General features: G+C 48.5%; 53 protein-coding genes (1 of these 53 running past the window's edge). 28 read left to right on the plus strand and 25 right to left on the minus strand.

The window, feature by feature from the left end:
• Positions 1 to 447: 447 nt before the first annotated feature.
• The 5 genes from L6J37_RS12510 to L6J37_RS12530 form a co-directional block, all read right to left on the minus strand.
• Positions 448 to 1599 (minus strand): hypothetical protein, encoded by a 1152-nt coding sequence (locus L6J37_RS12510; RefSeq protein ID WP_192016424.1) that lies wholly within the window; start codon positions 1597 to 1599, stop codon positions 448 to 450.
• Between the two features lie 18 nt (positions 1600 to 1617).
• Entirely contained in the window at positions 1618 to 2382 is a 765-nt protein-coding gene (locus tag L6J37_RS12515) for an outer membrane lipoprotein-sorting protein (protein WP_225445235.1), read from the minus strand.
• Positions 2383 to 2459: 77 nt separating this feature from the next.
• Positions 2460 to 4814, minus strand: coding sequence for an efflux RND transporter permease subunit (locus L6J37_RS12520; protein WP_237795321.1), 2355 nt, complete (start codon positions 4812 to 4814; stop codon positions 2460 to 2462).
• A gap of 220 nt (positions 4815 to 5034) precedes the next feature.
• Positions 5035 to 5823, minus strand: coding sequence for a TetR/AcrR family transcriptional regulator (locus L6J37_RS12525; protein ID WP_192016427.1), 789 nt, complete (start codon positions 5821 to 5823; stop codon positions 5035 to 5037).
• 314 nt (positions 5824 to 6137) lie between these two features.
• Entirely contained in the window at positions 6138 to 7289 is a 1152-nt protein-coding gene (locus L6J37_RS12530) for an iron-containing alcohol dehydrogenase (RefSeq protein ID WP_192016463.1), read from the minus strand.
• A gap of 170 nt (positions 7290 to 7459) precedes the next feature.
• Here L6J37_RS12530 and L6J37_RS12535 point away from each other — a divergent pair, with 170 nt between their 5' ends.
• Positions 7460 to 8341: an AraC family transcriptional regulator gene (locus L6J37_RS12535; protein WP_237795322.1), complete on the plus strand. Its 882-nt coding sequence runs from the start codon at positions 7460 to 7462 to the stop codon at positions 8339 to 8341.
• 11 nt (positions 8342 to 8352) lie between these two features.
• On the opposite strand, the gene murQ is transcribed toward L6J37_RS12535, so the two are convergent.
• A complete protein-coding gene (gene murQ / locus L6J37_RS12540) occupies positions 8353 to 9261 on the minus strand; it encodes an N-acetylmuramic acid 6-phosphate etherase (protein WP_237795324.1) in 909 nt (302 codons plus the stop codon).
• A 239-nt stretch (positions 9262 to 9500) separates the two neighbouring features.
• Here murQ and L6J37_RS12545 point away from each other — a divergent pair, with 239 nt between their 5' ends.
• The 4 genes from L6J37_RS12545 (at position 9501) to L6J37_RS12560 (ending at position 12239) form a co-directional block, all read left to right on the plus strand.
• Entirely contained in the window at positions 9501 to 9869 is a 369-nt protein-coding gene (locus tag L6J37_RS12545; RefSeq protein ID WP_237795326.1) for a hypothetical protein, read from the plus strand.
• 88 nt (positions 9870 to 9957) lie between these two features.
• A complete protein-coding gene (locus tag L6J37_RS12550) occupies positions 9958 to 10614 on the plus strand; it encodes a DsbA family oxidoreductase (RefSeq protein WP_237795327.1) in 657 nt (218 codons plus the stop codon).
• Between the two features lie 298 nt (positions 10615 to 10912).
• Complete coding sequence (locus L6J37_RS12555) at positions 10913 to 11656, plus strand: metallophosphoesterase family protein (protein WP_237795329.1); 744 nt, start codon at positions 10913 to 10915, stop codon at positions 11654 to 11656.
• A 100-nt stretch (positions 11657 to 11756) separates the two neighbouring features.
• Positions 11757 to 12239, plus strand: a complete 483-nt coding sequence (locus tag L6J37_RS12560) for a VOC family protein (protein WP_237795331.1) — start codon at positions 11757 to 11759, stop codon at positions 12237 to 12239.
• A gap of 85 nt (positions 12240 to 12324) precedes the next feature.
• On the opposite strand, the gene L6J37_RS12565 is transcribed toward L6J37_RS12560, so the two are convergent.
• Entirely contained in the window at positions 12325 to 13239 is a 915-nt protein-coding gene (locus L6J37_RS12565; protein ID WP_237795334.1) for a DMT family transporter, read from the minus strand.
• 127 nt (positions 13240 to 13366) lie between these two features.
• Between L6J37_RS12565 and L6J37_RS12570 the strand changes: the two genes are divergently transcribed.
• On the plus strand, positions 13367 to 14287 hold the full coding sequence (locus L6J37_RS12570) for a LysR substrate-binding domain-containing protein (protein WP_192016434.1): 921 nt from the start codon (positions 13367 to 13369) through the stop codon (positions 14285 to 14287).
• A gap of 143 nt (positions 14288 to 14430) precedes the next feature.
• Here L6J37_RS12570 and L6J37_RS12575 read toward each other — a convergent pair whose 3' ends face one another.
• On the minus strand, positions 14431 to 15345 hold the full coding sequence (locus tag L6J37_RS12575; RefSeq protein ID WP_192016435.1) for a LysR family transcriptional regulator: 915 nt from the start codon (positions 15343 to 15345) through the stop codon (positions 14431 to 14433).
• 102 nt (positions 15346 to 15447) lie between these two features.
• On the opposite strand from L6J37_RS12575, the gene L6J37_RS12580 reads away from it, so the two are divergent.
• Together L6J37_RS12580 and cspE are read left to right on the plus strand one after the other, a co-directional pair.
• Positions 15448 to 16701: an MFS transporter gene (locus tag L6J37_RS12580; protein ID WP_237795335.1), complete on the plus strand. Its 1254-nt coding sequence runs from the start codon at positions 15448 to 15450 to the stop codon at positions 16699 to 16701.
• A 312-nt stretch (positions 16702 to 17013) separates the two neighbouring features.
• Positions 17014 to 17226 (plus strand): transcription antiterminator/RNA stability regulator CspE, encoded by a 213-nt coding sequence (gene cspE, locus L6J37_RS12585; protein ID WP_027250907.1) that lies wholly within the window; start codon positions 17014 to 17016, stop codon positions 17224 to 17226.
• A gap of 934 nt (positions 17227 to 18160) precedes the next feature.
• Here cspE and L6J37_RS12595 read toward each other — a convergent pair.
• Entirely contained in the window at positions 18161 to 19516 is a 1356-nt protein-coding gene (locus L6J37_RS12595) for an MATE family efflux transporter (protein ID WP_218385289.1), read from the minus strand.
• A 106-nt stretch (positions 19517 to 19622) separates the two neighbouring features.
• On the opposite strand from L6J37_RS12595, the gene L6J37_RS12600 reads away from it, so the two are divergent.
• The 3 genes from L6J37_RS12600 to L6J37_RS12610 all read left to right on the plus strand — a co-directional run bounded on the left by L6J37_RS12600 (position 19623) and on the right by L6J37_RS12610 (position 21938).
• Positions 19623 to 20531: a LysR family transcriptional regulator gene (locus L6J37_RS12600; protein ID WP_225445230.1), complete on the plus strand. Its 909-nt coding sequence runs from the start codon at positions 19623 to 19625 to the stop codon at positions 20529 to 20531.
• Positions 20532 to 20690: 159 nt separating this feature from the next.
• The gene (locus tag L6J37_RS12605; protein WP_192016438.1) at positions 20691 to 21152 is read left to right on the plus strand and encodes a carboxymuconolactone decarboxylase family protein; all 462 of its coding nucleotides are present in this window, start codon (positions 20691 to 20693) and stop codon (positions 21150 to 21152) included.
• Positions 21153 to 21167: 15 nt separating this feature from the next.
• Entirely contained in the window at positions 21168 to 21938 is a 771-nt protein-coding gene (locus tag L6J37_RS12610) for a helix-turn-helix domain-containing protein (protein WP_192016439.1), read from the plus strand.
• A 114-nt stretch (positions 21939 to 22052) separates the two neighbouring features.
• Here L6J37_RS12610 and L6J37_RS12615 read toward each other — a convergent pair whose 3' ends face one another.
• The 3 genes from L6J37_RS12615 to L6J37_RS12625 all read right to left on the minus strand — a co-directional run bounded on the left by L6J37_RS12615 (position 22053) and on the right by L6J37_RS12625 (position 26234).
• On the minus strand, positions 22053 to 22967 hold the full coding sequence (locus tag L6J37_RS12615; RefSeq protein ID WP_237795337.1) for a pirin family protein: 915 nt from the start codon (positions 22965 to 22967) through the stop codon (positions 22053 to 22055).
• 250 nt (positions 22968 to 23217) lie between these two features.
• Positions 23218 to 25647, minus strand: a complete 2430-nt coding sequence (locus L6J37_RS12620; RefSeq protein WP_237795338.1) for a M9 family metallopeptidase — start codon at positions 25645 to 25647, stop codon at positions 23218 to 23220.
• A gap of 269 nt (positions 25648 to 25916) precedes the next feature.
• Complete coding sequence (locus L6J37_RS12625; protein ID WP_237795339.1) at positions 25917 to 26234, minus strand: hypothetical protein; 318 nt, start codon at positions 26232 to 26234, stop codon at positions 25917 to 25919.
• A 156-nt stretch (positions 26235 to 26390) separates the two neighbouring features.
• Between L6J37_RS12625 and L6J37_RS12630 the strand changes: the two genes are divergently transcribed.
• From L6J37_RS12630 to L6J37_RS12680, 11 genes are all read left to right on the plus strand, one after another.
• Positions 26391 to 26906: a GNAT family N-acetyltransferase gene (locus L6J37_RS12630; RefSeq protein WP_237795340.1), complete on the plus strand. Its 516-nt coding sequence runs from the start codon at positions 26391 to 26393 to the stop codon at positions 26904 to 26906.
• Positions 26907 to 27325: 419 nt separating this feature from the next.
• Positions 27326 to 29242, plus strand: coding sequence for a 3-dehydroquinate synthase (locus tag L6J37_RS12635; RefSeq protein ID WP_237795341.1), 1917 nt, complete (start codon positions 27326 to 27328; stop codon positions 29240 to 29242).
• A complete protein-coding gene (locus tag L6J37_RS12640; RefSeq protein ID WP_237795344.1) occupies positions 29239 to 30165 on the plus strand; it encodes a UbiA family prenyltransferase in 927 nt (308 codons plus the stop codon). The genes L6J37_RS12635 and L6J37_RS12640 overlap by 4 nt, the downstream gene beginning before the upstream one ends.
• Positions 30166 to 30182: 17 nt before the next feature.
• Complete coding sequence (locus tag L6J37_RS12645) at positions 30183 to 31127, plus strand: EboA domain-containing protein (RefSeq protein WP_218385305.1); 945 nt, start codon at positions 30183 to 30185, stop codon at positions 31125 to 31127.
• Complete coding sequence (locus tag L6J37_RS12650; RefSeq protein ID WP_237795345.1) at positions 31114 to 31998, plus strand: TatD family hydrolase; 885 nt, start codon at positions 31114 to 31116, stop codon at positions 31996 to 31998. Before L6J37_RS12645 ends, L6J37_RS12650 begins: the two co-directional genes overlap by 14 nt.
• 40 nt (positions 31999 to 32038) lie before the next feature.
• Complete coding sequence (gene eboE, locus L6J37_RS12655) at positions 32039 to 33241, plus strand: metabolite traffic protein EboE (RefSeq protein ID WP_237795416.1); 1203 nt, start codon at positions 32039 to 32041, stop codon at positions 33239 to 33241.
• Positions 33234 to 34619 (plus strand): alkaline phosphatase family protein, encoded by a 1386-nt coding sequence (locus L6J37_RS12660; protein WP_237795346.1) that lies wholly within the window; start codon positions 33234 to 33236, stop codon positions 34617 to 34619. Before eboE ends, L6J37_RS12660 begins: the two co-directional genes overlap by 8 nt.
• Before the next feature lie 9 nt (positions 34620 to 34628).
• A complete protein-coding gene (locus tag L6J37_RS12665) occupies positions 34629 to 36557 on the plus strand; it encodes a hypothetical protein (RefSeq protein ID WP_237795347.1) in 1929 nt (642 codons plus the stop codon).
• Between the two features lie 14 nt (positions 36558 to 36571).
• Positions 36572 to 37618: a ferritin-like domain-containing protein gene (locus L6J37_RS12670; protein WP_237795348.1), complete on the plus strand. Its 1047-nt coding sequence runs from the start codon at positions 36572 to 36574 to the stop codon at positions 37616 to 37618.
• Between the two features lie 9 nt (positions 37619 to 37627).
• Positions 37628 to 38419, plus strand: coding sequence for a VOC family protein (locus L6J37_RS12675; protein WP_192016450.1), 792 nt, complete (start codon positions 37628 to 37630; stop codon positions 38417 to 38419).
• Complete coding sequence (locus L6J37_RS12680; RefSeq protein ID WP_237795349.1) at positions 38416 to 39486, plus strand: hypothetical protein; 1071 nt, start codon at positions 38416 to 38418, stop codon at positions 39484 to 39486. Before L6J37_RS12675 ends, L6J37_RS12680 begins: the two co-directional genes overlap by 4 nt.
• 107 nt (positions 39487 to 39593) lie before the next feature.
• On the opposite strand, the gene L6J37_RS12685 is transcribed toward L6J37_RS12680, so the two are convergent.
• The 6 genes from L6J37_RS12685 to L6J37_RS12710 form a co-directional block, all read right to left on the minus strand.
• Positions 39594 to 40382, minus strand: coding sequence for a hypothetical protein (locus L6J37_RS12685; RefSeq protein ID WP_192016452.1), 789 nt, complete (start codon positions 40380 to 40382; stop codon positions 39594 to 39596).
• Between the two features lie 268 nt (positions 40383 to 40650).
• A complete protein-coding gene (locus tag L6J37_RS12690) occupies positions 40651 to 41958 on the minus strand; it encodes a mechanosensitive ion channel family protein (RefSeq protein ID WP_237795350.1) in 1308 nt (435 codons plus the stop codon).
• Positions 41959 to 42110: 152 nt separating this feature from the next.
• Positions 42111 to 42425, minus strand: a complete 315-nt coding sequence (locus L6J37_RS12695) for a hypothetical protein (protein ID WP_237795351.1) — start codon at positions 42423 to 42425, stop codon at positions 42111 to 42113.
• Positions 42426 to 42693: 268 nt separating this feature from the next.
• Entirely contained in the window at positions 42694 to 44676 is a 1983-nt protein-coding gene (locus tag L6J37_RS12700; RefSeq protein WP_237795353.1) for an SIR2 family protein, read from the minus strand.
• A gap of 30 nt (positions 44677 to 44706) precedes the next feature.
• A complete protein-coding gene (locus L6J37_RS12705; RefSeq protein WP_237795355.1) occupies positions 44707 to 45318 on the minus strand; it encodes a phage repressor protein CI in 612 nt (203 codons plus the stop codon).
• A 435-nt stretch (positions 45319 to 45753) separates the two neighbouring features.
• Positions 45754 to 46797: a GMP reductase gene (locus L6J37_RS12710; RefSeq protein ID WP_237795357.1), complete on the minus strand. Its 1044-nt coding sequence runs from the start codon at positions 46795 to 46797 to the stop codon at positions 45754 to 45756.
• Between the two features lie 394 nt (positions 46798 to 47191).
• Between L6J37_RS12710 and L6J37_RS12715 the strand changes: the two genes are divergently transcribed.
• Together L6J37_RS12715 and L6J37_RS12720 are read left to right on the plus strand one after the other, a co-directional pair.
• A complete protein-coding gene (locus L6J37_RS12715; RefSeq protein WP_225445375.1) occupies positions 47192 to 47584 on the plus strand; it encodes a hypothetical protein in 393 nt (130 codons plus the stop codon).
• Positions 47585 to 47735: 151 nt separating this feature from the next.
• Positions 47736 to 48248, plus strand: a complete 513-nt coding sequence (locus tag L6J37_RS12720; RefSeq protein WP_237795359.1) for a hypothetical protein — start codon at positions 47736 to 47738, stop codon at positions 48246 to 48248.
• A 7-nt stretch (positions 48249 to 48255) separates the two neighbouring features.
• On the opposite strand, the gene L6J37_RS12725 is transcribed toward L6J37_RS12720, so the two are convergent.
• On the minus strand, positions 48256 to 49422 hold the full coding sequence (locus tag L6J37_RS12725) for a cation:proton antiporter (protein ID WP_237795361.1): 1167 nt from the start codon (positions 49420 to 49422) through the stop codon (positions 48256 to 48258).
• 167 nt (positions 49423 to 49589) lie between these two features.
• Positions 49590 to 50168 (minus strand): DUF6942 family protein, encoded by a 579-nt coding sequence (locus tag L6J37_RS12730; protein WP_218385338.1) that lies wholly within the window; start codon positions 50166 to 50168, stop codon positions 49590 to 49592.
• 136 nt (positions 50169 to 50304) lie between these two features.
• On the opposite strand from L6J37_RS12730, the gene L6J37_RS12735 reads away from it, so the two are divergent.
• The 3 genes from L6J37_RS12735 to L6J37_RS12745 all read left to right on the plus strand — a co-directional run bounded on the left by L6J37_RS12735 (position 50305) and on the right by L6J37_RS12745 (position 53043).
• Positions 50305 to 50643 (plus strand): hypothetical protein, encoded by a 339-nt coding sequence (locus tag L6J37_RS12735; protein WP_237795362.1) that lies wholly within the window; start codon positions 50305 to 50307, stop codon positions 50641 to 50643.
• A gap of 503 nt (positions 50644 to 51146) precedes the next feature.
• Positions 51147 to 51797: a 2OG-Fe dioxygenase family protein gene (locus L6J37_RS12740; RefSeq protein ID WP_192017720.1), complete on the plus strand. Its 651-nt coding sequence runs from the start codon at positions 51147 to 51149 to the stop codon at positions 51795 to 51797.
• Positions 51787 to 53043 (plus strand): cysteine desulfurase-like protein, encoded by a 1257-nt coding sequence (locus tag L6J37_RS12745; protein ID WP_237795363.1) that lies wholly within the window; start codon positions 51787 to 51789, stop codon positions 53041 to 53043. The genes L6J37_RS12740 and L6J37_RS12745 overlap by 11 nt, the downstream gene beginning before the upstream one ends.
• An 82-nt stretch (positions 53044 to 53125) precedes the next feature.
• Here L6J37_RS12745 and L6J37_RS12750 read toward each other — a convergent pair whose 3' ends face one another.
• Both L6J37_RS12750 and L6J37_RS12755 read right to left on the minus strand, forming a co-directional pair.
• Positions 53126 to 53632, minus strand: coding sequence for a DMT family transporter (locus L6J37_RS12750; protein ID WP_237795364.1), 507 nt, complete (start codon positions 53630 to 53632; stop codon positions 53126 to 53128).
• A 34-nt stretch (positions 53633 to 53666) separates the two neighbouring features.
• Entirely contained in the window at positions 53667 to 54122 is a 456-nt protein-coding gene (locus L6J37_RS12755; RefSeq protein ID WP_192017717.1) for a DMT family transporter, read from the minus strand.
• A 104-nt stretch (positions 54123 to 54226) separates the two neighbouring features.
• Between L6J37_RS12755 and L6J37_RS12760 the strand changes: the two genes are divergently transcribed.
• Positions 54227 to 55144, plus strand: a complete 918-nt coding sequence (locus tag L6J37_RS12760) for a LysR family transcriptional regulator (protein ID WP_192017716.1) — start codon at positions 54227 to 54229, stop codon at positions 55142 to 55144.
• Positions 55145 to 55396: 252 nt separating this feature from the next.
• On the opposite strand, the gene L6J37_RS12765 is transcribed toward L6J37_RS12760, so the two are convergent.
• The 3 genes from L6J37_RS12765 to L6J37_RS12775 all read right to left on the minus strand — a co-directional run.
• Positions 55397 to 56356, minus strand: a complete 960-nt coding sequence (locus tag L6J37_RS12765) for a transposase (protein ID WP_237795365.1) — start codon at positions 56354 to 56356, stop codon at positions 55397 to 55399.
• A 324-nt stretch (positions 56357 to 56680) separates the two neighbouring features.
• Positions 56681 to 57304, minus strand: a complete 624-nt coding sequence (ureG, locus tag L6J37_RS12770) for an urease accessory protein UreG (RefSeq protein WP_192016924.1) — start codon at positions 57302 to 57304, stop codon at positions 56681 to 56683.
• Positions 57305 to 57313: 9 nt separating this feature from the next.
• Positions 57314 to 57671, minus strand: partial view of an urease accessory protein UreF gene (locus L6J37_RS12775; protein WP_192016812.1) — the 3' portion only. 326 nt of this gene lie beyond the right edge of the window; the window shows 358 of its 684 coding nt (coding positions 327-684); its start codon lies beyond the right edge, outside the window; it ends in the stop codon at positions 57314 to 57316.

Raw genomic sequence — 57671 nt, forward strand, 5'->3', positions numbered from 1 at the left:
TAAAAGCTAAATAGTGAGGCTATTATTCTTCGGATGTGTGACTTCAATGACTTATCTGCTATTAACAATTTAATTTGTTATGAAAAATGTCGTTAAGACTGATATCAGAAAGGCAAAATGACCAATTTATGCCTTGAAATGAAGCTTGCCTGTCTTTGATATTTTTAGTTCTTGTGATCTTACTTCGATTAATATCATTCATTATTGTTGTCTGTTTTTTCTGAATGATTAGGGTGTTGAATGTATAGGTTGTTTTTTGACTCACAATGTCATTTTCATTCAGGCTGGCGATAAATAAAAGGCTGGGCTGCACGAGTTTTTTGCAGATGTCGCTGTGATGCACGAGTAGGGTATGTTCAGCCGGGAAAGAACGACAGGTATCTTGCAAAGGCCGGAACTCAGACTGTTACAGTTCCGGCAGGTTTTTGAATAAAATGGAAAATTGGCTCAGAAATAATATTCCAGAGCCAGCTCTATGAAGTCGTCTTTACGGACAAAATAAAGTGGACTGTCAAGCCTGCTGGCGTCGAACCACCAGGCGTTAGCCCGCCATTTCCAGTTGTTGTTTATCCGTGCGGAGGCTTCAATTCTGCCGGTAGATTCCTGACTGCTGTCCAGATCCTGATTAATCCCAACTAAAATTTCTGTACCGTCTATGTCATTGAGTGCAAATCGTGTACCCAGAAACAGGTCATTCTGATTCAGACTCAGTGATCGGGAATCGTACTGGTACTCGGCAATCAGGCCAAGATCCCAATAGGTATCGAAGACACCGACGAGTGTGTATTCAAACCCTGTGACCACGGCGGAGTGGTTTTCCAGGCTGTCACGGTAAAGCGCTTCAAGCTTTAATAACCAGCTGCCAAAAATGCCCTGAACATCCATGCTGGTCTGGTCCATTTGGGCGTAGTATGGCGTCAGGCTGGTACGTCCCGGCAGGAAGTAGGGATCTCTGTTGGTCCCCTGAAAAAAGCTGGCACCGACATCCCAGTCGCCAAAATAGTGGCTGTAGCGCAATGACCAGTCGATGTGCTCCTGCTCGGCTGAAGATTCATATAATGCATCGTCATTTACCGGCAGTGGGGGCCGCAGCCGCCCGTCTTTACCGGCGAAAGTACGTTCACGAAAGTAGGGGAGGATGAAGGCATTCACTGTGCCCCAGTCTTTGACGGCTGCAACATTGATCATAGGCTGCCCGAGTTTTTGCTCGCCGTCGACAGATTCGACGTTATCGGTCTGGTTAATCACATCCACCAGGTGAATGGACTCGGTCACGCCCCAGAAAACTTTCCCGACGCCCATTCTGAGCTCATAGTCATCGATCAGTTGCAGATACATGAATTCACGCAGATCGAAATGGGTACGTTCATCGTCCATGCTGTCCCAGCGGTAGAATGGCTGAATGGTCAGCCGGGCGTCACCGTCCTGCCACTCTGTGTACCATTCGGGTTCTATCACCACAGAGGTCTGGCTTTTGTCCTGGCCCTCAAGACCAGGGTGCAAAAATTGACGTTGTTCAAGGTTTATCTGGCCGCTGATACCAGCTGCCTCTACTGAGGCAGCCAGAAACAGGGGCAATGCAGAAAATCGGTATATCATGCTTGCTCCTGCCTGAGATTATTTGACACGCTTGAGACTGGACTTATTGAAATCGCTCTCATCAAGGCCATTGTTAAACGTCAGTTTATGGGTGGTCAGTACCGTTGTCTTGCCAGTCTGGATGTTATTCATTGTCATCGTATGCGCGCGCCAGTATTTGCCCAGATACTGCTCATAGTTGTTAAAAGTCAGTGTCTTCAGCAGGCTGTCTTTACGGTCATAGAATTCCACCTTCAAAGGCCGGTAATGGTCTTTATCCAGCCATACCAACTGCTTGGTATAACCTGAGTATTCATCCGTCGGCACTTGCCGGAGTTTGAATACGGCTTCACCTTTAACGGTGTCATCACCCAGATAGGTAAAGTCGTATTTTTCCAGTTCAAATGAACTTAAATCTTCGTAGGCGAACTCGCTGCCCATGAAAGGGCCTGATTTATTGCGCGAAGCAATACGTTTTACCCGCTTCAGCGCTGGCAGATAAAGCCATTGGTCATCAGGCTTGGTTGTGTGGGCGAAATTCAGAAAAGCTGTGCCTTGCACATCACGGGGCTGGTCGAAAATCGTCAGGCCTTTATCGCCATCATCAGCCACTTCCAGTGTCTTGATACGCATTTTTCGGGTGCTGCTTTCCCCTTGTGCGTTGGATAGCAACATGGTCATTTCCCCAATGCTGTCGCCCCAACCGGTATCACGCAGTTTTCGCTCCTTGGCAATCTCTAACCCTTGTTCGTTACCCGCATGGCATACCGCCGGTATGATAGCCATACCCAATGCAGTAATCATGGCTATAGGCGCTAGCCATTGCGTGATTTTGGCTGTTTTGTCTGTCATGAGCTTTCTCCTAATCTTTGGCTAAAAGGTTATTGGGCCAATGGTTTCTGGTTAATTGGGTTCTTGCTATCCGGTCTGGCTGTCTCGGTGTCAGCCTGTTCCACCGGCTTACGGTCAAAGAGCATCAACATGCAGGGCAGCAGCAAGAAGTCCACCACCAGGGCAATGAAAATGATCAGGGCACTGAGCTGGCCCATGTCACTGTTCAGACGGAAACTGGAGCTGGCCAGTACAGAGAAGCCGGCAACCAGTACGACGGTTGTGATCCATAACGCGCGGCCAACAGTGCTGAAGGCATAACGAACGGCTTCTTCGGCATTTCGGCCTTCTTTGCGTGCGATTTGATACTTGCTGAGGAAATGTACGGCGTCATCGACAACGATACCGAGTGTGAGAGTGACCACCACAGACAACCCAAGGTTGATTTCACCGGACCAGAGTGACCAGAGTCCGAATCCGAGAATCGCCGGGGCGATGTTGGGAATAAGACTGATCACACCCAGTCGCAGTGAACGCAGAGCGAAAATCATCAGTGCGGAGATCAGCACCAGCGTAACCGGTAGTGTCGATAACATACTGGCCATGTTGGTTTCGCCAATATGGGCGAACATCAGGTTCGGGCTGGACGCCATAATGGCGTAACCCGGCGCATTAGCATCAAACCAGTCATTAATACGGGCTTCCAGGGCTACCAGTTCTTTACTACCGACATTCTTGGTGGTCAGCGTCAGTTTCACGGATGATTTATCTACGTTGAGCTGGTTGTTAAGGTCCAGGCCGTATGGCAAAGACATTTCATACAGCAACAGATATTGTGCGGCCAGTTCTCTGTCGTTCGGCAGGCGATACCAGCTGTCATCATCACCATGCATGTTTTTGTTCAGGCGTTTGTAAACATCACTCAGGCTGGCGACATGGTCGGTCTCAGGTTGTTCACGCAACCAGTTGGTAAACTGATTCAGAATGTTCAGGAAGCCAGGATCAGCAATCCCCTGAGGTTGACCTGAGTCAATAGCAATGCTGATGGTGGTCATTCCACTGATATTTTCAGCCATGAAATCGGCCGCCTGACGGAATTGGCTGTCTGTGGCGAAGTATTTGACTGGCTCATCGTTGACCACATTACGGGGCAGAAGCAGGGTAGCGCCGGTCAGAACGATCACCGATAAAGGCAGGATGATTTTGCGATGATTAACCACAAGATTGCCTAATTTATCGGTCCAGCTGTGCTGGCCAGCTGGCTTCACGGCCGGGGCACGCAAAGGTAGTACAGCCAGTAACGCTGGCAGCAGAGAAACCGACAGGAAGCAGGCGATCATTATCCCCAGAGCGGCAAGGTTGCCCAAATCACGCAGGATCGGGGAATCAGAGGCATTCATCATTAAAAAGCCAAGCGCCGTTGTTACCGAGGTAATCAGTACCGGCATCGCATTGAGTTTGATGCTGTAGCCGATGGCTTCGTTTTTGAGCATGCCCCGCTGCATGCCTTGCCGCATAGTGGCAATAACATGAACGCAGTCAGCAACGGCGAGTGTGAGCACCAGGGTCGGCACATTAACTGTGGCTGTGCTGAGGAACATGCCTGCCCAGCCGGACAGGCCCATAGTGGACGCCACAGAACCGATAATCACAATTAGAGTTGCAAGAACACCGGTCACAGTGCGTAGCATTAATACCAGAAAAACCAGCACAATCAGCAGCATGGTCGGTACCAGTGTGCTGCTGTCTTTCATGGCCATGTCCATGAAAGTACGATTCATCGCGACAATACCAGCCTGATAGAAATCAACCTCAGGAAATTCGGCCCGGTATTTCGCCAGCAAGGTTTGGGAATAATCAGTAACGGTGGTGATTTCTGTCGTTTCGTCAACTTTAGGCATTTGTAAAGTGATGTTCACTACAGCAACATCACCGCTGGATGAGATAAGTGAATCACGGAGCAAAGGTTCTTGTAAGGCGACTGATTTCACTTTCGCGATACGCGGCGCATCAAGCGGGTATTCGTCTAACAGCAAATCTTCGACCAGCAGATCATCTTCAATCGCCTCTGTGTGCTGATAGTTTGCTAACGAGTCGACGCGGCTGGAAAAGGGAATCTGCCAGCTGTCGTTGGTCAGCTCCCGGATAAGAGACAAGGTGTCGGGTGTAAAGACATTGCCGTTTTTGGGCGCAACAACAAAGCTGATGTTGTCTGTTTTACTGAATGTGTTCTGGATAGTGTTAAAGGCTTGCAGTTGGGGGTTATTTCCGTCGAAGAAGATGTTGTAATCTCCGCGGAAATAGAGGTTTTTGGCGCCGATAGTCGCGGCGATCAGCAGTGCCGTCATTATCGCCAGGACGATATAAGCACGTTTGATCGGTAAAGCGTAGATACTGTCTTTCATCACAATCTCCATGAGTGACGTTTCGTCAATACTTGGTGCTTTAAAGCCAGCATATATGCTGGCCGGGCAAGAATAAGTTACTTACTCATAGCGAATTTTAATTATTCAGCTACTTAGCAGCGTTAACACTCTCCAGTGTTCGCTGCAGAAAAATCAAATTATGACAAATCGTCAACTATGGTCTGAAAATAACCCGCATGAAAGCGGGTTATTACAGCAACTAACGACCCAGTTGCGACAGAAGATCGATCTCTTCCGCAAAAAAGGTCTGTTCAATGTGTTTCCACAGCCTTTTGTAATCCCTTTCGCTAGACAGTGGTTTCCAGTTCATTCCATCCAATAACATATTGATGTTATTCAGAATGGTGAACGGATCCTGCAGGCGATGTATACAGCGACTATTGGTAGCATTAGCAATCAACGCATTCGATCCCAATGCCAGCGACCAGTTTGCAAAAACCACCGCATCGGTACTGACGGCCGCAGACATAGCCAGACTGCCTTCTTTCAGAGCACGATTGACGATTGCATCAGCATTATCAATCATTTGCTCCTCAAGTTGATTCAACATTTCCACGCGTGCATTGGATGCTTTATCGATAACCCAGGGGGTTTTCGCAGTCAGCAGACACGTCGATAGTATGGGTTCGAGTCGGGCAAATATATGGTACGCAACGTGGACACCCATCAGAATATCCCGGCTGCTGCCTTCCATATCTAACACCCGGTTGAACAGGGTCATTTCAACCTTTATGGCATGGCTGCATAATGCCACTATGACGTCTTCTTTACTGCAGAAATGGTTATACACCGTTCCTTTAGAGTAAGGACTGATCGACGCCAGCTTATCCATGGTCAGGTTAGCAAAACCTTCCTTGTTAACCAGATCTTTGGCAAGCATGATCAGCTCGTGATCGCGTTCTGCAATCGCTTGCTGTTTCTTGGTCTTGGGTGCTCGCTCTCCAGAGAAGAGGGCACATCTTTCTTTATTACAGTTCAACCCGAACATAACTTCCGACTTTTAAGTTGTCAGTTGCGTGAATATATTGCAACTCCTTCTGTGAGATGCTGGTGCTCCTGTAAGTTTCTGCTTTACAAGAAGCAAGCACCCTGTAATCAGTTTAACACGAATACGACAAGGGTAAATCACTACAAAAATGACGATTAGTCAAAGTTGACTTATCGTCATAATAGCTCCTTATGCGCAGAGATCAATACCGGTGCTGAGAATTATTTGTTCTGTCCCGATAAACAGTGGTTGTGGCAGGTAATAAAAAACCGCCAGAGCTGGCGGTTTAAGCGTGTTTGCCGAAATCAAAGCGATTAAAGCGCAGTGCGGAGTATGGCTTCACTGTCGGCAAGACCGATTTTGCCGTGTTCGCCTAATGCTGTCATGCCGTGCTTTTCCAGACCGCTGAGCAGCACGCGAATATCGCTTTCATCCAGTTCGACATCTTTTAAGCGGGTTGGCACCTGCATGGCTTTGAAGAAAGCTTCTGTTTTGGCAATGGCGGCGTAGATACGCTCGTCATCGTTACCTTCAGCGATACCGAAAATACGTTCTGCATATTGCAGCAGTTTGGCTTCTTTTTCCTGACGTCGCTCTTTCATCACGGCGGGAAGCACGATACTCAGAGTGCGCGCATGATCAATGCCGTAGTTGCCAGTGAGTTCGTGACCTATCATGTGCGTAGCCCAGTCTTGCGGGACACCGACACCAATGAGTCCGTTCAGTGCTTGCGTGGCTGACCACATAATATTGGCACGAACTGCCAGATCTTTAGGATTAGTCAGCGCTTTCGGGCCTTCTTCAATCAGGGTTAACAGCAAACCTTCAGCGAACCGATCCTGCACTTTGGCATTCACCGGAAAAGTCAGATATTGCTCCATCACATGGATGTACGCGTCAACCACACCGTTACTGATCTGGCGAGGAGACAGGCTCAGAGTGGTTGCCGGATCCAAGACGGCGAAAGCAGGCTGGATTTTAGATGACATGAAGCCAATCTTGTCGTTACCGCGTGACACCACAGAGGCTTTATTGCTTTCGGAGCCCGTTGCTGGCAGTGTCAGAATGCAGCCAATAGGCAGAGCATTATCCACTTTTAGCCCTTTAGCCCACATATCCCACGGGTCTGCGCCTTCATAGCAGGCTGCTGCCGCTACAAATTTGGTGCCGTCAGCGACTGAACCCCCACCGACTGCCAGCAGGTAGTCGATGCCTTCAGTTTTGACTGTGTCGACCGCTTTCATCAGCGTGTCGTATTGCGGGTTTGGCTCAATGCCAGCGAACTCAGTCCATTGGTGTTCACTCAGCGCCTTAGCAACCTGATCGTAGACACCGTTAGCTTTGATAGAGCCACCGCCGTACAGCACCAGTACTTTGCTGCTTTTAGGAATTTCGTTGGTGATTGCAGCAATCTGACCTTCACCAAAATGAATGCGGGTAGGGTTGTGATAGCTAAATGGGTTCATCATTGCTCTCCAGGTTTGCCTGTAAGATATAGTGTGCTGCAAAGTGTAGGTGACAACATGCCTCGCTGTAATACACGATTCTGCTTAATTCTTGCCTGATTCTGCTTTACACTTTTATTCGTACGGTTATTCATCAACACTAAGCCATCTTGAACAATTGAGTTCCGATTATGAATACTACCCTGGAACTGGCCACTTCCTTATGCTGCCAACTGGGATTGGAGAGCGGCCAAGGTAAGGTAAATACGGCACTAAAAGGTGTCAGCCTGTTTAAAATTACCCAATATCATCATGTTACTCCGCAGATGTATCAGAAAGGCGTGGTTGTTATTTTTCAGGGCAACAAAATTGGCCACCTGAATGATTATCGATTTGAGTACGACACTGAACATTGCCTGATTGTGTCAGCACCGTACCCTATTGCCTGTGAAACCTTTGCGTCGGAAGAGGCGCCGCTGATCGGTATTGATATCGGATTCGACCACAGCGTTATTCGTCAGCTGGTCGATGATATGGAAGCGGATCTGGGAGCCGATTATTTCGCCTCTCAGCAGCAGCACAAAGGCGTGGCCGCCTCGCCTGTCACACCTGAGATTAATGATTGTATGCAGCGATTATTATCGGTTCTGCATACCCCTATTGATGCAAAATTACTGGGGCCGCAGATACTCAGAGAGTTTTTTTACCGCCAGCTGCAAAGTCATCAGCGATCCCTGCTTGCCCAGTATGTGAAGCAAGACAGTGCGTTGGCCCGCGTGTCAGGTGTGATAGAGCATGTCCAGCTGCACTATGCGGATAAGCTGGCGGTGGATGATCTGGCTGACATGGCAGGCATGAGCACTTCTGCCTTTCACCGTGCTTTTAAGCAAGTCGTCACGGATCCGCCGTTGCAATACATTAAAAAAATCCGGCTCAATAACGCCAAGCAACTCATGGTACAGGATGGCGTATCAGCCAGTGTAGCAGCAAGCAAAGTGGGATATGAAAGCGCCGCACAGTTCAGCCGGGAGTTTAAACGCTATTTTGGACTGCCGCCCAGTAAGGCGGGGTAAGTGGTGTGCGCTTACTGACCTACCTGTTGGACAGCTTGCCGGGTAAATCCCTGCGAGTTGTTTAGCAGCACACGCGCTTCTTCAGCCGTTGAACCGGTCAAAATCATCACAATGGCGGTTTTGCAGTGGCCGCCACAGGCTGTCAGTGCAGATTCGGCTTGTTCGCGTGTTGCACCGGTTGCCGCGGTGACAATGTTTTTCTGGCGCTCGACCAGCTTTGCATTGGTTGCTTCAACGTCTACCATCAGGTTCCCGTACACTTTGCCGGTGCGTATCATGGCACCTGTTGTCAGCATATTGAGGATCATTTTTTGCGCAGTACCGGCTTTCATGCGGGAAGAGCCGGTCACCACTTCGGGTCCGACTATGGGCGTCATGGCAATATCTGCTAATTGAGTCATGGCGCTGTTGGGGTTGCAGCTGATGCTAGCGACGGTCGCACCGATCGATTTAGCGTATGTCATGGCACCGATTACATAAGGGGTACGGCCACTGGCAGCAATGCCGACTAACACATCTTTGTCAGAAAAGTTCAGGGCTTTCAGGTCTTCTGCACCCAGATCGGTGTTGTCTTCAGCATTTTCTACGGCACGGAAAATCGCTTCCCGCCCACCTGCAATCAAGCCGATAACCTGAGACGGGTCACTGCCATAAGTGGGCGGGCATTCACTGGCATCCAGAATGCCTAAGCGGCCTGATGTCCCTGCGCCTGAGTAAATTAAGCGGCCACCTTGCTGAAAAGCAATCGCGATAGCATCAACAGCTTGAGCCACTTGCGGCAAGGTGCGTTCAACAGCCAGCGCCACTTGCTTATCTTCGTCATTGATGACCTTGAGCATGTCGACGGTCGACAGGGTATCTATCGCCTGGCTGGCAGGGTTGCGGCTTTCAGTGATCAGCGTGTTTAAATCAATTTTCATCAGGGATGACCTTAGGGTTCGTTATCTGATGAGAATTGTAGGGAATAACATATGGCGTAGCAAACGGGCGCCATCTTAGCGGTCTCTTCTTGCCTGTCCTGATTCAAAAACGCGATAAACAGGCAAATCATCGAATTCAGACGATGTCGCAGCTGATCAACGGCCTGACTGTCTGAATCAGCGTGCTACACTCATACCGACACTGACTTCGTGGAATTGGGTTCGTCGCGGAGGCAAGTATGGTCAGTTTATTGTGGAAATGCTCTGTTGCTCTTTTTCTTTTTGCCACGCTGTGGGCTGGCTACAGCTTGCCTGTTCAGGCCGACATTGTTGATGCCCGCTGCGATATATACCCCAGAGGTGCAGATAAACCCTCAGGCCGTTACTTATGCGTGCTGTCTCAGCATCATGGCTATATCACCATAGACAGAGCAGATGGCGTCTATTACGATTTTTATCCGATGCGGGGGGAGCCGGGGCAATACCGCGATGATCGTAATCAGCCTGTTTACAGAAGAAACGGATTGGGCGCAAAAGGGATGATTTTTGAAATGAGCGACAAGTCCATTTATGTCCTTTGGGATACCTCCGTGTTAGCTGAACCCTAATTTTAAGATCTCATTTTTAGGGATTATGGGTTGATTTTTTACGTCACGCTAACCACTATCAGCCCACCTGAACTAAGAGACGAAATGCATGCCAACGCATACCCACTTAACCATTGATATCGTATCTGATGTCGTCTGTCCCTGGTGCTACATTGGTTACAAACGGCTGGAGCAGGCCATGGCGGCCTATAAAGATCAGGTGCAGTTTACTGTGCGCTGGCATCCTTTCGAACTGAATCCGGCCATGCAGGAAGATGGCCAGTTGCTGAGTGAGCATCTGGCCGAGAAGTATCAGATCACACCCGAACAAAGTGAGCAGAACCGAGCCAGGATCATTGCTTTAGGTGAAGAATCCGGTATTCGGTTCCATTTCACCCCACTCTCCCGTATCTACAATACGTTCAAAGCCCATCAGCTGTTGCACTGGGCCGCGAGCTACGGCCGTCAGACAGAGCTGAAACTGGCGCTTTTTGAGGCTTATTTCACAGAGCAGGATGATCCGAGTGCTTTGCCTGTGCTGTTGGATGCTGCTGACGCCGCAGGCCTGGATCGTAAAGAAGCCGAGCTGGTGCTGAAACAGGGCAACTTTGCCGAAGCCGTGAGAGCTGAAGAGCAAACCTGGACCGGGCAGGGGATCACTGCAGTGCCTGCGTTTGTCTTTAATGAAAAATATCTGCTTTCTGGTGCGCAGGATACAGAGACATTGAAGCAGGTTATCGACACGCTTTTAGCTGAGGTGGCCTAAAAAATTAGTCCGGCAATGTTACCGACCCGCATAATCCATAATCCATGATCAATTGGTCAATGTTGCATGCGGGTCTGAACGCTGTTGGGCCGTAGGTGAGTTCTGATCACTGTGCAATCTGAAAGGAGAACGGATGAAAGGGTTTTGGCTAAAACTGATTCTGACAGTCGTCATATTCGCGGCCTTGTTTGGCTACGTTTTTTATACTGTGCAAAGTGGTGTGCAATAAGGACAGTGTTGATTAGGAAAAAGTCAGCGGTGAGCATAGAATCATTTGGATCATCACAAGGAGTGTGAGTTGGAAAAATATGCGGTGTTGTCGGACATTCACAGTAATGTCTTTGCGCTGGAAGCTGTGGTCGCGGATGCGGCCAGTAAGGGAGTGACCCGGCTGGTGAATCTGGGTGACATTTTATACGGCCCGATAGCCCCTCGTGCTACCTTCGATTTTTTGCAGCAGCAAGAGATGCTGACCATTTCAGGTAATCAGGATCGACAAATTTACCAGTCGACGGCTGCAGAAGTGGCTGCCAATCCCACGCTGCAATTTATCCTCAACGACTTAGGCCAGGCCCCGCTGGACTGGATGCAGCAACTGCCTTTTGATGCTTGGATATCCGATGAGATTTACGCCTGCCATGGCACGCCGGACGATGATCTGGTGTATCTGCTGGAAGAGATCAGTTCGGGTCATCCGCAGGTCAAAGCAGATGCCGAGATAGCCGCGTATCTCAAACACATCCATTCTCCTATTATTCTTTGTGGTCATACCCATATTCCCCGTTGTGTCCGGCTGTCGACGGGACAGACGGTGATTAATCCCGGCAGCGTGGGCCTTCAGGCTTACGCCGATGAACTGCCGTCGCCTCATTCGATGCAAAATCACACACCGCAAGCGTCGTATGCTGTGTTAACGCGGCAAGACCACCACTGGGAAACGGCCTTTCACCGCGTTGATTATGATGTAAAAGCGGCTGTGCAGGCAGCAACGGCCAATGGTCGCGAAGACTGGGCACAGTACCTGATGACAGGCAGATGTTAACTCAGTGAGAGTCAGCTCATAACGCTGCTTCTTCATCTACACTTGGTTGATACAGTATGCCGTTTTTCTTTGTGTTCCTGTCCAGTTTCCCGGAGGTTCTATGGCATCGTTTCAGCAGGCGAAAATCTCTCCTCACTTGTGGTTTGATAAAGAAGCGGTTGAAGCCGCCGAGTTTTATACTCAGCTCTTTGATCATTCCAGAATTGTTAATGTCACCAAGATTGATGATACCCCTTCAGGCAGTGTTGATGTGGTGAACTTTGAATTGTTCGGACAGCCATTTACAGCGATCAGTGCCGGGCCTTTTTTCACGTTTAATGAGTCGGTCTCTTTTGTTATTCATTGTGACGATCAGGCAGAAATCGATCGTTACTGGACGGCTTTATCTCAGGATGGTGGTGAGGAAGGGCAGTGTGGCTGGCTGAAAGATAAATACGGTTTGTCATGGCAGATTGTGCCGAGATCGATGGATGTGATGATGCGAAGCCATGATCACGATAAGCTGGCGCGGCTAACGCAGTGCTTCTTGACCATGACAAAACTGGAGATAGTCGCGCTGGAACGAGCGTTCAATGGTAAGTAGAAGGTCGGGTCAAAAAGAGTGAATCACAAAAAAAGCGACAGGCGGGCAGGAGCTCCCGTTCTGTCGCACAAGGGATAGTTAATCGTCAGGCTTTGGTTTCTTCTACAGCATCTGTAGCGACAGCCGTTTCTATGGGTTTGAGAGCCGCGGCTTTTTTTGCACGCTTTTCTTTTTGTGCCAGCCAAATCAGGGGGGCGATGATCATCATAGTGCCAAGAATCATTGGCAAGTCAGGTACTTCGTCGAACCACAGCATGCCGATGATCACAGCGCCAATCAGTCCGCTGTATTCGGCGCTCGCAATCTTGTTCGATTCCGCCGAGCGGTAAGCCAGTACACAGGTGCCGGCATAAATCATAATGAACGTGCTGGAGCCGGCCGCTGTCAGCAGCGGCGACCAGTCCCAGGGCTGTCCTTCCCAAATAGCCAGGCCCAGCGCTGCCGGCATACCTGCCAGGTTGGTCAGCATCAGGGTTTGCGCAACAGTCTGGTGTTTTGGCAGCTTACGCACCAACAGGTTGTTCCAGGCCAGCGTAAACGCAACAATCAGAGCCGCAATGGCTGCCCAGTTGATTTCAGTCGGGCGGATAATCACCAGCACACCAATGAAACCAATTACCGCCACGCCAACAGAATATTTGGTCAGCTTTTCCTGAAACAGCATCATGGCCATAGGCAGCATGATCAGCGGAGCGGCATAGAAGATGGCATTCGCAGTGGCCAGTGGCAGGCTGGTAATTGAGATGATCATAAATACCATACCCAGCAACCAAATGTGTCCGCGCAGAGCATGCCACTTAAATCCGGCAAAAAAATCGGCTTTTTTGGTGCCAATACAGAAGGGTGCCAGAATAGCGACGGCGGTTAACTGGCGGAAAAAAACAAACTGAAAAATAGCCGTTTCATCACCCAATGATTTAATCATGGCATCGGAGCACACAGCAATTAAGTTGCCAACAATCAGCAATATCATGGCTAAACCGACAGACATTTGAGGCATGGGCTGCTCCTTCTTTTTTGGGGTTAATGAAATGTCAACGAGACAACAAACTGTGATCCAAAGCATAAACCAGCGGTAGTGATGAAGTATAATGATATAAATTTTTTTGGTATGAGTTTTTTAGATAATGAAGCTGCCACCACTTCGTGCTGTTCATTACTTTGAGGCTGTCGCCCGCCTGAACAGTTTTTCCCGTGCGGCGGAATTTCTGAGTGTGACGCAAAGTGCCGTCAGCCACCAGGTTCGTCTTTTAGAAGATTATTTGGGTGAAGAACTGTTCCAGCGTCAGGGACGTCAGTTGTCTCTGACACCCGTTGGTGAAAAGTATTACGAGCAGATCAGCCATGCTCTGGCTGATATTTCTGAAGCCAGCCAGCAGATCCGGGAAGGCGAAGGTGGCAAGATTCGCCTGGCACTTTACAGCTCACTGGCAGTGAAATGGCTGATCCCACGGCTTGAAAATCTGCGTCAGCTGCACCCTGAAATAGAGCTCACGTTAAACATGGTGAGTAACGACCCGAATTTCAGTGACGAACTGGCAGATTGCTTTATTACTGTTTCGCCACCCAAGCGTAGTAATTTCATTTCAGAGCTGCTGTATCATGAGCAGCTCTATCCGGTGTGCAGCCATAAGCTTTGGCTGCAAATGCGGGACAAACCGTTGCCGGACGCCCTGTGGGAGCATCCGTTGCTGACCACTCGTTCTATTTTTAAAGATGCCAAACACGGCGAAGACTGGCACCGCTGGTGTATGCTGGGCGGTTTTGAGCTGCCTGAACAGGCGAGATTTCAGTTGTTCAGCCATATGTTGCTGGCGGCGGAAGCGGCCCGCTATGATCAGGGCATCACTTTTCTCAATGACTACCTGATGAATGACATCGACAGGCAGCAGCATTTCGTGCGGATTCCTATGCATGAGTTGCCGACCGGTGACAGTTTTTATTTTGTGTATAAAAAATCACGCGCTAAGCAAACCGCCATTATCACTCTGGGTCGCTGGCTTAAACAGCAGTGTGATGAGCTGGACAGACGTGGAAGCCAAAGCTGAGGCCAGATTCAGCGTCAGGGCGTTACAGTGAGTGGCTGTCATTGTCAAACCAGCGCTGAAAAACAATAGCGTCTATTGTCGGTTAGCATCGGGTATCAAACCGTTATTAACTCCCTCTCCATCACGAAGAGGGAGTTAACAGATCACTTGTGAAAGCAGACGCCGCCATGAGTGGCATCGTAAAGCTGCTGCCGGATTAATTCGGCGATTTCGACGATCAGTTCGACCATGCCCGGCTGCCTGACCTTTTTTTTGCTGCACATGATGTAGAGAGACTCACTAAGCCGCAGTGCGTATTGCGGTAACACCGGCACTAACTGGCTGTTGGGCGAATACAGATAGGTGGGTAACACGGCAATGCCCATACCTCTTTCGGCGGCATGCTGTTTGGTCAGGTTGTTATCAAAATACTGGCTGCGCTCAGGCAGGGAAAATTTACTTTGCTGAGCATAGATGTTCGGCCAGTCTAATTTCCCCTTAGCCTGAATCAGCAAGCGGTGCTCACAGAGATCTGAGAAAGAGGCAGGCGTACCGTAACGTTCCAGGTATGCATGGCTGGCCACAATCACTTTATCGATATCAGCCACCCTCTGGTAATAAAAGGCCGGTTCGGGCGGAGAGAAATTCAGGGCGATATCCAAATCGTCGTCAAAGAACGCTTTTTCAAGACTGGTCTCTATCAGGTTGATAACCAGTTGCGGGTAAGTTTCCATGAGCTGTTCGATCACAGGCAGCACCACCTGATTGCCCAGTGCGACGGAACAGGCCAGGTTAATGGAACCTGCCATAGTCTCTGTCTGGCTGAGTGACATCATGCAGTGACGCAACCCGTTCAGGCTGGTCTGGCATTCTGCCAGCAGCTTCATGCCTTCACGGCTTAACTTAAAGTGATGTTTGTTCTCTCGAATAAACAGCTCACATCCGAGCTGCGACTCAAGCTTCTTAACTTGGGCGCTGATGGTGGACTGCGAAATGTTCATCTTATTGGCCGCACGGGAAAAACTGTTGTATTCCGCTACTGCCTGAAAGTAGTGCAACAAGGCAAATGACTTATCCATGTTCATAGTTGTTTATCTATAAATAAATCCGCTTTTATGAATTATCACTGAAAGTGAAGGCAAATTACACTGGCTTTCCTGACATAACTATAGGTAAGCAAAGTGAATCTTGATACTCGATATGCTTTTCATTTGGCGCTGGATATCAGTGCAGCAGGCGTGTTCATGGCGGTTTCTGGTTTGTACTGCCTTGCAGAGGGCATGACACTTCAGCAATTGGGCTGGTTCTTTGCCGCCTTTTTTATCGTCATGGTTGTGTTGGAAGTGCCGAGTGGTTTTTTGGCTGACCGATTTGGACATCTGGCCGTTTATCGGTTGGCGAAAGGCTTTGATATGCTGAATGTTGTCCTGTTGGTGTTGGCTCCGAGTATTACGACTGTGATTTTAGCATCGGCAATCGGCGGCATCGGGCGCGCTTTGGGTTCAGGGTGTTTAGAAGCATGGTACGTTAACCAGCGCTATAAAGAAGGGTGCCATACGAATATCAAAGCAGCCCTGTCACGTGCGAATCTGTGGCTGTTATCAGGTTTGGGTATTGGTGCTGCAATAGGTGGACTATTACCCGCTCAGGTGCCATATACGTTCAGCCAGACATATCTGAATGGTAACCCTTATAAGGTGGCGTTAATACTGGGCATGGCAATCCACCTCGCAGCCCTGGGGATCAGCTTTCTGACTTTTCATGAAGGCGAAAATGCGCGGTCACGACAAGATCACAATCATGAATCACTGTTGTCGATGGGCAGTAACTTACACACGTATTTCATGGCAAATCCGGTATTGATCCTGCTTCTCGCCTGGCAAATGCTGATGGGATATGCTCTGGCTAACCACAGTGTGTACTGGCAACCCGTGTTCGCCATGCTTGAGGGTGGGAACAGCATGCTTGAATGGGTTGGATTTATAGTGGCCTCAAACTATTTACTCGCAGCGCTCCTTGGCAGGTTGCTGGACGCTACTGCTGCCTCTTTTTCAGCTGTAGCAATTTTGCCGGTTTATGCAGTGTGCGCAGCGATGGCGCTGATTGCCATGTCGTTAGTAAGTAATCCCTGGGGCTTTTTACTGGCGAATTGGGTGTTTATTTCCGCTGTGTTTCTGTCTCGCCCTGTCATAGCGGCAGAGTTACATCGGCATGTCGGCTCGTCGCACCGGAGTGCGTCTGTTTCTCTACTGTCACTGAGTCTGAATCTCGGTGGGGTGATGACAGGCGGTTTGCTGTCATGGCTGACCCAAACATTTTCTGTGCCGGTAGCCTGGCAGGTGAGCGCATTGATTATGACGCTATCGGCGTGCGCTTTGAGCATCTGGCAGGCGATGGCAGGCGATGACAGGCAGAGACAGACAAGCCCTGGGTAATGAGACGGATTCGCCTAATTGAAGAAAGAATGTGCGGAAGATGGGGTTTTCAGGCGGTCAGCGATATTATTTTTAGAACAATCTCAAATAAACCTTTACAAAGGGGGAGAGTAGCGTATGATTCGTCTTGCTCTGTCGCTCAGATTAATTAATGCAACTTCAAGTCAAAGTAAAACCTCAGAATTTCTTCGTAACTGTCGTTATCCTCAGTGTTTCCCTTAGCTTCATTGTGACATTCAATAATTTAGGCTCTCAGCGCATCGCATGAATGCGGTAAATATTTTGAATTCATCTATATAAAAGGGACAAATTATGTCTAACAAATCAACTGGTCTGGTTAAGTGGTTTAACGAAGAGAAAGGTTTCGGTTTTATTACTCAAGACAACGGTGGTGCTGACGTATTCGTTCACTTCCGTGCAATCGCTTCAGAAGGCTTCAAAACTCTGGCTGAAGGTCAGAAAGTGTCTTTTGACGTAGAGCAGGGCGCTAAAGGCCCTCAAGCTGCTAACGTAGTAGCGCTGTAATTTTTTCATTGGCGTAAAAGGTGTTTTGCCTTTTACGCCAATGTATTTACAACGAAAATTATGCCTCTCCTGCCTTAAAAGCACGTCAGCTGTAAGCTTCCAAACGCCTTCGTAACACACCATCAAACACCAGCATTTGCTTTGTCATCAAACTGCAAATAAATTCCATTAGCATATTTATCATAAGCAAGTTTCAGATTGCGTTTTATACGTAATAATTTTGCTTATTTGAAAGAAAAATAAGGAGATATTATGTCTCGTTCAATTGGTCGTCATCGATTTTGGTTTCATCAAAGTCGTACTAAAAATACATCCGCAAATAAGAGGGTAGCCATTAAGTGATAGTTAATTTTACGCTTTATAAAGAAGACAAATCCTGGAGTTCACGTATACATCAGTTAAATGATGATGTTCTGCTCCGACATGTACACCTTCAGGGTAATATTGCCCGCAGAGATATAGATTTTTCCTACTGTGAAAGGTCTCACTCGGGAAATATTCTAAACAGTGAAAACCAAGTGATTGGTCATTTCAGCGTTTTTTCGTCATAACTCCCGCAATCATTCATTTCATGGCTACCGCCGCCAGGCCATGCAGTGAGCGATGATTGAGTCACTCCCTCTGACTTTACTTCACCTGTGTTCATCCCTGCTATGCCGGACAGGCAATAATCAGAAAGCCCCTTATGCTGCTATCGTTATATAACTAACTATGCGTGATGTTAGTTAAGGCACGTGGTGTTAGCTAAAACGCTGAATGAGATTATGTGTTAGTAGACAGGGTGGCTCAAACCTATATTCCGTATTGTCTTCAAAACATCACTGATTTGCCTTATATATGTCTGCCGCCGACAGTTCTACGGAATAACGATCCCCTCATCACGAGAGACAACGGGCAATCTGAATGATTACCCGTTAGGAATTACCGCTTGTTTTTAAGCTGCGGCGGTGTTTCTTGTTTGTTGTATCGGAGCTTGTGACAGTGACTGCCACATTGCACCAAGAACCAACACAGCCAGAAAAATGTTAGAGACGGGCATTGCCAGCCAAACACCATTTTCTCCAAACCACTTTGGTAATAGCCAGAGGAAAGGCAATTGTACCAGCATATTGCTGAGAGAAATCGTCAATGCCATGCCGCCCTGACCAACAGACATAAAATACACAGAGCCGATAATAATCAACCCATCCAGAAATAGGCTGAAAAGGTGCAGAGTGATACCATGACTCGCTTCTTGCACGAGCGTAACGTTACTGCTGTTGAACCAGCTGATCATAAATTCCGGAAACAAATTGAGTAAAGTAATCCAGCTAACGCCTACAATAATGGTTGCTTTGCAAGCCAGCAAAACAGTTTTTCTCACTTTATCGTGGGCGTTTTGACCGTGGAAATAGCTCACAGGTGGCTGCATTCCTTCAGCGATACCTTCCGCTAGCAGGTAATAAAGTGTCATCAGGTAACCTACAATGGCGTAGGCAGCAACGCTTACAGCAGAACCATATTCCATAAATAATCGATTATGAATTGCCACCATCAAGCCAGTGTACAGATACATCACCAGACACGATGAACCCAGTGTCAGTGTATCAGTCATTTTCTTGCCATCCGGTTTCAGATCAGTAAGTGATAACCTCAGTGTTGAGAAGCGGCTGCAGAAATACACCAATGTTAATAAGACGACAACACTCTGAGCTGTTACAGTGGCAATGGCAGCGCCTTCCAGTCCCCAGCCCAGTATTCCGATGAATATATAATCGAGCACAATATTGATAATAGCACCAGCAACCATGAGACCCGTTGCCACCTTAGGTGAATCATCGTTTCGTATCAGAAAGGGCGCGGCACTGGCGCCAACGGCTATGACTGAGAATCCGATAAAGATCTGTAAGTAGCTAACGGCATAGCTGAGGATTTGGCCTGTTGCGCCTTGCAAAGTCATCAATTGCACGCCAAAGACATATAATAATGCTGAACATCCAAGGCCAATGAATATCACCAGTGCCAGTCCATTTCCCAAAGCTTTACGCGCTTTAGCCGATTCGCGCATTCCTCTGAACGTAGAAACCAGACTGCCTGCCCCCATGCCAATCATCAGCCCGACACCCATGAAAATACTGATAATTGGCCAGGCAATATTGATTGCCGACAGGCCGTCTTGCCCTAAAAAGTGCCCGACAAATACCCCGTCAACTATCTGATACAGTCCATTGACCAGCATGGCCATGACGGCTGGAATGGTGAATCGACGAAAAGTTTTGCCGATTGATTCTGTTTGATTAATCGCTTCCATTTTTATCTCTCTGTGAAGCATATCTGTATTACTATGTATTCTCTTATCAAATTAAGATGGTAAAAAGTTAGTTACCATCCGCTTTTCGTATGGGTTGGAGTGGGTAATGTCACCTATCAGCTGGAATCTTGATCAACTGGACGCCTTTGTTACGGCTGCGCAAACGGGATCATTTACGTCCGCAGCACGAAAGTTGGGCAAGGCGCAATCTCGCATAAGCACTGCAATTGCCAATCTGGAAGCCGATCTGGGCTTTTTATTGTTTGACCGTAGCGGAAAATTTCCAACGCTTACTGCAGAAGGCAGGGAAGTGTTAAATGATGCGATGTCAGTCTTAACGCAATGTCAGCGGCTTCAGTCGAGGGTATTGTCTGTCTCTTCTGCTAATCCGGTTCAGCTCACCATTGCCATGGATGAAGCGGTGCCACTTGAAAATTTTGAAGTGCTTTATGCCAGGCTGGCGGATCATTATCCACACCTGAGTGTGACACTGTTAAATGGCTCCCTGGAAGATATCGCCAGCTGGGTTGATGGTGGCAAGGCGGACATGGGCTTTGTTTTACAGGATCATGTGTTATCGGATTCACTGGAGCGTTTCGCGATTGGCCGCAGTGGGCAAGCTTTGATTGTATCGGATAAGCATCCGCTGGCGTTGCTTGCTGCCCCAACCGAAAGCCAGCTCATTGAGCACAGACAGCTGGTTATCCGGGATCGCATGGGCAATGCGCTGGGCAAACCGCTGTCGCCCAGCTACTGGCACGTGGATAGCTTTTACCTGATATCGTCTTTGGTGATGCATGGTGTTGGCTGGGCATTCGTTCCTGAGCATGTGGCAACCGCAGACTGGTACGAAGTGAAAACCCTATCGACGGAAAACCTGCCTTATCAGCGCGATTTCATGCTGTGCGCCATTAAGCGAAGAGATGCGGGCTGGAATACAGTTCTGAAATGGCTAATCGCAGAGGCACAACAGTTATTTACTGAGAATCACTCTGATACGGGAAGATTGTCTTAACTTGGGGGCGCTGTTTTTGTGTTTTATCTGCGTCATCATGCCGGCTTATTTTGATGTCACATAATTAAAGCCGGGCAATACATTCCGTCATGTCGGAAATATTCAATAAATCTCACGCTCCGGTGAGTATCTTCATGTTTCAGACCAAGGAGATATTACATGACGAAACGCGTAAATTACTTCAGTATTGCACCGCAAGCGATAGAGATTCTGGTACAGCAGGAAAACTATTTCCATCAGCAGTTTAGTGAATCTCAAACTATGTCGATGACCATTTGGGAGCTGGTGAAACTGCGTGTATCCCAGATAAACCAATGCGCATTCTGTATTGATATGCACAGTAAAGATGCCCTCAAACTGGGCGAGCAACCGGAACGTATCTGGGGATTGAATGCCTGGCGCGACATGCCGTTTTATACCGGGCAGGAAAAAGTCGCTTTGGAATTTGCAGAACATCTCAGCGCGTGTAAATCTGTGGACGATCTAATGTATCAGCAGGTGTTGGACACCTTTGGTGAACAGGCTATGGTTGATCTTACGTTAGCCATTAATGCAATTAATAGCTGGAATCGAGTGGTAAAAACCTTTAAACCCAAAGTAGGGAGTTTTACCGCAGCATAGGGTAGTCACTGTTAAATGGATTTCAGGATCTTTAAACCACAAGGTGTGTTGAAAGACCATGTTCAGGGAATATGGTCACTTTCCGTGTCACCTGATCGGGTGGTTGAAGAGAAAAAACTGCTGTTCAGTGATGCCGGAAGCGGCATCATGTTCAATCTGGGTGGCGATGTCTGCTTTGGCAATCACTGCCACCCGGAAGGTGTGATGATCATGCCCAACAGCAAAGAAGCCCAGTATGTGACCCTGCCTCCCGGTACCGTCCTGGCTGGAATTCGTTTCCATCCGGGCATGGGCTACAGTGTGCTGGGCAAGCGTTTTGACCATCCGGTTACCATTGCTGATGAACCGGAACATTTATACTTTCTTGAACCATTGCAACAGCAGCTTCGTCATTGCCGCTGCCATCAGGCGCGTATTGCTACACTATATCGCTGGATGAAACGCCATCTGGATCCTGATGATTCTGCCCGTCATACCATTACTGAAATAGTGAAAGCCGTACAGCCTCACAGCCGGCATCATCCCATTCCGGTCAGTACCCGACAGATAGAAAGGCACTTCCAGAAATGGATGGGCATGACGCCGAAATACTATCAGCGAATTCTTCGGGTTAAACAGTCGCTGGAGCTGATACAGCTCTCTCCTGACATCCCGCTGGCGGATCTGGCCGCAGAGCAAGGGTTTTCCGATCAGGCACATATGACCCGAGAGTTCAGCCACATCGCTAAAATTACCCCGAAGCAATACAGCTTGCTGGTGAAGAAGAAGCAGGTACAGAGCAGGTAGCCTTTCTGTCAGCTAGAGTTAATGCGAAGAATGCCAGTATATTCAAGTAAAACAGACGCTTACGTTATCATCAGCAAGCGTCTGTTAGCTCATTACTCTCGTCACCCGTTATCGTCAGTCTGGTAAAGGAATGAATTCTGTCTCGTCTCCGGGTACCAGTGGAAAGTCCTGGTTCCGCCAGTCCGCTTTGGCTTGTTCAATGCGCGCTTTACGGCTGGACACAAAGTTCCACTCAATATAACGCGTGCCTATATTCTCACCACCGATAATGGCGATGCGGGATGGTTCCTTTGCTTCAATGGTTATCCCTTCCTGTTGCGACACTATGGCCATGCTGTGTTCCGGTAAGTCGCTGTCTTTTGCTGAGACATGGCCTTTGGCAATGTAAATGGCGCGTTCTTCGGCCATCGGCAGGGTGAAACGCTGCCCCGGCTGGAGATCCGCTTCTACGTACAGCGTTTCTGCGAATGTTTGAACAGGTGATGTAACGCCAAATGCGGTTCCCATCAATACTCTGACAGGTACACCGTCGATACTAAGGGATGGAATAGTGTCATCCGGGTAGTGATAAAAAGCCGGTTCACATTCTTCATCGGCCAGAGGGAGTGCTAACCAGAGCTGCAGGCCATGCAGAATATGATCAACGGCAGTGACCTCATAACGTTCACGTTCAGAGTGCACAATCCCTTTGCCTGCGACCATCAGATTGATGTCGCCAGGTTTGATGGGCTGCAGGCTACCCAGCGAATCACGATGCAGAATTTCGCCCTCAAACAAATAGGTGACGGTCGCTATGCCGATATGCGGATGGGGGCGCACGTTAATACCTTCGCCAGCCGGAAAATGCGCCGGACCCATATGGTCGAAAAAAATCCACGGACCAACCATTTTCTGTTGTGCTGTCGGCAGCAGCCGGCGCACGGAAAAACCTCCTAAGTCTTTGTCTTTTGCCGTCAGAATGCGTTCGATCGCCCCGCAACTGTCCTTACAGTCGCAAGGCTGTTCAACCTCTTTAAACGTATTGCTCATTCATCTCTCCTGCGTGTCGTTTTGGTTTAAGTATGGAGCAGTAGCAGCTATTCGTGAACAAATATGGAAAAAGCCTATGCAGGAAAAAGCTATTACCGGTCTAAGGGTGATGCATGAAAGGGGGTTGCGTTTGAGAGAGTGATTAAAGGGTAGATAAAAAAAACAGCGCAGTGTCCCTACTGCGCTGTTTGAGTGCTGTCTGAGTTATAAAATGTGTTTCAATTTCGAATATCAGATTCCGCCTGTCAGGTTAGAGAGTGGCTGCGTACACCTCAACATTGGCGGTGTCTCCTTCATTGGTCAGCAGCAAATGCATGTACCCGGCTTTTTCTGCCGTGATTTCTATGAACGCCTGATTACCTGGATAGGCCGAAGCGGTTTCGTATTTTTCTGCTGTCGGCCAGTGTGCTCTGGCTGCATAGAGACTGACATTACCTTTCTGATCTTGCTCGGTGGGTGTCACCCAGACCCTCAGGGTTTGTCCCGCTTCAGGAACATAAAACGCCAGATAACGCTGCGCTGACATGCTCAGGGTCTGAGGCGTGTTGGCTTCCAATACGACAGGAGTCAGATCATCCGTTGGCTGGGAACCTGTATGCTCACCATGTTCGCCAGGCTCGACACTGTCTGCTGTAGCTTTCAGTGTGATCTGATTGAAAGCTTCACGCCCAGCAATGCTCAGATAATAACGGCCAGGCTTGATATTGCCATTGGCGTCGGGGGTAATAATCAGAGTTTCATTGCTGTCAGCCGTAAAGGCTGTGAAATCATGGTCGTAGTAATGGGCGGTGCGCTCATAACTTGCGTACAGATCCGCATCGCCATCACCTGTGATCGTGAGGGCAAGGTTGCGGGTGTTGGCGGGGATATCAACATAGAAAAGTTGCTCGCTGTATGCAGCGCCGGAAAGCGTGACAGCGCTGTTTAATGCCAATGATTTCGCCTCATCCGGGCTTGGTTCCGGTTCTCCAGGCTGCTCCCCGTCAGTGGTCACTGTCAGTAACCAGTTATTGAACTCGCCCGTATAGCGTGTGCCCAGCGTCTTTGCAGTTTCGGTCCATTGCGTGTAATCACCCTGACGAGCGAAAGAGAGCAAAGTATCGACCTCATTCGGATGGTTTTCTATCAGGAAACGTACGGCCAGATAACCCCAGCGATAGATGCGGTCCAGGTCGTGGTCGTAGGTGGTGCTCAGTATGTCAGATAGGGAATAGGTTTGTTTGCGAGCCAGTTCAACGGCAGCGTCATAACCCTGTTTGTAATGCATGTACTCGGCAAAACCTTCCAGCCACCACACTGTGTGCCCCGGGCTTAGCACATCATTGAAATCACCGTAAAGATTGAAGCGGCCATCGAGATAATGCACATATTCATGTTCGAGATTGAGAATGCTGTAACCTTGCGCATATTCATTACGGTAGGCCACAAAACGGGCCTGATTGTCAGGGTTGGCCGGATTGCCTTCCAGGTATTGCCCGCCATTATTGGTGGTATTGCCAAACAGGAAGTTAGAGTAGCTGACATAATCGGCATTGGTGTTGAAAACGATCACCTCAACACTGTCGTTATAATCACCGGCCACTGGTTGATAACCGCTGTTTACGACCTGATGGAAATCGGCTTCTTTATCAGCAAGGATGTTGCAGGCCTCTGCAGCCTGTTCCTGCGTCATTGCCTGTGCCCGTATAATGGCCGGTCCGTCACAGTGATGGCGCAGTGGCATGACTCTGGCTGCAAGCTGATTCTTTGCATCTTTCAGCCCGAGTGCTTCTGCCTTATCGGGGGCAAAGTAATTGATCATTTCTGCAATGCCTACCCACATTTTGTCGCTCTTGCCGCCTAGCGGATAACGCTGAAGCAGCGATTCCAGAATGGCGAGCACCTGAGTCCGGGTTGATTCGTGAGGTGTTACCAGCAGACGGCCCATTTCACGTGCGGCATTGGTCACAATGAAATCCGCCTCAGTGCCCAGGGCCCATTCGCTGTCCAGAATAAACTGGTGCAGTTGTTCCAGGTACTCAGGATGCTGTGCCAGATCATCATAGAAACTGTCAATGCTGATGTGCCCGCTCATGGCACGGAACAGGTTGTTGAGTGTGTCAACAAATTGTAGATCCTGTGCTTTTTCAGCGGTGAAATGATTCAGGAGCTGCAGTTGGTTGGCCATGGTCAGAGGTAACTGACGGATGTTGTCGACCATGGTTGTCATGCTTTTCAACGCCGCGACCTGTTCTCTGCCACTTTGGCTGGCGTAGGGCGAGGTGAGAAAAGTATTAATAGCATTCGCCAGAGATACATCTAATGCATCAGAAAAATCGCCGTACTGTCCTTTATGCGGATAACGCACGTAATACGCGGCACGGATAAATTCACCGAGATTTTCTATGACACTGGCTTGCTGGGCTTCTCCCTGGTAGTTGCTGACATGCAGCATTAACTGTTGTTGTATCTGATGGATGTTGTTCTCGCTGAACAGCGTGTTCAATGTATCAGAAGGCGCAGAGAACCAGGCAATTCTGCATTCGAGATCGGCCTGTTCAATCGCCCTGATAGACGAAGGAGAAGATGACAAGGCATCTATCTCGCAGGCCGGAGCAGCTGAAGCTGTGTTTGTGTATAACGTTGCAGAGATAAGCAGCGCCAGCGCTGAACGCTGACATCCGGAATGAAGGTATTTCATATGGCCAACCATTTGATTTATCAGTGTTAAGGTAAGCCGCCTGTTATACCAGCAGGAAATAATAGTGCACCATGTTGAATATTAAACTAAGAGGTCGGTCCACAAATAAACGAAAAAGGAAATGGCCTGACATTGTTGTCAGGCAAGTACAAAAAAATTGGGTAGAGATTAACTCTCACTGCAGAAAGGAGCGAAATGGCAGGGCACAGGTATAAAAAAGGCGCGGATAAACGCGCCTGTACCAGCAGAAAGTAGTGGTTGCAGCTGAATTATCGGCTTGATGGAATCAGACGTTGAACCGTAAATGTCTCGCCACCTTGTTCAGAAATATTGATGGTTAACGTGTGGGCCGCTTCTCTGTGGCTGTAAACAAACACACGCCCGTCTTCTTTGGTTTTGTAATGGGATTTCTGGTTGGGCACAGAGACATCAACATTGGCCTGCGGTACGCCCTCTTTTTCTACGAACACCCATGCTCCGCCTTTTAAAGGCGTAACTTGTACCGTGAGTGACTTTTTTAAATCGGCGAATGCTGAAGCGGAAAATGCGATGGTGATTGTGAACAGTGCTGCAATAAAGGTTTTCATAGTGTGACTCCCGACAATTGATTCAGATGAATAAGGATGTTTTAAAGCATGTAGTTATACTAAGTGTGATTTTAATCACGTTAAAGTGAGTTTTTTCTTCCGTCTTGTTCGGTTTTTTCGAATGAGTGGTATGCGTATGTTCTGGATTGAATTTAAGTGTTTGATACTATGCTGTTTATTATCAAAATGAAGATGAAACAGGATGAAGTAAGCATGGATACTTACCCGATTCGACTAAGAAAAGCGACATGGGCAGATATGGACTTTTTGTTGGAATTGCGTGATCAGACAATGCGACATCATTTGCAAAAGGCTGGTGCTCTGACAGACAAAGATGCCTATAAAAACCGAATTCTCTATCATTTCGATGACGCGCAAATTGTGGAAATAGCCGATAAGCGTGTTGGCTTGTTTAAAGCATTTTATCAGGCAGATCTGAACCAGTGGTACCTGGTTCAGATTCAAATCCTTCCCGAGTATCAGAATCATAAAATAGGCAGGGCACTTATCACCGAGCTGATAACTAAAGCGACGGACAACAATGAGTCTGTAGCCCTGAGTGTATTGAAAGGCAGCCCAGCCCGGCGTTTATATGAACGTCTTGGCTTCCAGTGTATGAGCGAATCTGAACTTGAATTCAATATGCTTTTTCACCCAGTTGACAGGGAGTAACTATGGTGGCGATACGAATGATAGGTAACCTGAGATCTTCGGGTGAGTAATAATCCAGATCCTTTGTATTAAAAATTTAATTTAAATGATTGGTTTTCAATCGTTATTGAGTTTATTTGCTCGTATGTTTTTATGTAACTGACTTTATTGTTCTTTACATTTATTTTCTTAATCAGATCGCAATCTAAGCCTTTGGTTGAGTGTATACCGTGTTCTTCCATTAGCCCTTATTCTGGTAGGGCTATATTCAACTCAAACAACAATTATTCCTTCATGGAAACTATGTGGTGTGATTATTGACTCAGCGTTGAGTGACCAGAGTGACTTTTTGCTTACTGTTGACAGGGACAAGTCAGTAAGCGAGTGCGAAGTACCCGGTCGGTGAGTCACCCACTTTTAGTTGAGCAAGGTTGGGACATATGGATACATTTCAACGAACAGGCACTGGCTTGCTGCTTTACTGTGCAAGTGTAATGGCCCTGATCATCGTCAGCTTTTTGTTATTTGAACAGGATGCAATGCGATGGGTGTCATCAGCCATCTCTGAGCTGTCCGGTTATCATGGTTCCGGGCTTTTTCTGCTCTTTCTCTTTGTTGTCGTCATACTGGCATTTGATATTATTTTGCCTGTTCCTTCGAGCGTTGTGGCAATGTTTGCTGTGGCCGTTTTAGGTCCGTTACCTGGTGCGGCCTCTGTCTGGTTGGGGCTGACCCTGGGTTGCTGTATTGGGTACTGGCTCGGCGACTGCTCTGAAAAATGGATTGGTACGCGCTGGTTATCTGTTAAAGAACGCCAAAAGGCACGGCAACTAGCGGACAAAATGGGGGGCGGTGCGCTCATCATGATGCGGGGGGTGCCCGTACTTGCGGAGACCTCAGTGATTGCGGCTGGTATGGTTCAGTACCCCTTTGTCAAATTCCTTGTATTAACGTCGCTGGCCAATAGCTGGTTGGCGGGGGCTTATGCGTATGTCAGCCTTTATAGTGATAAGAGCGATCCTTTCCTGTTAGTGGTAGCCGGCAGTGTGCTGATTCCGGTTGTTGGCTGGCTGCTGCAGAGACTTTGGCAACGTGCGACTTTTACAGCCAGTGCATCGGCATCGGACATTCAGCCGTTAGCAACAGAAATCCAGACAATCAAAGCTCGCTTCACCGTTCACTATCAATATCCCGTCTGTTTTACTCACGATGTCTTTTCTCTCAGCAACTCTGATTTATTGACGCTCTTGCTCAGAGCCCGCCGGGAAGAGGCAGCTCAAGGCTGTGTTTTGATTGTTGATGAGGGCGTGGTGAATGAAAGTACTGACTGGCTGGAACGGGCGCAGGCTTATTTTCAGCAACATCATCAATACATACATTTAAAAGGGCAGCCATTGGTAGTGAAAGGCGGGGAAGCGATAAAACAGGCATCGCAAACAGACAAGCTATATCAGTACCTGCTGAGGCACCAGATTGACAGACACAATGTGGTTATTGCAGTAGGCGGTGGCGCAGTGCTCGACACTGTGGGTTATGTGAGCGCTACGTTTCACCGCGGCATTAAATTATTGCGGATGCCAAGCACAGTGCTGGCCCAGAATGACGCGGGTGTCGGGGTGAAAAATGGCGTGAACGGTTATGGGGCAAAGAACCTGATTGGTACGTTTTGTCCACCGTTCGCTGTTCTTAACGACTTTTCGCTGCTCAATACTTTGTCATACCGTGATCGTCGTGCTGGTTTGGCGGAAGCGGTGAAAGTGGCCGCCATTCGCAGTACTGAATTTTTCGACTGGCTGGAAAACAACGCGCATTCGCTGAATACCTTTGACGATCAGGCCACCCAGTTTGCCATCGCGCGGTGTGCCGAGCTGCACATTAACCAGATTACGCTTGCCGGTGATCCCTTTGAAACAGGAAACGCCCGCCCGCTGGATTACGGCCACTGGGCGGCACATAAACTGGAAGCCATGAGCCACTATGAATGTCGTCACGGCGAAGCCGTTGCGATAGGGATGGCACTGGATGCTTATTATGCGACAGAGATCGGTCTGTTGAGCCAGAGTGACCAGAAAAGGCTGATTCAGCTGCTGACAGGGCTCGGTTTTTCCTTGTGGCATCCGGCACTGGATCAGTGTGATAAGCAGGGTCAGCCTGTGGTGTTTCAGGGGCTGGAAGATTTCCGACAGCATCTCGGCGGCCAGTTATGTGTCACGCTTTTGTCGTCCGTCGGGGTGGGTGTTGAAGTGCACGACATCGATGCAGACCGGTTGTTTATCGCGTTGCTGGCCCTGAAGCGTGATCATCAGGCTGACATCGCCGCGCAAAGTGAATCGCTCACTTGGTCGGAGGTAGGATGATGCGGCTGCATACCTGGCTGACACTCGGTCGCGCATCCAATCTGCCCAGTGTCTGGAGCAATGTGTTTGCTGCCGCGTTGATCGCGCAGGCCAGCCTGAGCCATGAGGTTGTGGGAAGCGAAGAAGAATGGTTACCGGGCAGTGTGAGCCTGCAGATCATACTCTGGGCCGGTTGCCTGTTATCACTCTCGCTGATGTACCTGGCCGGTATGTTTCTCAATGATGCCTTTGATGCCAATTGGGACAGGCATAATAACAACGCCAGGCCAATTACTCAGGGCAAGGTATCTGCAACTGCAGTCTGGCTCAATGGGTTGGGGATGCTGGTGCTGGGAATGGGCCTGGCAGGCAGTTTGTATCAGCGTGCCGTTCCCGAACAGGCTGCATATGGCTGGGTTGCGGTTGGTTTACTGGCGGCTTTAATACTGCTGTATAACCGGGTACATAAGCAGTTCAGACACAGCGCGGTGCTGATGGGCGGATGCCGTTTGGGCGTTTATCTGGTTGCCGCCTTAATGCTGGCAGATATCACCCCTGAGTTGTTTCTCGCGGCATTGGCGCTGTGTCTCTATATCAGCGGAATCACCTATGTCGCCCGTGAAGAACACACAAACAAAGTGTCTCAGTTCTGGTCTGTCGGCTTGCTTTTCCTGCCTGTTATTCTGGTCAGTTTTCTTGGTTATACCTTTCCCTATTTCTGGCTCTATGCCTGCTGCCTGAGTATGTATTTGCTTTATACCATGCAGCGATGCCTGTTCACTCCGCACAAAAATGTGCGGGGCTTTATCGGCGGGCTGCTTGCTGCTGTACCGCTGCTGGATGGCTTAATGCTTGCCAGTATGAATTTGATTCTGCCCAGCCTGTTGTGCGTGGCGGTGTTTTTCATCATGCCTGGTTTACAGAAGTGGATACAGGCAACCTGATCGTGTGAGACCAAGTCATGCATTCACGACGTTTCGATACTCCGCTCAGTCCCTTTTCACCCGATGCGCTGCAAAGTGAACTGGCGGTAGCGCTGACCCCTGAAGCCCGAACCTGGCTGCAGGTCGCCAGAGATAAAATTCTCGGCACCCAATCCGTGGAGGACGCGGTATCTGCTTTACTGCTCACCAGTGCCATGGCGCGGCGAAAGCTGGGAGAGCAGGCGCTGCCTTATCAGCCGGAAGGTACAGATTGGCAGGTTGATCAGGCCGGGCGTCTGCTTTTGTTACTGACATTGAGAACCATAGTGCCTGCGGCGAACTGGAGTGATGTGCTGTTCTCTGCCTATCGCCAGTTTGACGAAAACGAGAAGATTGTTGTTGTCAGGGCACTGGACTGGCTGTCCAGCCATCACGAACTGAACCGGATTGCGCACGAAACAGCCCGTACCAATGATGTGAATCTGTTCGCGGCACTGGCGCTTAACAACGCCTACCCGGTGAAGTATTTCAACGAGCGGGCGTTTCATCAATTAGTGCTCAAGGCGCTGTTTCTTGATTTGAATATTGAATCAGTCAGAGGGCTGCCACTGCGCCAGTCGGCTGAACTGACACAACTTTGTGCGGATCTGGTGCAGGAACGACTCCTGGCTGAACGCGAAGTCCCCGAGTCTGTCTGGCTGGGGATGCGCTTTCGGTATTTGTCCGACAGTGGCAAAGATACCTATATGGGTTTTGTCTTTTCAGAATCTGACGCTCATCAATACTACACCTTGCTGGCACTGGCCAATAATGGTGCGCAGGATTGCCCGGATCCGTTCTGGCAAAGGCTTTCAGCAAGGCATTCATCGTCGCTTACCAGCGAGGTTCAACAACTGATTGACCATCTTCTGACTGCGTCTCGCTTTGGCCATTCTCAATCGTTTTCTTCACTAACCGGGTACTTCAATCATGACATATTTTGATCCGCATATTCATATGGTGTCACGCACCACGGACGATTATCAGCGTATGTACGCCGCTGGTATTGTCGGTGTTATTGAGCCGGCTTTCTGGCAGGGACAGCCACGGACTTCTGTGGGCAGTTTCATTGATTATTTTGACACCTTGTTAGGCTGGGAAAGGTTCAGGGCCAGCCAGTTTGGTATCCATCATTACTGCACCATGGGGCTGAACCCCAAAGAAGCCAACGATCTGGGACTGGCAAATGAAGTCATGGCGGTACTGCCACGCTTTCTGGCAAAAGACGGTGTGGTTGCCGTTGGCGAGATCGGCTACGACGATATTACGCCTGAAGAAGAGCTGTTTATGGCAGAACAAATGCAGCTCGCGATGGAGTTTGAACTGCCGGTACTGGTCCACACCCCGCACAGAGACAAAATCGGCGGAACGAAGCGCACCATCGCTTTAATCCGTGAAGTGGGCATTCCTGAACACATGGTCATTATCGATCATCTGAATGAACAGACGCTGCCTCTGGTGATGGAAACCGACTGCTGGCGCGGCCACTCAATCTACCCCAATACCAAGATGTCTGAACACCGTATGGTCACGCTGCTCAAAGAGTACGGGCTGGAAAAAATGGTGGTGAACAGTGCCGCAGACTGGGGATGCAGCGATCCGCTCAAAGTACCGAAAACAGGCGCAGCGATGCGGCAGGCGGGGTACAGCGATGCGGATATCACCAAAGTGCTGTTTGATAACCCGATAGATTTCTTTGCTCAAAGCGGACGTATCAGCAAAGAAGACGTCAGTGTCCCCATCAGCGTTGATCAGACCAGATTGTGGGAATCCAATTCGGCGCTGCGCGGGCAAACACCCATAGTCGAAAGCTGATTACAGTCCCAGAAATCAAATCACAAGGAGTGGTGTGCATATGTGGCGACGGAGTGAATTGACTTACTGCAGCAATCTCCATCCAGGCGAGCAACTGGCCGATGTGGAAGAGAATCTGGCCCGGTATTTTTCCCGTGTGATGGCCAGGCGCGCTTTGTCTGAGATGGCAAGCGGCCTTTGGCTCAGTGCCGCCGCTGCCAGTACGTTACAGTTGCCTGAATCGTTAAAAGCGTTCAGAGAAACCCTTCAGCGACACGGTGTTGTACTGACCAGCCTGAACGGATTTCCCTATGGAAACTTTCATCAGACCAAGGTGAAAGAGGCGGTGTATCTGCCAGACTGGAGTGAACCGGATCGGCTGAACTACACCTGTCAGCTGGGCGTGGTTCTGGCAAGCTGCCTGCCTGAGTCAGTTGCGCAGGGAACGATTTCGACCTTACCTTTAGGCTACCGGCACCGATGGAGTGAGGAAAAGCAGCAAAGGAGTATTGAACAGTTGTTACGGCTCAATGCCGAACTGGCTGTGCTGAAAGAGCTGGAGGGCAAGCACATAATGGTATGTCTGGAGATGGAGCCCGATTGTGTGCTGGAAACTACATCGCAGCTGATCGCGTTTTTCTCGGCGCTGACGGCCGCCAATGGCGGATATCCGGCGCATCTGGGCGTGTGTTTTGATGTGTGTCATCAGGGCGTGATGTATGAAGATAGCTATGATGCCTTACGCCGTATCACTGAAGCCGGTATCACCATAGGAAAAATCCAGATTTCCAATGCGTTTGAAGTGGATATGCAAAGTTTGCAGGATCCCGTGTCAGATGTGCACGAGTTGCTGGCTGAATTTGCCGAAGCGCGCTATCTGCATCAGGTAAAAGCCTGTCGGCCGGACGGAAAAATTATCGCTGTGCCGGATTTGTCTGAGGCATTAGCGTCAATGTATATGGCGCGCACCGGACTTAACGATACAACAAGCTGGCGGGTGCATTTTCATATACCGCTCAGCTTTTCATCCTGTATACACCCGGCAATCAAGCCCTTGCACGACACACTCAATGGTGTTTTTCAGTTCCTTGCTGACTATCCGGACGTCGTGAAGCCCTGTCTGGAAGTCGAAACCTACACCTGGGATGTGTTGCCCGCAGCCCTGCAGCCTCAGGATGATGATGCCCTGATTGACGGTATAACCGGCGAATTGCACTGGCTGGAACAGCAGTTGGCCGACAGAGGGTTGTTACATCATGACTAAGCCCTTAATCGTGATCAATATTGTCGGGCTCACACCTGCTTTGCTCGGTGAGCACACGCCTCAGCTGAATGCGCTGGTTAATGACGGCATCATGTTACCCATGCAAGGGGTGTTTCCTGCGGTGACGGCAACGGCGCAGGCCACCATGCTGACAGGACTGTCGCCCGGTGAGCACGGCATTGTAGGCAACGGCTGGTATTTTCGCGAACTGGCAGAAGTGAAATTCTGGCTGCAACCCAATCAACTGGTTCAGGGCGAGAAAATCTGGCACAAACTTAAACGGGACAATCCCGGACTGAAATGCTCACAACTGTTCTGGTGGTACAACATGTATGCGGATGTCGACCATGCGATCACGCCGCGTCCGCATTACCCTGCCGATGGCCGCAAAATCCTGGGCCTGTATTCAGAACCGGCGCAGCTTCATCAGGAAATCGAAGCCAGAGTCGGCACGTTTCCTTTTTTCAATTTCTGGGGGCCGACGGCCGATATCCGATCCAGCCGCTGGATAGTCGATTGCGCCATGCTCGAATTCACACTGAACCGTCCGCACCTCCAATTGGTGTATTTGCCGCATCTCGACTACAACCTGCAGCGTTTAGGGCCGGACTCACCGGAAATTGCCAAAGATCTGGCAATGATCGATCACGAAGCCGGACGTTTGCTTGAGTTTGCCCGTGAGCAGGGTGCCGATGTCATGGTGGTTTCTGAATACGGCATTACTCAGGTCAGTCAGTCGGTGCCGGTCAATCGCCTGTTACGCGAAGCCGGTTTATTGCGTGTCCGAGAGTCACTGGGCTGGGAACTGCTCGATTGTGGCAGCAGCCGCGCTTTTGCCGTTGCAGATCATCAGGTTGCGCACGTGTATGTCAAAAATCCGGCTGACCTTTTTGCCGTGAAATCTCTGCTGCAGGCACAACCTGGCATTGAGCAGGTGCTTGACGGCCAGGAGCAGCAAGCATTTGGCATTGCTCATTCCCGCTCGGGAGAGCTGGTGCTGATCGCTGAGCCGGGCTGCTGGTTTAATTATTACTACTGGCTGGATGACAGCAAAGCCCCTGACTTTGCCCGTACTGTGGATATCCACCGCAAACCCGGCTACGACCCGGTAGAACTGTTTGTCGACCCTACGATTCGTTTCGTCAAACTGAAAATCGCCGCCCGATTGCTACAGAAAAAACTCGGGCAGCGCATGCTCATGGACGTCATTCCTCTGGACCCTTCCCTGGTGAAAGGCAGTCACGGGCGTCTGGCCGAGCGGCCAGAAGATGGACCGATATTCATTACCAATAATAAGCAGATGTTAGACCGGTTGAATAAGCCGGATTGTCTACCCATGCAGCAAGTCTGTGGTCTGTTGCAACAGCACTTTCAATAGCGAGGCAATATGAGCTACTTAAATAACTTGCGGATGGTGTTTTCCGGCCGGTTTCAGTCGGACGTATCGACCGTCAATAATGATGTGCGTCATTTCGATGTCGACAAGTTCGTACCTGAGTATCAGGAGTACGGTCCGGGTGCGACCAATGGCTGGTGGAATCCCTGTGGTTCCGGTGCGTTTCGTTTGATCGACTGCAGAGTAACGCAGGTCGGCTATCAGGACGGTACAACCACCAGTGACCCGGCGAAAGATCCTGTCATCGGTATGCTGCTGGGCGGTTCCAATGATCTGGTCAGTGCCAAAATGGTGGATCTGGATCCCCAGATGCAGATGGTCTCTGAAATCTGGGGGCTGACCATGCGGCTGACGGACGGAAAGACGCCTGATTTCGTGGCAGGACGTTTTTTACCTGCGCCATTCCGTGACATTTTATTCGGCAGGCAGCAGGGCGGCGGTGCCGGCGATCAGGCCGCCACGGCGATTTATCAATCGGTACTGGAGGATCTGAGCTGGGTTGATAGCAGCCATTCCCCCTTTCTTCAGCAGCTGAAAGCAATGACAGAGCAGGTTGGAAAATTGTCTGTCCGCATGATGCTGTACAGCTACAACATGGATCATAAGAATCCGGACTTTACCATTGGTCGCGTCAGCGGGGTGATTGGCCCGGCATTAGATTATGAGCCGGATACCTTTGTGCTCGGGCGTCGTTTTGCGCCAGCCAACGGCGAGAGCACGACGCAGAATATTAATTTCTTTAATGCCCAGGTGGATGCCACCAACCGCAACCTGTGCGTTGACTTCAGTAATGCGTTGCCGCTGTCGGGTACTGACGGCGCCTTTGTTGATCTTGGCAAGATGCAGCTGGTGGTATTAGAACCGCCTTTTGAGAACATCAAAGAGGGGGACACACAGCTAATCTCTGGCAATCAGTTTACTCCGATTGGCGGTGCGATCCCTTATCTGACACCGGACTGGCTCAATGCTGAAGGAGCCCTGTTCAATGTGACTGATCTTGACCCGACCCTGCTTCAGAAAATACAGTGCCAGCCGCTGGCCTTGCTGAGCACGAACAACAACGGCGTGCTGATCCGGGAAACGGCAGAAGGGCTACTGGTGCGGGCCGATCAGGTTGTCCATCGCTTAAATCCGGCTGTGCCTGTGTCGGTCGATCTCTATGCGTCCCGCTATGGCATCCCTGCTGCCGGAGAAAAGATTACCATGACGCTGCAGCCACCGGCAAAAGGTATGGGGGGCGGCGGCCCGCAACCGGCAGATGTGCCTATTCCTGTCATCAACATCCCGGCGTCTGCCATTGCTCTCGGCCAGACAGTCGCCACCGACGCACACGGCAAGGCGCATTACGGTTACAAGGTTTCAGCGCCGGGTAATCCCAGAGAGTATATCGACGGCCAGGTGTACTTACTCAGTTACACACCGGTCAGTGATCCGGGTTATATCCAGCAGATGTTTGATTTCATTGCCAATCTGGTCTTTGACAAATTTACCGTGCCCGATAAACCCACCTGGGATGACATCAAGCCCATTATGAGTCAGTACAACAACCTGTACCCGATCATGGGCCGTATGCTGGTTAATCTCAGCAGTTACGATTCTATGGTGAGATTCCGCAATCTGCTGGAACTGGCTTTCTCCCGCGAGCAGAGCGATCCGAATTATATGCCTGTCACCCGTGATCTTTCCGAGCCTAAGCGACAAATGGTGCTCAAGTGGCTGTGCGAGCAGGATGCCAACGGTAATTATCTGCTGCGAAGAGGGCAGAACGACGCGCCTTTACCTATTGAGCCCTGTGCCTCTTGTGAAATCAGTTCGCCACTGGCAAAAGCCAGCCTGGAAGCGGAATCATCACAAGATGTCAAAGGTTCAAAAGAACTGGCCGCGGAGCAGTATCGCCGCAACCTCACTCAACAAGATTAAGGGCGGGTACGAACATGTTGAAACTCAAAAGACAAATCATTGATAAAATCCACGACATTTCCGAAGTGAGCGAATTGCGTGAGTATCTGCAAAGCGCGATCGAGCTTGAACACGCCACTGTGCCTGTGTATCTGACCGGGATGTTTTCGCTGAAACAGGCGCAGAATGTCGAAGCCAGCAACATAGTTCGCAGTGTTGTGATCGAAGAAATGCTGCACATGAGTATCGCCTGTAATGTGCTCAATGCAATTGGCGGTGCGCCGCAAATCAACAAGCCCGATTTTGTTCCGACCTTTCCTGGTCCGTTGCCAATGGGAGTGGGCGAAGACAGAGGGCTAATTGCCACCCTGGCACCTTTGACGAAAGAACAGGTGAAAACCGTGTTCATGGCCATCGAAGAGCCGGAAAATCCCATTGATATACCTGTTACCAGTTTGCTTCAGGCGGATGCCAATTACGCCACGATTGGTGAGTTTTATCAGGCGATCATCGACAAGATCGTACAATTGGGAAACAGCATTTTTACAGGCGATCCCAGCCGCCAGCTGGCCGACACCAAGTGGTTTCCTTCGGATGAATTGTGGGCCGTGACGGATGTGGAAACAGCCTGTCGCGCACTGGAATTGATTGTTGAACAGGGTGAGGGCAGCAGTAAATCCCCGACGGATGAAGAAGGCGAACTGGCACATTATTACCGTTTTGCCGAAATTTATTATGGTAAGCGCCTGGTCAAAGACGCCAGTTCACCGGTCGGCTGGTCATTTAGCGGCGAACCCGTGCCGCTGAATCCGGAGGATGTGTATAACCTTAAACATAATGCTAAGGCGCAGGATTACCCTGAGGGCAGTACGGCCCGGCGCTACGCGGATCAAACCAATTACACCTACTCTTCTTTGCTGAACTCACTGCATCACACCTTCAACGGTGAGCCGCAGCAGCTGGATCATGCCATGGGGCTGATGTATGAACTGCGATTAAGCGTACAGAAAATGGTCACGATTGACTTAGGCAATGGCGAGTTTGCCGCACCGCCATTTCAGTATGTCGCAACCAACGTGTGAGGCTGGTGTATGACGAATCCGTTTGTTTTCCACGAGATTGTCACGCCAGCACCCTTTGACCTCAGCCATTTTTATGGCGAGGTCTTTGGCTGGCAGTTTCAGCGTATTGATGATCAGGGAACATTGTACGCAATCCGTTCTCCGACACCGGGCTGCGCGCCGGTTGGTCTGCTGACAAAAACCTCGGATGAGCCGGGGTTTTCCCAGAACACACTGTTTTATATTCAGGTTGAGGAGATAGATACATTTTTGCCAAAAGCGGTATCGCTTGGCGCTCAGATCGTGATGCCCGCAATGGCTTCTTCTCTCGGAGAATGGCAGTACCGCCTGGCTGTGCTGTGTGATCCGCAGGGAAACCACTTCGGTGTAATGGAGCCTGTGACCCGAGCCGGGCAAGTGGTTGCGCTTCCCGGAACGCCTTTTGATTTCAATGAAATAGTAACCGCACATCCTACGGAGCTGGTCGCGCGCTTTTATCAGCCCTTGTTTGACTGGACGATTGAGTTGACGGGCTCTTCGGAAGCGCCTTTTTATACCATCAGCACCGGCCGGAACGCGACACTGAGCGGCGGTATTGCGAAAGTCAGTGAGCTGCCCGGGTTTAATTCCTACGCCGGCTTTTATATCCGGGTGGACGATATAGCCCTCAGTTTAGAGAAAATTGGCATGATGGGCGGTGAAGTGATCATGCCGGAAGTTACTGTGCCATTAGGGGATGAAAGGGTATCTATTGCCATGTTCAGCGACCCGCAGCGAAACCAGCTGGGATTAATTCGCCGGATTCAGGGAGTGAAGCCATGAGTTCATTTCGTATCGAAAGAGAAGATTTGCTGCTAGGTGGCCGTATTTTCGGCGCTTTCACTGTTGGCGTCTTGAGTCCTGGGGCTTTGGCTGCCGTCGTCTTGAGTTCTGGCGCTTTGGCTGCCGTTGTCATGAGTAGCACCGTTTTGGCTGCTGGCAATGATGATGCCCCGGATGTGTATTTCACTATGGGTGTGCATAATGACTTTGGCTGTCAGCCAGCGTCTAAATGCCTGCCACAGCGTCAGGCGGGTGATCCGAGTGATCCTCAGTACCCGGAATACTGGATCAGCGACTGGACCATGTTTCGGGTGTTCCAGAACTATGCAAACAATCCGCCTCCTTATACCAATCCCCCTGCCACACTGAGTCAGCAGGATTACACGGTTTCATACGGTACGACCTATTACGACAGTACATACCGGCCAGCAGACGGCGATGGCGAAGGGGCGATGATGGAGCAGTACCACAAATACTGCCTGCCCATTTTCCCGATAGAAAATAACAATTATTCTTGTTCGTTTGTGTCTCTCGGAAACAAGGCGTATTTCCTGACCTATCCGGAAGACAGGCCAGCCGATATGCCGGAGTGCTGTCTGTTCTCGCCGCAAAATCATCCGCCGCGACGGGATTTTATCAAACACTTACCTTATAGCGCGAACCGAAGCACACTATTGAATGGCTCAATCCAGGCCTATGCACTTACCCTGCAAGGGCCAGAACCTATCTTGTTTGGTTATGCGTTCAACAAAGCTCTGTCGCCTGACGCCGCGACCGGCGAATGGTACAGACATCCGCAGTCTTTTTACTTTTCGGGAGATTCGCAAACAGCAAAAGCACCGATTGTCAGCCAGAACTACACCAGTTTTCGTAAACAGCGGCCTCAGGCTGCAGATACCTGGGATAAAGTCGGCCAGATGTGTACGGCGCAACCTTTACCCAAGTGTCAGTTGTTTACGTATCAGGAGCAACAGGACAACAAAGTATTGCAGGCCATACCGGCAAAACGCGGCGCAGGTGTCTGGAGTGATTTGAAAGCGCCACGCCTCAAACCCTCGGGTGATTGAAGAGCCAGAGAATGTAACAGGACAGGCACTTTTGTGGGTACTTTTGCGGTGGCTGGGGCAGTAAGATTATCGGGACAGGCTGGCTATATCGTCTGTCCCGATTCAGGTTACAGGTCTTTCTGATTCGCCGATGCCCAGCTTTGCTGAAATCCTGCCACCCAGAATCTGACCTCATGCTGAGTTTGCGGCAGTTGTATGGTGGCCCATTCGTTCATCGAAAATATGTCAAAGACAGACTGTAGTCCTTCACGTGAATTGGGCGTGGCAGTTAATGCATTGGACTTTGCATCACACCAAACGGTCATTTTCACATCTACGTCATTAACCGGAATCGTCGCTGTCGTTGTTGGTTCGATCTGGCTGCAATCGCCTTCCCAGTCAAAATAGACCGCCAGGTTGCCAGATTTTGACCGTGTCAGGGACGAGAGAAAATTTCTCGCCGTTAATTTTTTAGACACCTGCTGAAATGTTTCATTCAGCTTTGCTTTTACCCTAAAGGCATCATTGGATGTGAGTGTCACGCCCTGAACTAATTCTTCCCGGGTACTCAGAATGCCTAAGCTATAGGTTAAGAAAAACAGGATATCACCATCTATTTCGTCATTGCTGAACTGCAACAAATAATCATTGGATGCTGTCTGAGAAAGGTTTTCTGCAATTACAGTAAGGCTTTTTCTTCGTTGAGAGACATTTGAAAAGCTTTGGATGGAGAGCGGATAAAAAGAGGTAATGGCCTGATTTTCAGTGATACTTTCGGCACGAAAATTAAAGTAACTGACCATCTTGCCGTCCACTTCATCTATTTTCGTGTAACCAGCATGTGCGTTACCAGCCTCAGCATGTACGTTAAATACGATAAAAAACGAAAGTGCGAGAAATAAAAATTTAACCATCATGACTCTCCAAAGATTCGACGGTTCAGGCTATCACAGGTGATTTGACTGGCAGTTCTTTGATCAGAATTTAGTGAAGCTGGCCGAATAATTCAACGCCGTTCTGGTACCCAGATGACAGAAATTAACGGGACAGGCACTTTTGTCTAATGGCCAAGCGATGTTAGCGGGACAGACACTTTTGGAATTTAAAGGGACAGACACTTTTGTGTCATGACCAGATTCAGTCAGGACAGACAGATTCAGTCTGCCCTGACTAACTTGCACGTCTTTAATTCATCTTCATCGGTTCAGCTACCTGCGCGGATCGCGTATCGGATGCCATATTCTGCGGTGTGGCTGTGCTTCTGGCATAGTGCCATTCGCGAAAATCACTGCCAGTTGGCGCTTGCGAGACGCGCAATCCGAACTCGGGAAGTACGGCATACAGGTGATCAAAAATATCCGATTGGATCTGCTCGTATTCCACCCAGACAGTGGTATTGGTAAAGCAGTAAATCTCCAGCGATATCCCTTCGTGTGAAGGCGGCAACTGACGGATCATTAATGTCATGTGTTGGTGAATATTAGGGTGCTGGCGAAGGTAGCGTTCCAGATACGCACGAAAGCTGCCAAGGTTCGTTAAGCGACGGCCATTGATGCGGCAGCCTAAATCCGACTGCTTTTGTTCGTTGTACTGATTGATCTCTGCCACTTTATGCTTGATGTATGGTTCGAGTAACTGGGCTTTTTCCAGATAGCGGATCTCATTGTCGGCCAGAAAATGTACGCTGGTGGCGTCAATCAGCACGCTGCGCTTAATACGGCGTCCCCCCGACTGCTGCATGCCTTTCCAGTTCTTAAACGAATCAGAAATCAGCGCGTAGGTCGGAATCGTTGTAATGGTTTTATCCCAGTTCTGCACTTTCACTGTGGTCAGACTGATATCAATCACATCACCGTCGGCACCGTATTTCGGCATTTCCAGCCAGTCCCCCACACTGAGCATTTTATTGGCGGATAACTGGATGCCCGCAACCAGCCCCAGGATGGGATCTTTAAACACCAGCATGATCACCGCGGTCATCGCACCCAGACCGCTGAGCAGTATGACCGGAGATTTGCCGATCAAAATCGAGGTGCTCAGCAGGGCCGCAACAACAAAAAAGATGATTTTCAGACTCTGCGAAATGCCTCGCAACGGCATATTGCGGCCAGCCTGCGTGCGGCCTAACAGCACTTCAATAACACCCAGTACCGCGTAGAGTGTCAGCAAGCTGTACAGCACAATCCACAGCGACGTGAAGGTTTGCAAAATCTCATACACAGCACTGTCATCTGACAGCCACAACTGGGTTTGCACCGCAATCACAATGCCCTGAATCAGCAAGGCAAACCGGCTGAAGAGTTTCTTGCCAAATACCGCCTGATGCCAGAGCGTTTCGCTGTGCCCAGTGAACCGGTTCAGCCACAGAATCACACCGCGGTGCAGTATGAAATGAATCACGACAGAGATACCGGCGATCAACCCCAGCACCTCGCCGAGATCTATCAGTTGATCAACATTAATATTGTGAGAAGTAAACCATTCAGTAAGCATGAAAAATAGTGCTGCCATAAATCACAAACAGGGCGTCAATGTAGCATGGATAGCGGCTTTTCAACATGAGGGGAAATGTTAAATCTGGGTGGGGAGGGGGAGGATTGAGGTGAGCTTTGTGGTTAGTAAGGACGCTGTGGCTTCTTTTTCCTTTAAAAGTATTTTGCTGGATCTTTATGCTTTGTGTACATACTTAAAAAGTGAACGGCCAGGCCATCTTTCATGTTGTTCAAAATGGCCTTGTTCCCGCGTACCATTTCCATGTCGCCTTCCTGGCCTTCGCCAGTGTAGTAGAAAATGCCATCGTCGCCGAAGTCGTCGGCATAGCCGAGCTTCTCACCGCCGTCACCGGTAAGAATGAAAATCGCATCCAAGCCCGAAGGGGTGGAGATACCGCCTTGGGCCTGGCCTTTGTACACGCCGTGGATTTCTGACTGGCGGTGGTACTCTTTGCCGACTTTAAACACGCTGCCTCTAGCAAAATTGAATTGATAAAAAATGTAGCATATGAGCTAAATTAACGAATGCTAAGTCAATAGGTTAGTAATGTGGGGGTTAGAAGGTTGTACTAAAAAGGCCACATAAGTGGCCTTTTTGTGATGATATTTACTTATTAGCTAACCCTTTGAGGTACTCTTTGTATTCCTCAGTAGCTTGTTGTGTTGGAAGATTTTTTTTGTCTTTCATAGACGTCTCCGTATGGTTGTTTCTGTAACTTATTGATAAATATGTGTTTTAAGCTTCTGGTTGTTGGCTTGTGTTTTCTGGTTTTTCTTTACCATTAGCTTTGTTCTTGGGTTGTTGAATGCCTGGAGCTCCTTCAGAATCTTTCTCAACAACTGCATTTGAATGCTCATCTGATTCAACTTTACCATAATTTTCAGATTCTGTAGTGATTTCGTTCACTTCTTCGCTATCTTCATCAAGATACTCTATGCCTCGATCTTCAGCAATTCTTATTATCTTTGAGAAGAGTGGATTTGGGACGAGCTTCATGATTGGTTGATTTTTCATCAGTAAATCAATAAGATAGTCTTCTTTTAAGTTCTTGGCTGCTTCTTCCACTAGATCCTCTTTATTAAGGAAGATAGCTAAACCAAACATTACCCAGTAGTCAGTGTTCGAAATAACATTGTTTAGATTTGACTGCAATCTAGATTTTAGCTGCTCTGGTAGGCTTTGCTGACTTAATTTAATACACAAAGCAATATTAAGATCTAATAAATGTGCAGTTCGGTCATTGATATTAGTGTTATTTGATTTTAGTGTTTCGAAGATTGTTTGAGTTTTAGAGTATTCTTTGGCTGAAATTAGATCAACAGCCGCCGTCATTAATCGACCAACATCTTTATTAGTTAGGTTGCTAAGATCTTTTAAATGGACTATTAATTTATCTAGCGCCTCTAAATTATCCGAACACCCCATACCTGATATTGATTTAATTGCAATGGAAATAGCTTCGGCGCTGTTTTTCTTATCTAGAGCCATCATTGCATAATTTAATGCAAGATCATAGTCTTTATTTCGTAATGCTGCATCCGCTAACAAGATATTAGGAGCAGAAAAAACATGTAGGTTTCCAAAAAAATCACTTTTGGTCACTTGAGTATCTTGTAATAACTGCTCAATTGCCTCTTTTAAACGTTCTCCCCCGCCAGACTCGTTTTCTTTCATTAACTCTCCAAGCCTATTAATCAATGACGTTGCTGAATGATAATTTTGAAGGTTTTCTGAAAGTCTAACCATGTCATTATTAATATATGTATTGTTATGGTAGTTGGACTCTTCATTTTCAAGTTCATCAGATTCATCTAAGCGTGAGTCAAAAATTTTGTTTAATCTATCAGCTAATGAAGAATATGGATTAGAAACTTCGTCTTGTAACTGAATTCCAATATTATGATGAACTTCAGCCATGAATTCATCAAATCCTTCAATTTCAACAATATGGAATCTCGGGAATCTAGCCAAATTTTCTAAATCAGACGGTAGGCTACTTAAATCCGTACCTTTTCTTACGCACCAATAAATACCATGAGGAAAGTTTGCTTCGCTATGTAATAGGGTATTTAAGGTGTCCATAATTGAACGGTCATTACCTGCATAACCAACAAAAATCATTCCAAACTCTGACGCGTACTGTCTGAACTTGGAACGCATATTGTCTTCTAGCGACTCTAATTCTCTTACGGTATTCTTTATGTTGTCGAAAAGAAAGTCGCCATGAAGTTTGATAATTTTAGGTCTTGGCGATGTTAGCCTAACAGATTTTATACTTGAGTCATGAGCTGAAACAATAGGCTTTAAGTCAGAAGTAAATGTGTAGCATGCCTCATTAATGAGGTCATCAAAATTTGTAGTAAAAACAGTGTTGAATATATTGTTCTTTAACAGGTTGGCTAAATAGATATAGCCCCAGGATGGAGTTGCATCCTTAATACAATTTTCTATAAAATCTCTGCGTTGACTTGGTTGATCGTATAATGCCTCAAATAATTCAGAATATTCTATTGGCTTATCATGCCAACTCTGTTTTTTCAACTTCTCTAATGAGTGCATTTCAGAATAAGCACTGCGCCATTCTTTTATTAACTCTCCGGCGCTTTTAACACCACTGGTGACACTTGCACCTGCACCTAAGAAGAGTGTGAAGTTAGGGTTGTTAGTGGTTTTTAAAATATTTGTTAAATGTTTTTGTGGTTTAAGTTCAATAGCCATGTTGTCCCTTAGAAAATAAAAAATGTTGAGTTAAAATAAAACCTTCCCCAAAACCTCAATATCCCTTTCATCCAGCTGCACTGTAGAGTTGGAGAACTCAATCGCTACCTTGTTGCCAGGCAGTTTTTGCAGCGAGTTGATAGACACATCCCCGTCAATTCTGATCAAGTAAACGCCATTGACTGGTTTTGTTTTATTGGCGTCTATATAGTCAAGCTGATTTGCTTGTTGGACAACTATCAACCTATCAAACTCAGGTAGAGTATTAATGAATCTTGCATCAAGCGTCATGGCCTTCTGTGGTGTAAATTCTCCATCTTTAAGGCTGAAAAGCGGAACTTGCATCACTTGAAGCTTTTCTTTAGGTGCTGCCGCTTGCTCATACATTTCCCCTTCGCCGAGTAGTAACCAACGAAGTGATACACCAGTGGTTAGGTGTACTCGAACCGCAATTTCAAAAGGTGTTTGCTCACGCTGATGCCAGGTTGAAATAGTACCTTTGCCTACTCCTAGTACCTCAGTTAGCTCCTTGTACTCACTCAAATGTAGAGCCTCAACCAATCTTGAAGTCACATTTTTGCCGCCCTCATATGAAAAAGGCTCGATTTTTTCTTGGTGCGAACTCATTTGTGGATCTACCATTCATGCATCGGTAAATGTATTCGGCTTTGTATGGCAGCAAACTGAACACAATTGAATGACTAAGCAACTCACAAGGATACCACCATGAACAATTCTTCAATAGTGTTCAATGCACCACTTTGTCACAGTTCAGAAATTCTCTGAAATCTCAGTCAATACCATCGGCCAGGTGAACAAAATGATTCACGAAGGCCGGCTACCCATTCGCCCCAAAACCCCAGGTAAGCCAAAGGAAAAGCCACTCATCAACAGGGTGGCTTTATCGAATGAAGGCGCAGAAGCCGTTTTCTAATTAAGTCATTTGAATATATCGCCAAGGTCAGGATGCCACCATGTTTTCAAATGCGTAATTTTGATGAAGAAGGGATGACATCTGTATCAAAAAGGCCGCATCAGCGACCTTTTTGATTTGATTCTTTTTTATAGCACTGATGATCACTCTTTCCCGTACACGTTATTTTCTTGCTCACGAACACGGATGAAAGTGGTGCGTTTGGTGAGCTCTTTGAGCTTCGCCGCGCCAACGTAGGTGCAGGTTGAGCGCACGCCGCCCATGATATCCTGGATGGTGTATTCTACTGGGCCGCGGTAAGGCAATAGTACGGTTTTTCCTTCAGCGGCACGGTAGTTGGCAACACCGCCGGAATGCTTGTCCATCGCGCTCTGAGATGACATGCCATAAAATTTCATGAATTGCTGGCCGTCTTTTTCAACGATTTCGCCGTTGCTTTCTTCATGGCCGGCCAGCATACCGCCCAGCATCACGAAATCGGCACCGCCGCCGAAGGCTTTAGAGACATCGCCGGCACAGGTGCAACCGCCGTCACCAATGATCTGTCCGCCCAGTCCGTGCGCGGCGTCTGCACATTCGATAATGGCAGACAGTTGCGGGTAGCCGACACCGGTTTTCACGCGAGTGGTGCACACTGAACCCGGGCCGATACCTACTTTGACTATGTCTGCACCCGCCAGAATCAGCTCTTCCACCATGTCGCCGGTGACAACATTACCCGCGCTGATGACTTTGTCGGGGAATGCGTTACGGACTTTTCCCACGTACTCGACCAGATGCTCAGAGTAACCGTTCGCAATATCGATGCAGATAAACATCAGATCGTCGGTCAGCGCCATGATGTCTTTGGTTTTCTGAAAATCCGCATCTGATGTACCGGTAGAAACCATGGCGTGTTTGAGTACATCAGCCGGGTTTTCATTGATGAAACCGTCCCAGTCCTCAACCGTATAGTGTTTGTGAATGGCGGTCATGACATTGTGTTTTGCCAGTGCTTTTGCCATGTCAAAGCTGCCGACTGAGTCCATATTGGCAGCAATAATGGGAACGCCTGACCATTGACGGCCGCTATGCTTGAATGTAAAATCGCGGGTTAATTCAACTTGAGATCGGCTTTTCAGGGTTGAACGTTTCGGGCGAAACAGTACATCTTTGAATCCCAGTTTCAGGTCTTGTTCGATACGCATGGAAGTTCCTTCTTTATCTTCAATGTGATTATCGGATATTGCTCGTCAGGTATGCGCTATTGGCAGATAGCAATTTTCCTGAAGAGCAGGCACAAAAAAACCGGAGCGTTGGCAGACGCTCCGGTTTTCAGCATTATAGGCGCAGTTATTTTTTCTACAAGCCTGAATAATGCATTTTTTTTATGGTATCCTCCCAAAGATTGCATCCGGACGTTTCCCCCGATTGCTACAATCAGGTGACGTTTTGGTGAATCCTCAAGCACTCAAATCACTTCATAACCAGACGCGGATGACTTCCTGAATCCGAATGTCAAATTTATCATTTTTCTCTTCCAATCTGTTTCAATCCTTGGATAATCCTATGAGTCTCGCTGGCTAAGTGGATCGATTTACCTTGTTTAATAAAAGAAAAACAAAACAGATATTCCCGCTGGATTTCTACGGTGAAGATGGCAGCTGGCGCTTTATTCTGCGGGCTTACTCGTCTGATGAAGTTCTGGATGCTATGTATTGGCGCGCATATATTTCTTGTCACCGGAAGGAGTTTGATCTGCTTCATCTGGCGATCGACAAGTTCAACTATAAGTACAACTACTCGGCCTCTGACGTCTCGGAGTTGCATTTGGGGGCCGTGGGGTCTGCGATGCGGGTTAATATGATGGGTCCGATTGTGCCGGTTAAGCATTTGCTGGCCAATATTGCTGAAAGGCTGGAAAACAAGACGGTCAGCGGTGAGAAATCCCAGGCCGCAACGCATACTGGCCACCTTCAGGCTAAGTCATCTTAAGCGTTGAAGAATGGCCCGAATGACGAGTGAATATATAAAAGGAGCGATGGCTCCTTTTTTAATGTCTGATTTTGGTAAAAGCTTGTGGAGACATTATCTTAAGTTCGCTATGTTAGTAAACGAATCTGACAATAATCATGTAGGTGAATGGATGAACTCATGGACGCAGAGCAGATATCTGGCCGTCTCTTTGTTGCTGGCGAGTCAGTTAGGGCTGGCCACCGCTGCGCATGCCACCACAGAGCTGGCATCCATGTCAGAGTTGGTGGGCAAGTGGCAGTGTCTTCCGGATGAGAAGGCATCAGACAAGGAAGAGAGCTGGGTGAATTATGATTTTCATCATGATGGCAAAGTTAATTCTAAAGAATGGATTCGCTATCAGGATCAAGGCAAAACTGAGCTGGAATTCAACCTGTTTGTCGACTATCACCTTGAGTCACTGGAAGGTGAGTACCGTTTAAAACCGTTATCAATGAAACGGGAAATACTGACAGATCCCAATCAGGCCAATCCTTTTGGCTATGATGCGCAACGCGATCTCATGGGTTACCGTATTTTCCTGCAGCCTGTGATGAAAGGAAAAAACAAAGCGCAGTTCGAAATGTGGTATCACATTACCCCGCAGAATCATTTTTCTATGCAATGTCAGCGTCAGGCCGCCTGACGCGTGTTCAGTCTTTACGCAGATCGCTCACGCTTGAAATCGGCGTAGGAAAGCGGCTCACTACCCAGTAAGTGGACAGGATGAAAGTAGTGAGTGTCGCGGTTTGAATAAAGAGCATACCCTGATCGGAAACCAGACCGGCGGTTAAGGCAGAATAAGCCAGCAAGAGTGAAAACTCGCTGGCTTGGCTGAGCCGGGCAGACAGTTCCTGAGGCGCTTTTTCCTTGGCCAGCTTCAATGCAACAATGAATCCAGCTGCTTTTACTGCCACTAGCAGTACCCCGAACAGCCCACCCCACAGCAACACGGTCCCACCTTGTGTGATATCCATTTTTGCGCCCACCGCGAAGAAAAACAGAATCAGAAAAAACTCCCGCAAAGGTTTCAGGTGCAGGGAAATGGCTTGCGAAACCCGACTGATAGCAATGGATAGCCCGGCGACGAAAGCGCCGATTTCATAGGATAATCCCGCCAGATGAGCCGTTTCCGCCCACAGCAGGCACCATGCCAGTGCGGTAACAAAGGTGTATTCCTGAATCACATCAAAACGACGAAACAGGGGGAGCACCAGATAGCGGACGCCTAAATACGCCAGCAGGCAGAGCAATCCTAGTTTCAGCAGAATGAGTACAAAGGCGCTGATCATGACATCAGGCTCACGCACATTCAGAAACAGAATCACAATGATAGCCAGCATGTCCTGTATCAGTAGTACACTGGTCATAACTTCCCCCACACGCTGATGGTGAAGGGTGGTGGTCGGGATCAATTTCAGCCCTATGACGGTACTTGAGAACATCAGTGCGGCGGCAGCCACAAGCGAGTCGCCAAGGGACAGACCAATCAGCAAGCTAAATCCCAGTGTCACCAGAAAGAAGAGACAGCAGGTACCCAGTGTGATCAGTGCGCTTTCTTTAAAGAGACTCAGCAGCTTGAAAGGTTGCAGGTTCAGGCCTAGCAGGAACAGCAAGAGAATGACACCGAACTGGCCGAATTGGATGATTCTGTCGCTGTCATTCAGCAAGCCTAACCCGCTAGGGCCAAGGGCAATGCCGGCAACGATGTACGCCAGAATAATAGGCTGGCGGGCATACAGGAACATTGTGCCTATTAACGCTGAACTGACCACAATGATCCCGAGTTCGAAAATCATGGTTTGCAGTTCATTTAACATACAGCACCCATACGACAGCAATCAGGCTTGTTGATCCCTTAAAAGCATAGATGCTTTAGTGGGACAGGCACTATTGCGACGGGTAAATTGCTTTAGCGAAATGCTTTAGCGGGACAGGCACTATTGTGACTGACTAATCGGATGCCATGCCGTAGAGGGACAGACGCTTATATGTGGCGGGCAAATCCGGCTAGGGTATTCGCCAATCGATCTATTTTGCTATTGGAGAGCTGGCGATAGTCAAAGTAGGGACAGATGACCAACCTGTGCTCGCGGTTAATTGCGAATTCATTATCCAGCCAGATGAGAGGCACCGTCAGTTTCTCCTCGTGAATCAGTTTCTTGGCGTAGGTTCTTCCCATAATGATGTGGTAGCGAGGGGTAGAATCTGGTGCATCAAGAACGGGAGGATTGAATAACAGCGCTGTCTGGCTGGATTGCTGGAGAAGGAAATCATCTCTGTACGACTGCCAGCTCGGGGCGTTCGTTGAATGGGGGAACAACTTGCTGTCGAGGGCATAAATCAGCTTTGCGTATACGTTGAACACTTTTCGCCAACCGTTGCCGCACGCCTGGCCGATAGCCTTTATTTCACCTGAGGCAGCAGGCTGTAATTGATCCAGATATGCCATCCCGGGCACGTCTGGCCGGTTTTCGATATAAGCGGCTAAGGAAAAGTCGGGACATCCCAGCCCGATAAGGTGTTGCGTGCTATCTTCGGCGAAAGTATTTGTATTTTCAGGCATCTGTGTCGATCTTCTTTGTATGCAGTATGTTGAGTGAATGTAAGCGTGATTTTACTTAAGGTTTACTTGCGGTTGACACTGCTTTACCAAGCTATATGTACGCTGTACACATATGCAGAAAAACAGGTAGTGTTATATGAAAACTCTATGGATTGGTATCTTGTGCTTGTCTCTGATCGCACCAGCAACCAGTTGTGCTCATGGTGGCAGAGACCATGGTTATGATCATGGTTATAAAAAATATTATAAGCATAAAAATAAGCACAGACACCATCATCATCGTAAACCGGCCAGACATTATCACCATCATGAGGTTGTCGTTATTAAGGAACGCCCTCGCAGGGAGTATCACCGAACCAATTTACCCGAATTGGTGACCTTTGCTGTGGTATCAGGCATTACCTATGCCATTATTGATAACGCATTTTATAAAAAATCTGGTGATAATTACGTTTATACCCCACACCGTCCTTAAGCTGCCACCAGCCTGTTCCGTTTATCCTCCAGATTTACAGACCTTCTGTCAGAAATGGCAGGAGGTTTTTTGTATTCAACGTTTTCATTTCCTCTGCGCATGTACTGAATATCAATATTTCTGGTGGGATACATATCACAAACGGTATTTTATGCTGCCTTTTGATGGGTTCACAGCGGTTCCACAACTTGAGTGTTAAAGCGGTAATCTTTTAAAATCAGATGGTTACGCTTTTATCTAGCAAAGAACACTGCTTTTTCGTGAAGCCAGATTGAAATAATAGATTGTTAGCCCAGTCATATCCACTTATATGGTTTAGTATTCTTAATTTTAACTGTTATGTGAAGTTTATATCTGCTTGGTATTGGCTTTGTCGAATTTTCCTTTACTCTATCTTGTAACTGAATTGTTAATCTCATGTTTGTGGTTTGCTGCAAACGGGAGAGCGTCCGACACAGTTGCGGACGGCTAGGGATAAGGCGCTGCTAAGAGGAGCTGATGCAATGAATGTTTCACTGGGTCGTACTTTTCAACTCACACAACTAAGCGGACAGGCTATCAATGAGCTTTCCCCTTCGTTCAATCATTTGCCTAAAACCGGGCACGCAGATGGCGAGTACCGTCTTCGCCGTTATTCCATTGTGAAAGCGACCGCCAATGGCGTGCAGCACATGCCGCCCAGGGCCTTTGTGCAATCTGACGACATTAACCACTTTCAGGGCAATGTCAGCCGCAGTTTTGAGCCTTTGGAAGACAAGATACTTTTCAGTGCTGGGATGCATGAAATGTGTGAAGTGTTCAAACGTGCCAATGCCTTATCAGATGATCAGGAAATTGAAATTCATCAGATCCGTATTGCCGCGCTGGAGGGTGAGACTCAGGTAGCGCCAGAAGGGGTTCATCAGGATGGTTTTAATCACATTGCGGTGATTGGGATTGGACGTGAAAACATCGAGGGCGGTGAGTTTCTGGTCTACAAGAATAAAAATCAACTGCCTTTTTTGAGCATGGCGCTCGAGCAGGGTGAAGTCGCTATTCTGGCCGATGATCAGCTCTGGCATAATGCACGTCCGATTAAGGCTGTGAAGAAAGATCAACAAGGCTACATGGATCTCTTTGTTTTGACAGCCCGGGAGACTCAGTATGCACTTTGATGTATCAAGTGTTCGACAGCAGTTCCCCGCACTGGCTCAACAGATCAATGATGCACCTGTGTATTTCTTTGACGGACCGGGCGGAGCACAAGTACCTGCCAGTGTGTTACAGGCGATGACGGATTATCTTGGCCGTTATAATGCCAATCTTGGCGGTTCGTTTTTCTCCAGTGAGGTGACAGTGTCACTCATGGCAAAGGCGCGTGAGTCTGTTCAGGCCTTGCTGAATGCGCCGTCACCCGACAATATTGTCTTCGGTCCGAATATGACTTCACTGACTTTTCAGCTCAGCCGCGCCATTTCACGCGACTGGAAGCAAGGTGACGAAGTGATCGTGACGTCTCTGGATCATTATTCGAACGTGTCCAGCTGGCAGCAAGCGGCGGATGATAAAGGAGTATTGGTTCGTCAGGTTCGGGTGAATGAAGCCGACTGCACACTGGACTATGAGCACTTTGAGTCTTTGCTGAATAATAAAACGCGGCTGGTGGCCGTCACTTATGCGTCGAATACAACCGGCTCGCTGGTGGACATTGCACGTATTGTTAAAGCAGCACACAGTGTTGGCGCGCAAGTCTATGTTGATGCTGTGCACTATGCTCCACACAAGCTGGTGGATGTGCAGGCACTGGGTTGTGATTTTCTGGCATGTTCAGCCTATAAGTTCTTTGGCCCGCATGTGGGAATCGCTTATGTGGCACCTCAGTGGCTGCAGACATTGAAGCCGTATAAAGTTGAACCTGCTACCGATATCGGTCCGGGACGTTTTGAAACGGGAACCCAGAACTTTGAGGGTTTGGCGGGTGTAGTGGCTGCGATTGACTATCTGGCACAGTGGGGCGATCCGCAAGACGGCTTACGCGAGCGTCTGGCAGCCAGTTACTCTCAGTATCAGTCTCATGAAGAAGCGCTGAGTCAGCACTTTTTGAACCGGGTCAGAAAATTCAGCAACATCACTTTGCTGGGTATCGAGGATGATAAACGGCTCGCAGAACGCACTCCGACTTTTGCGATACGTATTGATAATGTACCGCCGTCGGATATAGCCTCTCACCTGGGTCAACAGAATATGTGCGTCTGGAACGGGCACTTTTATGCGTTAGGCTTGTGCCAGCAGCTAGGAGTGCTTGAAGGTGGCGGCGTCGTCCGAATTGGTTTCATGCATTACAATACTCAAGCAGAAATTGATCGACTTTTTGAAGCGTTAGCGCCGTTTTTGAACCCTGTTTCTAAACCTTGTTTCTGAACAATTAATAACAATTATTACTGCCATTTGCAGAACACTGTCACAGGCTTAATCCATTAAGCTGAACGAATGAAAGCCCGCGTTATCTCGCGGGCTTTTTGTTGTTGAGTGCATGATACCCCAGCTCAACATCGGGTTTTCTGTATGGGTTGACCTGACGCTGCTGGTTGAGATACACACCGAATAAAATCAATATCATTCCCGCGATTGGCCAGATCATATCTAAAAGTGACTGTCCCTTTATGAACAGCAAAACCAGGGAAAGTGACACGCTCACCAGCATTTGCCCGCTGATCACCAGTAAGCTTGTTCGCATCGCTCCAATTCTGGGGAGCACAAAGCTATTAATTGCCACAAATAACACACCAATGACTCCCCCAGCGTAAGCACTTAATGGTGCATTTTGTGGCAAAGAGAAAGAACTGCCATGAACAGGCAGCACGAGTAGTGACAGAAAGATAAACCCTATCAGGTGATTCCAGTAAGATGAGAGCATTGCAGTGCGGTCAAGACTTAACCGACCGTTCAAAACGCGGCTCAGGCTAATACAGATACCGTTGAGTACAGCAAGAAAAATGAACCAGGACATGGCTTATCCTCATTAATCAGTAATATTTTAATAATCAGCTGGGTGTAAAAATGATCAGCATGCTGCCCGAGAGAATGCAGCACACCACGGCTAAATCTTGAGAAGAAATTTTCCTTTTATTCGAGCCCATCAGTCCGAACACATCACTAAACATCCCGAAAAGTGTCTGTCCCACCAGCATAAAGGCCACAGAACCCGACAGGCCCAACGGGCTATTCACCGTAGCCGTAGCCAGAATAACGGTAAATGCACCGGGTATACCGCCCAGATAAGCCCACTTTGGAATTGGTTTGGAGGCCGGGCGCGTCTGTTTACTCCGAACATGACAGACAAACAATATAAAGCCAGCAAACGCTGCACCTATGCCATGTGCAATCCAGGAGGCCAAGACTGGAGAGCTGTATGCGGCTAACTGGCTGTTGAGCACAATCATGAGTGACAACACAGCACCAGCAAAAAGCGCAAGCAGAGCAGGGGGGAATTTCAACATGGGTAATCCACTCATTGTGTAGTTTCTAAGATAGATTTTATATTGTGTATGTGAGGTTTATAATTGGGTTAATTTGAAAAACACTGTTGAGGTTTAGTATACAAATGCGTGATAACGATGCTTTCAGTGCCATTCCAGTTTTCGTCACTGTGGTGGAATGTGGCAGCTTTTCTGCAGCGGCTGAACGGTTGGGGATCACTAAATCTGCAGTCAGTAAACGTATCAATCACCTTGAGGCAAAACTGGGGACGCGTTTACTGAACAGGACTACGCGCAGCCTTAGTCTGACCGATGCCGGTGAGCAGTACTTTGAATCTGCCAGAGCCGCTTATCAGCTTGCTCGTGAGGCTGAGGATAAACTTGGTCAGTTACAGGGCAACCCCAGCGGGCTGCTAAAAGTGACTGTCCCGATGACGTTTGGACGTCTGCACATCAGCCCGTTGATCCCTGAGTTTCTGCAACGATATCCCGACATCCGACTGGAGATGACATTGGATGACAGAATGGTTGATCTTGTCGAAGGGGGTTATGATCTCTCCATCCGTATTGGTCATATACCTGAATCCAGCCTTGTTGCGCGGCGGTTAGCACCTTGCCGAAGTGTGCTTTGCGCTGCTCCGCACTATTTGGAAAAGCACGGTACTCCACAGTCACCAGCGGATTTACAGAATCATAACTGCCTGTATTACAGCTATTTTCGTGGTGGTGCTGAATGGCGATTTGACGGGCCTGCTGGTGTTGAGAGCATTCAGCCCAGAGGGAATTACCAGGCCAATAACAGTGAAGTGCTGCGAGATGCTTTGGTTGCTGGCTTGGGCATTTGTCAGATGCCGACCTTTATCGTGGGGGCGGATTTAGCTTCAGGGAAATTGATTCCGGTAATGCCAGATTATGCGTTGCCGCTGCATGCTGTGTATGCCATGTTTCCAGAACGTAAACATTTACCTGAGAAAGTAAGGGTGCTGATTGACTATCTGGTGGATAAGTTGGGAGGCGATGAGCCGCGCTGGGATCGCTTTTAGGAGGACAGGCACTTTTACGGGAAACCTAAATGGGACAGGCAAATTAGTGATCTAACTGGTTGTGTATTAACAGAGGTAGCTATTCTGACTGATAGGGTTCGGACTGATAACAAAAGTGGGGGCTGATGTGCCGGGAAAGTTGCGGCTAGCCCGTAAAATTAGCAAAACGGTAAAAATGAGCAGTGATTTGAGATGCGTTGACCCGATCTAAAATCTTATGCTGAAGCTTTGTAACGATTCACCGATCAAGGTCTAATTAGTGGATAATTGAGTACCAGAAATTCGTTTCCGTCCTACTAATGACAGGCAGGCTTTCATTGATGACTTTGCCCCAATCATATTGCCTTTCTCAAATCGTTTGTAAGTGCGAAGCCAGTGAGAGTTATTCAATCCTAATCGCTTAAGAATGGGTGGCGCATCGTGAGCGATCTGCCCCGTTTTTCCTTCATGAAAATGCCTGCCTATCCAGTCGAGAAGTTCCAGGTAATCCGCCAGATGATAGGGGATTCCTTCTTGCGTGCTGTTGTTTTGGCCAATAAAAGGATAGAGGTAAGCCACACTGGCTTTGGGATTGCGCGAGTTATCGAGACGGAATTGGACTGACGTGAAGTCTGATGTTTCCGGTGTTTCAGCTATACCGGCACGGACGGGGTTTAAATCGACATACGCCATAGCTGCGGCCAGTGCTTTATCATCCAGCAGGGCCTGACTTTTGAATCGTCCCTCCCAGAAGTGTCCGCTACAGCCATCTTCTTTATTCGCTTCGGAAGCAATGAATTGATTGAGCAACCGCATAAACCAGCTGATGCTGTAGAGACGCTGTCGCCAGGTCTGAATGATGGAACAGACTGCGTTGTATTCATCCTGGGTATGAATATCACCCCGCAGATAGCGTTGGATCAAGACGGGAGGATTGTGAAATGATAGCCAGCGATCAATGACGTCACTGTCAGTCAAAGAGTCGGCTTTGGCTTTGTTAATATGCAGCACAAGGTGATAGTGATTACTCATGATGGCGTAAGCACAGAGGTCGATGCAAAACACTTTTGCTAATGCAAACAGCCTGTCTTCAACCCAGCTACGGCGGTGCTCATAACTGACACCGGACTCCTTATCCTGTCCGCAGAGGAAAGCGCGACGCACACACCGGGAAATGCAGTGGTAATAGGCGGTGGCTTCAAGGCAAATTTGGTGGTGTCTGGCTGTTGTCATGGAAGCGTTCACAAATAAATAACTGGATGTATGAACAGTATATGAGGGCGGTTTGGATGAGAAGTCGGATAGTGAAAAAATCGATGCGATGCACAGTGAGGTGTAATTGAGATAGCTGTAACTTTCAGGTAATCCGCAGAATCTGTCTTGAAGTGCCTGTCCTTTTATGGGTCCGTCCTTTTATGGATCCTCTTGCGAGCTTTAATCAGAGGAGAAAGAGTGACAGCTTTTATGCTGCCACGCTTGGTCATTCTTTGTTGATAATCAGCTCTGCGCCCTTTCGGCAAAAGTGCCTGTCCCGTTAACTAGCTTCCCATGCAGAGGCTAGCTTGCTCTCTTCAGCATTCCTGCTGTTTCAATAAACTCGATGATGGCTTCAAGTCCTTGTTTTTCTTTGAGGTTGGTAAACACATATGGTTTGGTCGGACGCATGCGCTGGGTGTCGGCTTCCATCACTTCCAGAGACGCGCCTACATACGGGGCAAGGTCGATTTTGTTGATGATCAGCAGATCGGAGCGGGTAATTCCCGGGCCACCTTTACGGGGTATTTTTTCCCCTTCTGCTACATCGATGACATAGATGGTTAAATCAGCCAGCTCCGGGCTGAAGGTGGCACTGAGATTGTCGCCACCGCTTTCTACAAAGACCACGTCCAGTGTTTTATGGCGTTTCGCCAGTTCCTCCACAGCGGCCAGGTTCATGGAGGCATCTTCACGAATCGCGGTATGAGGGCAGCCGCCGGTTTCTACACCTATGATGCGGTCGGCTTCCAGCGCTTCGGCACGAGTCAGAATTTTGGCATCTTCCTGGGTATAGATGTCGTTGGTAACCACCGCGATGTTGTATTTATCACGGATGGCTTTGCACAATACTTCCAGTAAGGCGGTTTTTCCTGAACCGACCGGGCCACCGACGCCAATGCGAAGAGGTTGTTTGTAATCCATTATCATGTCTCCTTAGGAACGGAATAAGCGTGTGTATTGGGTTTCATGCCGGCTGGAGGCAATGGCTTGCGCCGGAGCGAAGCTGCTCACATCATCATCTTGTATGGCTGCAGAACATGCGACTGCCTCCGCCAGCAAGGACGACAGTTCCAGCAGTAGCTGTTGTCCCGCCGTTTGTCCCAGAGGGATGAGTTTCACGCCCGCCATAGTGGTATTTTCCAGCCAGCTCCACAGGTAGCCACGACAAAGCGCATCCAATTCTATTCCCCAATGCGTGGCAGCCAGAGCAAAGCCGGAAAGCTGGTTATCTCCTACCAGTCCCACATGTTGTGGCAACGGTATCTCCAGTTGTTGCAGCAGTGTGGCCGTT

The organism is Photobacterium sp. WH77, from assembly GCF_022014395.1.
Classification (GTDB): Bacteria; Pseudomonadota; Gammaproteobacteria; order Enterobacterales; family Vibrionaceae; genus Photobacterium; species Photobacterium arenosum.

What these genes read in the sequence shown, in the direction of transcription:
- L6J37_RS12510 (WP_192016424.1), bottom strand. Translation starts at nt 1,599, where the DNA reads ATGATATACCGATTTTCTGCATTGCCCCTGTTTCTGGCTGCCTCAGTA.
- L6J37_RS12515 (WP_225445235.1), bottom strand. Translation starts at nt 2,382, where the DNA reads ATGATTACTGCATTGGGTATGGCTATCATACCGGCGGTATGCCATGCG.
- L6J37_RS12520 (WP_237795321.1), bottom strand. Translation starts at nt 4,814, where the DNA reads ATGAAAGACAGTATCTACGCTTTACCGATCAAACGTGCTTATATCGTC.
- L6J37_RS12525 (WP_192016427.1), bottom strand. Translation starts at nt 5,823, where the DNA reads ATGTTCGGGTTGAACTGTAATAAAGAAAGATGTGCCCTCTTCTCTGGA.
- L6J37_RS12530 (WP_192016463.1), bottom strand. Translation starts at nt 7,289, where the DNA reads ATGAACCCATTTAGCTATCACAACCCTACCCGCATTCATTTTGGTGAA.
- L6J37_RS12535 (WP_237795322.1), top strand. Translation starts at nt 7,460, where the DNA reads ATGAATACTACCCTGGAACTGGCCACTTCCTTATGCTGCCAACTGGGA.
- murQ (WP_237795324.1), bottom strand. Translation starts at nt 9,261, where the DNA reads ATGAAAATTGATTTAAACACGCTGATCACTGAAAGCCGCAACCCTGCC.
- L6J37_RS12545 (WP_237795326.1), top strand. Translation starts at nt 9,501, where the DNA reads ATGGTCAGTTTATTGTGGAAATGCTCTGTTGCTCTTTTTCTTTTTGCC.
- L6J37_RS12550 (WP_237795327.1), top strand. Translation starts at nt 9,958, where the DNA reads ATGCCAACGCATACCCACTTAACCATTGATATCGTATCTGATGTCGTC.
- L6J37_RS12560 (WP_237795331.1), top strand. Translation starts at nt 11,757, where the DNA reads ATGGCATCGTTTCAGCAGGCGAAAATCTCTCCTCACTTGTGGTTTGAT.
- L6J37_RS12565 (WP_237795334.1), bottom strand. Translation starts at nt 13,239, where the DNA reads ATGCCTCAAATGTCTGTCGGTTTAGCCATGATATTGCTGATTGTTGGC.
- L6J37_RS12570 (WP_192016434.1), top strand. Translation starts at nt 13,367, where the DNA reads ATGAAGCTGCCACCACTTCGTGCTGTTCATTACTTTGAGGCTGTCGCC.
- L6J37_RS12575 (WP_192016435.1), bottom strand. Translation starts at nt 15,345, where the DNA reads ATGGATAAGTCATTTGCCTTGTTGCACTACTTTCAGGCAGTAGCGGAA.
- cspE (WP_027250907.1), top strand. Translation starts at nt 17,014, where the DNA reads ATGTCTAACAAATCAACTGGTCTGGTTAAGTGGTTTAACGAAGAGAAA.
- L6J37_RS12595 (WP_218385289.1), bottom strand. Translation starts at nt 19,516, where the DNA reads ATGGAAGCGATTAATCAAACAGAATCAATCGGCAAAACTTTTCGTCGA.
- L6J37_RS12600 (WP_225445230.1), top strand. Translation starts at nt 19,623, where the DNA reads ATGTCACCTATCAGCTGGAATCTTGATCAACTGGACGCCTTTGTTACG.
- L6J37_RS12605 (WP_192016438.1), top strand. Translation starts at nt 20,691, where the DNA reads ATGACGAAACGCGTAAATTACTTCAGTATTGCACCGCAAGCGATAGAG.
- L6J37_RS12610 (WP_192016439.1), top strand. Translation starts at nt 21,168, where the DNA reads ATGGATTTCAGGATCTTTAAACCACAAGGTGTGTTGAAAGACCATGTT.
- L6J37_RS12615 (WP_237795337.1), bottom strand. Translation starts at nt 22,967, where the DNA reads ATGAGCAATACGTTTAAAGAGGTTGAACAGCCTTGCGACTGTAAGGAC.
- L6J37_RS12620 (WP_237795338.1), bottom strand. Translation starts at nt 25,647, where the DNA reads ATGAAATACCTTCATTCCGGATGTCAGCGTTCAGCGCTGGCGCTGCTT.
- L6J37_RS12625 (WP_237795339.1), bottom strand. Translation starts at nt 26,234, where the DNA reads ATGAAAACCTTTATTGCAGCACTGTTCACAATCACCATCGCATTTTCC.
- L6J37_RS12635 (WP_237795341.1), top strand. Translation starts at nt 27,326, where the DNA reads ATGGATACATTTCAACGAACAGGCACTGGCTTGCTGCTTTACTGTGCA.
- L6J37_RS12640 (WP_237795344.1), top strand. Translation starts at nt 29,239, where the DNA reads ATGATGCGGCTGCATACCTGGCTGACACTCGGTCGCGCATCCAATCTG.
- L6J37_RS12645 (WP_218385305.1), top strand. Translation starts at nt 30,183, where the DNA reads ATGCATTCACGACGTTTCGATACTCCGCTCAGTCCCTTTTCACCCGAT.
- L6J37_RS12650 (WP_237795345.1), top strand. Translation starts at nt 31,114, where the DNA reads ATGACATATTTTGATCCGCATATTCATATGGTGTCACGCACCACGGAC.
- eboE (WP_237795416.1), top strand. Translation starts at nt 32,039, where the DNA reads ATGTGGCGACGGAGTGAATTGACTTACTGCAGCAATCTCCATCCAGGC.
- L6J37_RS12660 (WP_237795346.1), top strand. Translation starts at nt 33,234, where the DNA reads ATGACTAAGCCCTTAATCGTGATCAATATTGTCGGGCTCACACCTGCT.
- L6J37_RS12665 (WP_237795347.1), top strand. Translation starts at nt 34,629, where the DNA reads ATGAGCTACTTAAATAACTTGCGGATGGTGTTTTCCGGCCGGTTTCAG.
- L6J37_RS12670 (WP_237795348.1), top strand. Translation starts at nt 36,572, where the DNA reads ATGTTGAAACTCAAAAGACAAATCATTGATAAAATCCACGACATTTCC.
- L6J37_RS12675 (WP_192016450.1), top strand. Translation starts at nt 37,628, where the DNA reads ATGACGAATCCGTTTGTTTTCCACGAGATTGTCACGCCAGCACCCTTT.
- L6J37_RS12680 (WP_237795349.1), top strand. Translation starts at nt 38,416, where the DNA reads ATGAGTTCATTTCGTATCGAAAGAGAAGATTTGCTGCTAGGTGGCCGT.
- L6J37_RS12685 (WP_192016452.1), bottom strand. Translation starts at nt 40,382, where the DNA reads ATGATGGTTAAATTTTTATTTCTCGCACTTTCGTTTTTTATCGTATTT.
- L6J37_RS12690 (WP_237795350.1), bottom strand. Translation starts at nt 41,958, where the DNA reads ATGCTTACTGAATGGTTTACTTCTCACAATATTAATGTTGATCAACTG.
- L6J37_RS12700 (WP_237795353.1), bottom strand. Translation starts at nt 44,676, where the DNA reads ATGGCTATTGAACTTAAACCACAAAAACATTTAACAAATATTTTAAAA.
- L6J37_RS12705 (WP_237795355.1), bottom strand. Translation starts at nt 45,318, where the DNA reads ATGGTAGATCCACAAATGAGTTCGCACCAAGAAAAAATCGAGCCTTTT.
- L6J37_RS12710 (WP_237795357.1), bottom strand. Translation starts at nt 46,797, where the DNA reads ATGCGTATCGAACAAGACCTGAAACTGGGATTCAAAGATGTACTGTTT.
- L6J37_RS12720 (WP_237795359.1), top strand. Translation starts at nt 47,736, where the DNA reads ATGAACTCATGGACGCAGAGCAGATATCTGGCCGTCTCTTTGTTGCTG.
- L6J37_RS12725 (WP_237795361.1), bottom strand. Translation starts at nt 49,422, where the DNA reads ATGTTAAATGAACTGCAAACCATGATTTTCGAACTCGGGATCATTGTG.
- L6J37_RS12730 (WP_218385338.1), bottom strand. Translation starts at nt 50,168, where the DNA reads ATGCCTGAAAATACAAATACTTTCGCCGAAGATAGCACGCAACACCTT.
- L6J37_RS12735 (WP_237795362.1), top strand. Translation starts at nt 50,305, where the DNA reads ATGAAAACTCTATGGATTGGTATCTTGTGCTTGTCTCTGATCGCACCA.
- L6J37_RS12740 (WP_192017720.1), top strand. Translation starts at nt 51,147, where the DNA reads ATGAATGTTTCACTGGGTCGTACTTTTCAACTCACACAACTAAGCGGA.
- L6J37_RS12745 (WP_237795363.1), top strand. Translation starts at nt 51,787, where the DNA reads ATGCACTTTGATGTATCAAGTGTTCGACAGCAGTTCCCCGCACTGGCT.
- L6J37_RS12750 (WP_237795364.1), bottom strand. Translation starts at nt 53,632, where the DNA reads ATGTCCTGGTTCATTTTTCTTGCTGTACTCAACGGTATCTGTATTAGC.
- L6J37_RS12755 (WP_192017717.1), bottom strand. Translation starts at nt 54,122, where the DNA reads ATGTTGAAATTCCCCCCTGCTCTGCTTGCGCTTTTTGCTGGTGCTGTG.
- L6J37_RS12760 (WP_192017716.1), top strand. Translation starts at nt 54,227, where the DNA reads ATGCGTGATAACGATGCTTTCAGTGCCATTCCAGTTTTCGTCACTGTG.
- L6J37_RS12765 (WP_237795365.1), bottom strand. Translation starts at nt 56,356, where the DNA reads ATGACAACAGCCAGACACCACCAAATTTGCCTTGAAGCCACCGCCTAT.